The 57,671-nt window shown below is 52.3% G+C and carries 42 protein-coding genes and 2 tRNA genes (1 of these 44 running past the window's edge); 28 read left to right on the top strand and 16 right to left on the bottom strand.

Annotation, left to right across the window (positions count from 1 at the left end):
• The 5 genes from selA to GO013_RS07620 form a co-directional block, all read right to left on the bottom strand.
• Positions 1 to 1,175: the 5' portion of an L-seryl-tRNA(Sec) selenium transferase gene (selA, locus tag GO013_RS07640; protein WP_163809816.1), read on the bottom strand. Its footprint begins 235 nt before the window's first position; the window shows 1,175 of its 1,410 coding nt (coding positions 1–1,175); it begins with the start codon at positions 1,173 to 1,175; its stop codon lies beyond the left edge, outside the window.
• 12 nt (positions 1,176 to 1,187) lie between these two features.
• The gene (locus GO013_RS07635) at positions 1,188 to 2,405 is read right to left on the bottom strand and encodes a bifunctional folylpolyglutamate synthase/dihydrofolate synthase (RefSeq protein WP_343219547.1); all 1,218 of its coding nucleotides are present in this window, start codon (positions 2,403 to 2,405) and stop codon (positions 1,188 to 1,190) included.
• Between the two features lie 146 nt (positions 2,406 to 2,551).
• Entirely contained in the window at positions 2,552 to 3,706 is a 1,155-nt protein-coding gene (locus GO013_RS07630; RefSeq protein WP_239057786.1) for a GAK system CofD-like protein, read from the bottom strand.
• 47 nt (positions 3,707 to 3,753) lie between these two features.
• The gene (locus tag GO013_RS07625) at positions 3,754 to 4,284 is read right to left on the bottom strand and encodes a GAK system XXXCH domain-containing protein (RefSeq protein WP_163809812.1); all 531 of its coding nucleotides are present in this window, start codon (positions 4,282 to 4,284) and stop codon (positions 3,754 to 3,756) included.
• A 72-nt stretch (positions 4,285 to 4,356) separates the two neighbouring features.
• The gene (locus GO013_RS07620) at positions 4,357 to 5,262 is read right to left on the bottom strand and encodes an AEC family transporter (protein ID WP_163809811.1); all 906 of its coding nucleotides are present in this window, start codon (positions 5,260 to 5,262) and stop codon (positions 4,357 to 4,359) included.
• A 153-nt stretch (positions 5,263 to 5,415) separates the two neighbouring features.
• Between GO013_RS07620 and GO013_RS07615 the strand changes: the two genes are divergently transcribed.
• The 3 genes from GO013_RS07615 (at position 5,416) to GO013_RS07605 (ending at position 7,801) form a co-directional block, all read left to right on the top strand.
• Positions 5,416 to 5,502 (top strand) — tRNA-Leu (locus GO013_RS07615).
• Positions 5,473 to 5,748 carry a hypothetical protein gene (locus tag GO013_RS07610; RefSeq protein WP_163809809.1) on the top strand — a complete coding sequence of 92 codons (276 nt, stop codon included), beginning with the start codon at positions 5,473 to 5,475 and terminating at the stop codon, positions 5,746 to 5,748. Before GO013_RS07615 ends, GO013_RS07610 begins: the two co-directional genes overlap by 30 nt.
• A 142-nt stretch (positions 5,749 to 5,890) precedes the next feature.
• Complete coding sequence (locus GO013_RS07605; protein ID WP_163809807.1) at positions 5,891 to 7,801, top strand: aldehyde ferredoxin oxidoreductase family protein; 1,911 nt, start codon at positions 5,891 to 5,893, stop codon at positions 7,799 to 7,801.
• A 126-nt stretch (positions 7,802 to 7,927) separates the two neighbouring features.
• Here the strand turns inward: GO013_RS07605 and GO013_RS07600 are convergent, their stop codons facing one another.
• The 3 genes from GO013_RS07600 to GO013_RS07590 all read right to left on the bottom strand — a co-directional run bounded on the left by GO013_RS07600 (position 7,928) and on the right by GO013_RS07590 (position 16,835).
• A complete protein-coding gene (locus tag GO013_RS07600; protein ID WP_163809805.1) occupies positions 7,928 to 9,271 on the bottom strand; it encodes an HlyD family type I secretion periplasmic adaptor subunit in 1,344 nt (447 codons plus the stop codon).
• The gene (locus GO013_RS07595) at positions 9,264 to 11,510 is read right to left on the bottom strand and encodes a type I secretion system permease/ATPase (protein WP_163809803.1); all 2,247 of its coding nucleotides are present in this window, start codon (positions 11,508 to 11,510) and stop codon (positions 9,264 to 9,266) included. Before GO013_RS07595 ends, GO013_RS07600 begins: the two co-directional genes overlap by 8 nt.
• Before the next feature lie 66 nt (positions 11,511 to 11,576).
• Entirely contained in the window at positions 11,577 to 16,835 is a 5,259-nt protein-coding gene (locus tag GO013_RS07590; RefSeq protein WP_163809801.1) for a VCBS domain-containing protein, read from the bottom strand.
• Between the two features lie 464 nt (positions 16,836 to 17,299).
• On the opposite strand from GO013_RS07590, the gene GO013_RS07585 reads away from it, so the two are divergent.
• The 5 genes from GO013_RS07585 (at position 17,300) to GO013_RS17395 (ending at position 25,604) form a co-directional block, all read left to right on the top strand.
• Complete coding sequence (locus GO013_RS07585; RefSeq protein ID WP_163809799.1) at positions 17,300 to 19,327, top strand: methyl-accepting chemotaxis protein; 2,028 nt, start codon at positions 17,300 to 17,302, stop codon at positions 19,325 to 19,327.
• A gap of 240 nt (positions 19,328 to 19,567) precedes the next feature.
• A complete protein-coding gene (gene bioA / locus GO013_RS07580; protein WP_163809798.1) occupies positions 19,568 to 21,562 on the top strand; it encodes an adenosylmethionine--8-amino-7-oxononanoate transaminase in 1,995 nt (664 codons plus the stop codon).
• Between the two features lie 9 nt (positions 21,563 to 21,571).
• The gene (locus tag GO013_RS07575) at positions 21,572 to 22,915 is read left to right on the top strand and encodes a sodium:solute symporter family protein (RefSeq protein ID WP_163809797.1); all 1,344 of its coding nucleotides are present in this window, start codon (positions 21,572 to 21,574) and stop codon (positions 22,913 to 22,915) included.
• 69 nt (positions 22,916 to 22,984) lie between these two features.
• Positions 22,985 to 23,071, top strand: a tRNA-Leu gene (locus GO013_RS07570).
• 433 nt (positions 23,072 to 23,504) lie between these two features.
• A complete protein-coding gene (locus GO013_RS17395; protein ID WP_163809796.1) occupies positions 23,505 to 25,604 on the top strand; it encodes a methyl-accepting chemotaxis protein in 2,100 nt (699 codons plus the stop codon).
• Between the two features lie 217 nt (positions 25,605 to 25,821).
• Here the strand turns inward: GO013_RS17395 and GO013_RS07560 are convergent, their stop codons facing one another.
• On the bottom strand, positions 25,822 to 26,148 hold the full coding sequence (locus GO013_RS07560; RefSeq protein ID WP_163809794.1) for a multidrug efflux SMR transporter: 327 nt from the start codon (positions 26,146 to 26,148) through the stop codon (positions 25,822 to 25,824).
• A 325-nt stretch (positions 26,149 to 26,473) separates the two neighbouring features.
• Here GO013_RS07560 and GO013_RS07555 point away from each other — a divergent pair, with 325 nt between their 5' ends.
• A complete protein-coding gene (locus GO013_RS07555) occupies positions 26,474 to 28,336 on the top strand; it encodes an amidohydrolase (RefSeq protein ID WP_163809792.1) in 1,863 nt (620 codons plus the stop codon).
• An 86-nt stretch (positions 28,337 to 28,422) separates the two neighbouring features.
• Here GO013_RS07555 and GO013_RS07550 read toward each other — a convergent pair whose 3' ends face one another.
• A complete protein-coding gene (locus GO013_RS07550; RefSeq protein WP_163809790.1) occupies positions 28,423 to 29,547 on the bottom strand; it encodes an ATP-binding protein in 1,125 nt (374 codons plus the stop codon).
• Positions 29,548 to 29,656: 109 nt separating this feature from the next.
• Here GO013_RS07550 and GO013_RS07545 point away from each other — a divergent pair, with 109 nt between their 5' ends.
• The 19 genes from GO013_RS07545 (at position 29,657) to GO013_RS07460 (ending at position 48,815) form a co-directional block, all read left to right on the top strand.
• Complete coding sequence (locus GO013_RS07545; protein WP_163809788.1) at positions 29,657 to 30,847, top strand: SpoIIE family protein phosphatase; 1,191 nt, start codon at positions 29,657 to 29,659, stop codon at positions 30,845 to 30,847.
• An 18-nt stretch (positions 30,848 to 30,865) separates the two neighbouring features.
• Positions 30,866 to 31,816 (top strand): metallophosphoesterase, encoded by a 951-nt coding sequence (locus GO013_RS07540; protein WP_163809786.1) that lies wholly within the window; start codon positions 30,866 to 30,868, stop codon positions 31,814 to 31,816.
• A gap of 89 nt (positions 31,817 to 31,905) precedes the next feature.
• On the top strand, positions 31,906 to 32,256 hold the full coding sequence (locus tag GO013_RS07535) for an STAS domain-containing protein (protein WP_163809784.1): 351 nt from the start codon (positions 31,906 to 31,908) through the stop codon (positions 32,254 to 32,256).
• 5 nt (positions 32,257 to 32,261) lie between these two features.
• Complete coding sequence (locus GO013_RS07530) at positions 32,262 to 32,675, top strand: ATP-binding protein (protein ID WP_163809782.1); 414 nt, start codon at positions 32,262 to 32,264, stop codon at positions 32,673 to 32,675.
• A 3-nt stretch (positions 32,676 to 32,678) separates the two neighbouring features.
• Positions 32,679 to 33,029: an EamA family transporter gene (locus GO013_RS07525; RefSeq protein WP_163809780.1), complete on the top strand. Its 351-nt coding sequence runs from the start codon at positions 32,679 to 32,681 to the stop codon at positions 33,027 to 33,029.
• A gap of 8 nt (positions 33,030 to 33,037) precedes the next feature.
• Positions 33,038 to 33,394 (top strand): hypothetical protein, encoded by a 357-nt coding sequence (locus GO013_RS07520; RefSeq protein WP_163809778.1) that lies wholly within the window; start codon positions 33,038 to 33,040, stop codon positions 33,392 to 33,394.
• An 8-nt stretch (positions 33,395 to 33,402) separates the two neighbouring features.
• Complete coding sequence (locus GO013_RS07515) at positions 33,403 to 34,161, top strand: dolichyl-phosphate beta-glucosyltransferase (RefSeq protein WP_163809776.1); 759 nt, start codon at positions 33,403 to 33,405, stop codon at positions 34,159 to 34,161.
• Between the two features lie 12 nt (positions 34,162 to 34,173).
• Positions 34,174 to 34,506 carry an STAS domain-containing protein gene (locus tag GO013_RS07510; RefSeq protein WP_163809774.1) on the top strand — a complete coding sequence of 111 codons (333 nt, stop codon included), beginning with the start codon at positions 34,174 to 34,176 and terminating at the stop codon, positions 34,504 to 34,506.
• Between the two features lie 17 nt (positions 34,507 to 34,523).
• On the top strand, positions 34,524 to 35,996 hold the full coding sequence (locus GO013_RS07505) for a glycosyltransferase (protein WP_163809772.1): 1,473 nt from the start codon (positions 34,524 to 34,526) through the stop codon (positions 35,994 to 35,996).
• A 33-nt stretch (positions 35,997 to 36,029) separates the two neighbouring features.
• A complete protein-coding gene (locus GO013_RS07500) occupies positions 36,030 to 36,332 on the top strand; it encodes a hypothetical protein (RefSeq protein ID WP_163809770.1) in 303 nt (100 codons plus the stop codon).
• A 6-nt stretch (positions 36,333 to 36,338) separates the two neighbouring features.
• Complete coding sequence (locus GO013_RS17235) at positions 36,339 to 36,557, top strand: hypothetical protein (RefSeq protein ID WP_239057784.1); 219 nt, start codon at positions 36,339 to 36,341, stop codon at positions 36,555 to 36,557.
• A gap of 44 nt (positions 36,558 to 36,601) precedes the next feature.
• Positions 36,602 to 37,672 (top strand): DUF3131 domain-containing protein, encoded by a 1,071-nt coding sequence (locus GO013_RS07495; RefSeq protein WP_239057783.1) that lies wholly within the window; start codon positions 36,602 to 36,604, stop codon positions 37,670 to 37,672.
• Positions 37,673 to 37,716: 44 nt separating this feature from the next.
• The gene (locus GO013_RS07490; protein WP_163809766.1) at positions 37,717 to 38,730 is read left to right on the top strand and encodes a hypothetical protein; all 1,014 of its coding nucleotides are present in this window, start codon (positions 37,717 to 37,719) and stop codon (positions 38,728 to 38,730) included.
• A 4-nt stretch (positions 38,731 to 38,734) separates the two neighbouring features.
• On the top strand, positions 38,735 to 40,168 hold the full coding sequence (locus tag GO013_RS07485) for a DUF3131 domain-containing protein (RefSeq protein ID WP_163809764.1): 1,434 nt from the start codon (positions 38,735 to 38,737) through the stop codon (positions 40,166 to 40,168).
• Positions 40,165 to 41,574, top strand: a complete 1,410-nt coding sequence (locus GO013_RS07480; RefSeq protein WP_163809762.1) for a DUF3131 domain-containing protein — start codon at positions 40,165 to 40,167, stop codon at positions 41,572 to 41,574. The genes GO013_RS07485 and GO013_RS07480 overlap by 4 nt, the downstream gene beginning before the upstream one ends.
• A 10-nt stretch (positions 41,575 to 41,584) precedes the next feature.
• Positions 41,585 to 42,997, top strand: a complete 1,413-nt coding sequence (locus GO013_RS07475) for a DUF3131 domain-containing protein (protein WP_163809760.1) — start codon at positions 41,585 to 41,587, stop codon at positions 42,995 to 42,997.
• A gap of 3 nt (positions 42,998 to 43,000) precedes the next feature.
• Entirely contained in the window at positions 43,001 to 44,875 is a 1,875-nt protein-coding gene (locus tag GO013_RS07470; protein ID WP_163809759.1) for a DUF3131 domain-containing protein, read from the top strand.
• Between the two features lie 16 nt (positions 44,876 to 44,891).
• Positions 44,892 to 46,160 (top strand): extracellular solute-binding protein, encoded by a 1,269-nt coding sequence (locus tag GO013_RS07465; RefSeq protein WP_163809755.1) that lies wholly within the window; start codon positions 44,892 to 44,894, stop codon positions 46,158 to 46,160.
• A gap of 21 nt (positions 46,161 to 46,181) precedes the next feature.
• The gene (locus GO013_RS07460) at positions 46,182 to 48,815 is read left to right on the top strand and encodes a glycosyltransferase family 39 protein (RefSeq protein WP_163809753.1); all 2,634 of its coding nucleotides are present in this window, start codon (positions 46,182 to 46,184) and stop codon (positions 48,813 to 48,815) included.
• Here GO013_RS07460 and GO013_RS07455 read toward each other — a convergent pair whose 3' ends face one another.
• The 6 genes from GO013_RS07455 to GO013_RS07430 all read right to left on the bottom strand — a co-directional run bounded on the left by GO013_RS07455 (position 48,816) and on the right by GO013_RS07430 (position 57,361).
• On the bottom strand, positions 48,816 to 51,449 hold the full coding sequence (locus GO013_RS07455) for a tetratricopeptide repeat protein (RefSeq protein ID WP_163809751.1): 2,634 nt from the start codon (positions 51,447 to 51,449) through the stop codon (positions 48,816 to 48,818).
• Positions 51,442 to 52,014 carry a hypothetical protein gene (locus GO013_RS07450; protein ID WP_163809749.1) on the bottom strand — a complete coding sequence of 191 codons (573 nt, stop codon included), beginning with the start codon at positions 52,012 to 52,014 and terminating at the stop codon, positions 51,442 to 51,444. The genes GO013_RS07455 and GO013_RS07450 overlap by 8 nt, the downstream gene beginning before the upstream one ends.
• A gap of 27 nt (positions 52,015 to 52,041) precedes the next feature.
• Positions 52,042 to 53,625 (bottom strand): DUF4301 family protein, encoded by a 1,584-nt coding sequence (locus tag GO013_RS07445; protein ID WP_163809747.1) that lies wholly within the window; start codon positions 53,623 to 53,625, stop codon positions 52,042 to 52,044.
• Positions 53,626 to 53,737: 112 nt separating this feature from the next.
• Entirely contained in the window at positions 53,738 to 54,940 is a 1,203-nt protein-coding gene (locus GO013_RS07440; protein ID WP_163809745.1) for a response regulator, read from the bottom strand.
• 1 nt (position 54,941) lies between these two features.
• The gene (locus tag GO013_RS07435; RefSeq protein ID WP_163809743.1) at positions 54,942 to 57,005 is read right to left on the bottom strand and encodes a PAS domain-containing protein; all 2,064 of its coding nucleotides are present in this window, start codon (positions 57,003 to 57,005) and stop codon (positions 54,942 to 54,944) included.
• Positions 57,006 to 57,016: 11 nt separating this feature from the next.
• The gene (locus GO013_RS07430) at positions 57,017 to 57,361 is read right to left on the bottom strand and encodes a PAS domain S-box protein (RefSeq protein ID WP_163809741.1); all 345 of its coding nucleotides are present in this window, start codon (positions 57,359 to 57,361) and stop codon (positions 57,017 to 57,019) included.
• Between the last annotated feature and the right edge of the window lie 310 nt (positions 57,362 to 57,671).

The following is a 57,671-nucleotide window of genomic DNA, read 5'->3' as shown; positions in this document are numbered from 1 at the left end:
CGGGACGCGCCTTTTTTCATGGAGACCTCGGCCCGGTCACCAAGTGAGAGCCGAATGGCGTCCGCAAGGCGACGCGCCTTGCTTTTCAGGGCCTCGGGCGATGCCGTAATCATCTTCAACGTCGGCACCGAACGGGGTGCCTCGTCCATATCCAGATAGAGTCGCAAGGTCGCTTCCAATGCGGCCAGCGTCATTTTATCGATGCGCATGGCCCGATTGATCGGGTTCTTCTTGATCCGGTCTATGTACTCCTTGCGACCGACAATGATCCCGGCCTGCGGACCGCCAAGCACCTTGTCCCCGGAAAAAGACACCACATCCGCGCCCTGGGCCACAGTCTGCTGAACCGTCGGCTCTCCGAGCAAACCACTTCCCTCGAACGAATACAGTGATCCACTGCCCAAATCCTCAATGACCGGCAAATGATATGTATCGCCCAACGCACGCATTTCCGGCAGGGTCACTTCCTTGGTAAAACCCACCACGCGGAAATTGGAGGTATGAACCCGCATAAGCGCGCCCGTATTGTCGTTGATAGCACTTTCGTAATCATGCACATGGCTTCGATTGGTCGCACCGACCTCATGCAAAATGGCCCCGGATTTCGTCATGACATCCGGGATACGAAACGACCCTCCGATCTCCACCAACTGCCCCCGGGACACGATCACTTCCCGGTCTTTGGCCAGGGTTTCCAGCATGATGAACACCGCTGCCGCATTGTTGTTGACGACCAGAGCGGCTTCGGCTCCCGTGATGTCACACAAGAGCTTCTCCACATGGGAATATCGGCTCCCACGATGGCCCGTGGACAGATCAAATTCACAATTGGAATAATGTCCACACGCCTCGGTCACGGCCTTGATGGCCGATTTTGCCAAAAGCGACCGGCCCAGATTGGTGTGAATAACGACACCGGTCCCGTTGAGAACCCGCCTGAAATGTGGCCGGGCCTGGACGCGAATAAACGCGGTCAACCGGGGCAACAGGACTTCGAGAGCCACCTGCTCCGGGTCGGTAATAACGCCAGAACGAATTTCTTCCCGGCATATATCCATGAAATCATTCACCAAATCTTTGACTAATGGCCGTGGCACACCATGAAAACCACCTTTCTCAACAAAGGATGCAAGGATATGGTCCATGGACGGCAAGGCCCTGAAAATGTGACGCATGAGTCTCTCTCGTTAAACAGTCAAAAAGTCCGGGTACAATTTATAGAATTCCGCCAACAAGTACAAGGACCCGCACACAAGTGTCGTTCCCTCGAAGTCTGCTCCCATTTCAAGTGCTGCTTGCATCGATGGAACGGGTTGCGCCTTTTCACCAAGGGAATTTGCCAACGACTCGGCACTCTGCGCTCTTTGCCCCTCCATTGAAGGCACCAAAATCGGGCCGTCTGTCAAGCTTTGTACCAATGGAATCATCGGAGCCAGGGTCTTGTCTTTCAAACAGGTAAAGATCACGCACCCTGGACGGAGATCCTGCGCTTTCAATGCTGCGGACAACGCGATCAGCGCGTGACTGTTGTGTGCTCCATCGAGCACGATCTTTCGCCCGTGGACAAAAACAGTCTGCAATCGACCGGGAATGAAGGCGGACTTCAGTCCTGCGGTCTCACACGCAGAATCACTCGACACGGAGTGTTCGGTGGCAAACCACCGCCAGCCTGCCAGGGCAAGCCGAGCATTCATGGTCTGATGAATCCCCTGAAGTCCCAATGGCACATCCCGAACCGGGTCGGCCAAATCAACGGCATACATCAACCGTGCGCCAACGGTCTGGGCACGATCCTGCAATTGAATCATGGCATCGGGTTCCTGCGCGCCGGTTACTGCCACACTGGCAGACTGGATGGCTCCGGCCTTGTCCGTGGCAATATCCGTCAACGTCGGCCCCAAAATCTTTTCATGATCCATACCGATCGGCGTGAACAACGTCAGCCCCGGATTCAGGACATTGGTGGCATCGAATCGACCGCCCAATCCCGCTTCCATCACGGCGACGTCCACCCCTTCCCGCTCAAATGCGAGGACGGCCAGACAGGTCTGGAATTCAAAATAGGTCAAGGCATCACCGCCGGGCGAGGACAGCACGGCATTGGCCAGCTCCACCCACGTCTCACGGGACACCATGGTTCCGTTGATATGCACCCGTTCTCGCGGTGTCACGAAATGGGGAGACGAAAAGCCCCCCACTGTCAGGCCGTGGGCACGAGCCATGGAACTGAAAAAGGCAGAGGTTGATCCTTTACCATTGGTTCCAACGACATGCACCACGGGAAAATCAATGGGACCATGGTTGGTCATAAAGGCCTTCATGCGGTCCAGACTCAAATCCATATGAAAGAGTCCGAGCCGATCCATGTACTCAGTCAGTTGGGAATAATCATGTATGTGTGTCACGGCAGCCCTTTTAGCAGGAATCGGTGTAGCATGAAACCTCTAACAACACGGCTTCAAAATTTATGGACACAAAGGACGAAACAGCCAAAAAAATGGCGACGAATCAGCCAGAAATGCTCTCAGTGACGGCGCAAAAAAAACAGTGTTCAACAGAGAGAAACCAACAATTCGGCCAACAATTGTCCATCGATGTACGGGGCACTCTTCTCTGTCACCAATTGATGGTCCTCCACCGTCAATCCCATATCCCGCAATGCCGGAATATCGACCCCACTCGGATACGAACCATTGCGACTATCTACAACGACACAATCAAGAGGCCGACAATTGTCCGGGGCACCACTGGCCGCAAGATACCGAAGCAATTGACGAGCCTGGTCAGCCACGGACAGCCCTGCGGCCTCCGGGTCGTGCCCCATGCTTGGAACAAAAACCTTGGGACACGGATTTTCGCAGACCGCTTCCCCCACCCCGTTGGGCAAGAGATTGGCAATCACACTCGAATACAAACTGCCCGGCGGGTAGCAGATCAAATCTGCGGTCACGAGATACCCCCGAATCACGGCGTCCACATCGGGCGAAACAGGGGTGCCGGTTTCCAGAGAATCGGTCAGCCACATTGATTGAATCGGAGCATGGAGCGGCGACACTTCCTTGCCGGTCATGCGATGTTGCCCGAGAACGGTTGTCCCATCCTCCAATTCCGCCACCAGATGCAGGTCTCTATCCACGACAGGACGGACCAACCCGCGCAAGGTAGCCACAGTGGAAAACATGTCGATAACCGGTCCCATTTCCCGATCATGCGAAAGATACCCTGCCGTGAGAATGAGATTTCCCACGCTCGCCCCACGCAAATCGAAATCCAGGGGCATGATCTCCAAAAAATGGTGTAAATGCTCCATGATGACACCACTGACTGGTGTCGTGATGCAATGCATCAAGAAATGTTCGCCACTCGCCAGCCGTTCCAGCTCGACAAGCAACTCCGCTCGACTGGCCTGCTTGCTCAGTCGATGGGTAAACAGCGCATACACACCGTTATTGCCACGCACCGACTGGTCGGCCAAAGCCATGAGCCTGTTTCGGATATCACCCACCGCCGGAATGCCAAAGGCCTCCCGAAGTACGGCAGAACTGCCACCGGAATCAAAGGGGGTGATGCAATGGACAGAATTATACGTCAGCCCGGCCAAGGCCTGGGATGTTTCCCGTAATGCCGATCCCCCGCTGAAAAAGAAAAGGGACGGCCCGAGTTCGGGACTGCGTCTATATCGCTCCACCGCGTTATGCTCTCCCATGCAGTCCTCCCGCATCCGCTGACCGCTTCACACCATTGCAATCCGAATTATGCATATTTTGCGTGGCAGCGTCCCTTTTCATGCAGCAACGCATCAATCGCGGTGTGCATCCGCGTGATGTCACCCGATTCATACGCTTCCCTGAAAGTCGAACACGCTGCGGTAAATGCGTCATAATATTCATCACCATATCCGGCATACGTCACCATGAGTGCCGCATCGTCCAAAAAGGATTCCACGGCCGGCCGAGGTGGTTCAACCCCTTCATGAATCATTTTGACCAGCGTTTTAAAACTGGACTTCATCTGTTTCTTGAGATCCTTGTATGCAGGCTTGAACGCCCCGCACTCTTCGCATTCAATCTCCGGCGGTGCGAGACACTCCTGAGCACTCGAAAATTTCATGTCGAGGCGGACCTGACCAAAGTCGATCCGCCCCTTGATCTTGAACTTCTTGAAATCATCGACACAGGTCAATTCGCCAGTGCCGCCATTTTCCAAGGCATCCGCCAATTCACGGAAAAACCCGGGAAGATCGGTGTCATCCATATGCTTGAAAAATTGTGTTCCGCGACTCATACGCACTCCATGGAAGGGTTGATTCAAGTATAGAAACAATTTTCCCCTCGGGATGCAAGCACTGTTTTCCCGTTAAAACAGCTGTATCACCGCATACCATGCAGGCAATGTCGCAAAAGAGACAACGGTTCCCACACCGACCAACGCCACGGCCAAAGACGACTTCACCCCATGACTCATGGCGATAATACCACCCGTGACCATCGGTCCCATGGCCGCTTCAAAAACCGTCACTCGGGTGACAACATCGGTTTTTCCCAAGACAACCATATACAATAGAAGGATAATCAACGGGGCGAGGACAAGCTTGTAACCCAAGCCCCACAACAATTCCCGAGTATGGCCCCGAAGCGAGTTCACACTCAACGTCATTCCCACGGACAAAAGGGCCAAGGGACTGAGAGTGGACCCCAGGCGCGTCAACACCCCGGTCACCCAGTCAGGATACGTCACGGGCTGAAGCGCGATACCGAGCACCACCGCGAGAAACGGCGGGAACAAAAGGACCTTTTTTGCCACCATTGGCCCATTGACTTCAGCCCCCGAGACCTTGGCGGCCAAAATGATACCGGGGATAGCCAATGCCAGAAACGATCCTCCTGTATCACACAACATACCGATACCGATATACTGTTGCCCAAAAAAAGTTTCGATCATGGGCAATCCGACAAAGGATGTGTTGCCAAGGCCCACACACAACGTCAGGCAGACCACGGTTTTCTCATCCCAATCAAAAATCTTGCCCAACACCGTAAAGAAAACGTACCCGATCGCAAACACGATCCAGCCCATGGCTGCGGGAAAAATCAACTCCACCCCCATGGGAAGGGAATGGGCATACAACAAGGCCAATGCAGGCATTGACATGTAAATGACCACCGCGTTCAAAGCCGCCGGTCCTTTCTCATCAACAATTCCGGCCATACGTATAGCTAAACCTAAAACAAAACAGACACATAACAATATAAAATTTACCATTGATCGCTCCAATTTCTGCGCGGACGGTAGAGCCATTCGATTTCAAATTCAAGCGAATATTTACTTTTAAAAAAAGTCATTCCCAGCCGAAAAAACTCAAAAAAGACTTGCAAAGCACTGAAAGGCCATTTATAAACCACTCCTCCTGAACGTGCCGAAGTGGTGGAATTGGTAGACACGCATGGTTCAGGACCATGTGGGGGTTTCTCCGTGGAAGTTCGAATCTTCTCTTCGGCACCAGTAAAGAACAAGGGCTGTGACACACGTCGCAGCCCTTTTTCGTTGTGGGAGACCTCGTCCATTCGCAAACCGGTTGCATTCAAAGCAATCACTCGTTATTACAGCCTTCTGAAGAAAACCCTTGTGTTTTTAGTTGGCCGGAAGCGTGCGCGAATTCAACAAAAAGGCTTTTTTCGAGACGTCACCCGCTCGGAATATCCTCTGAAAAGCGTTTCTCCGGCAAACCAAAAATACGTCTGGTTTTGAACGACGCCGTGACTCGATAGCGCTCACTGTCATCATCGGCGAAATTGGCCACACACGGTCTTTGAGACCTGCGGCCATGGACGTCAAAATCACACATGAACTCGACGGAATAGACTTCCGAAGGGTTTCACAAGGAACGACAATGAAAGGATATATCGGAAAAACACTCAGGGTGAATCTGACAACTGGACTGTGCCATGAAGAGGCCATCGACCCGAAAACAGCCCGACGATTTGTCGGCGGCACAGGGTATGGCATAGAGATCCTGTTTCGCGAACTCAAGGCCGGCGTCGATCCTCTGGGACCGGACAACAAACTCGTCTTTGCCACCAGCCCGCTCACCAGCAATCTGGTTCCGGGCGGTGGCAGCATCATGGTCTGTTTCAAATCCCCATTGACTGGTGCGTGGGGGGAATCCCGCTGTGGCGGCAACTTCGGGCCGGACCTACGAAAGGCCGGATTCGATATCCTCATCCTCGAAGGCTCATCAAAAAAGCCGGTCTACCTCTCCATCGTCGATGGCACACCATCACTGAAAGACGCTGCGTTTCTTCAGGGAAAAGACGTCTACGAAAAAACCGACATTCTCGAAAAAAAACTGATTCACGGCAGCAAAAAACCGTCTGTCATGTGCATTGGGCAAGCCGGGGAAAACCTCGTGGCCTTTGCGTCCATCATGTATCGGGACAGGGCGGCCGGTCGTAGCGGCGGCGGCACGGTCATGGGGGCCAAAAACATCCTTGCCATCGCCGTGGCAGGCTCTCGTCAAGCGGAGCACGCGGACGCAAAGGAGTTCATGACAGCGTCCAGAACAGCCATGAAGACCGTCCGGGAAAACGAAATGCGTGACGGCTTCAACGAATTCGGCACGGTTGGGGACATGCCGGACAACGACGAGGAAGGCGATTGGCCATCCAAGAACTGGCGGTCCAATAATTGGGGCCAGGGTGCCGAACTCTTTGAGGACTTTCAAAAAAACAATCTGGTCTCGTCCAAGCAATGCTATTCAGGATGTCCCATCGGGTGTGGCAGGGTCTGTGAGGTCAAAAAAGGCGCATACAAGACCCCGAAACATGAAGGGGCCGAATATGAAAGCATCAGTGTCTTCACGGCATTTCTGTTGAATAAGGACATGGATGTGGCGGTCCATTGTGACTACCTGTGCAACCGCTGGGGAATCGATACCATTTCAACAGGCGCACTGATTTCATTCGCCATGGAATGTCATGAACATGACATTTTCACGGATGACGATCTCGACGGCATTGATCTGACATGGGGAGCAAGCGACGCCCTGCCTCGAATGGTGCAAAAAATCGTCTTTCGAGAAGGCATTGGCGACATTCTGGCCAATGGCGTCCGAAAAGCTGCTGAGATTATCGGCAAGGGATCGAAAAAATTCGCCATCCACGTCAAAGGCCTTGAAGGCCCGGCCCATGATCCCCGCTCCGGAAAACTTCTTGGCATCGCCTATGGCACCGCCAACCGGGGCATGTGTCACATCCACCCGCTTGAAGGCATGGCCTACGACCGTGGCAAGATGGACTGGGGCATGATGGATCATGGTGTCAGCGATCCAGAAAAATACGACAGGTGGGATGAAATGGGCAAAGGCACCGAGTGTGCGCTCCTTCAGCGGGGACTGATTCTTCCAGATGTCCTCTGCACCTGCAAATTCATGAGCTACGCCGGACTGAATCCCGACCACTGGGCCAGTATGCTCAGTGCCACGACCGGCTGGGACATGGATGCCGACGAACTTATCAGGGTCGGCGAAAGGGTTCACACACTCCAACGCCTGTTCAACATGCGGGAGGGCCTGCGCCGTCAAGATGACATGTTACCCAAGCGGGTCCGTTCCACCCCGGAATTCGGCACGTACAAGGACAATAAAGACTGCGTCATCGAGAACTATGATGCACTGTTGGATGAATATTATACGGCCTGCGGCTGGAATCTGGAAACAGGCATCCCCACTCCCGCCACAATCGAAAGGCTCGATCTGACCCGATACATGAATAAGCAAAACGACTTCGGGCTTCACCCCGAATAAAAACCACACGCACGGCATCACTCGCCACTCTCGCACACGGACAGGCCGTGCATTCATGGACAACCACGAATGCACGGCCTGCTTCATCCATTTTGTTCCATGTGTTCAGGCCAATCAAAAACCGAATCAATTGAACTTCGACTTCAACAGGGGACGCAAGACATAATCAAGAATGTTCCGCCGGGTCACGACGATATCGACCTCTGCCTGCATTCCGGGAATGATTAACAGATTGTCATCCTGATTCCCAATATAATGCTGCGGCGTACTCACCTTGATGATAAAATACGTCCGACCTTGTTCATCGGTCATGGAGTCCGCCGAAACCTGCTGTACTTCGCCGACAAGCCCTCCATACACCGCAAAATCGTAGGCACTCAATTTGATCTTCGCCTTTTGTCCAAGCCTGATGAAACCGATATCCTTGGGGGCTATTTTCGTTTCGATCAAAAGCGTGTCGTCGATGGGGACAATTTCCATCACCGTCATTCCGGGCCGCACGGTCCCACCAATCGTATCCACATACGTCTTCTTGACCGTCCCTCGAACCGGCGACTTGATAACTGTCCTGTCCACCTTGTCCTTGAGCGACGCTTGAAAAGCAATTAATCCCTGCGATTTCCGAGTCAAATCACTCTTTTCTTGACGCGCCTGTTCCTTGAAATCAGTCACAGCACGATCAATTCGCTCCTGAATTTCCAAAACCATTGCTTCAACTTCCGGTATAGCAAGTCGGGCGTCATCCATGATTGTCTTTGCTTCGATGACCTTTTCTCTTTCCCGCAAAACGTCCAGTTCCGAAACAACACCACTTTTTTGCAACGGCTCATACTTTCGTAATTCCGTGACTGCCAGATTGTATTTCACTTGGGCATTACGCATTTTCTGTTTGAGTTGTGCGACTGTCGCCTGCTTTTCCTTCTTGGACAACTCCAGAACGTCAATCTGATTCTGAAGGTTTTCGCGACGGCTTTGTGCGAGATCCCGCTGTTCCGCAACCACCTCAGGATATTGCGATTCAAGCTTTTCCGAAAAAACAAGTTCATTTCCTCGGGCCTCGGCCTCCAACCGTTCGATGGCAGCCTGTAAACTGATCGCCTCAAATCTATTTTTTTGAAAATCTGCCGAAAACTGCAAATCCTTAAGCAACAAAAGCGGGGTCCCTTTTTCGACAACCTGCCCTTCCCTGACAAGCACCTCTTTGAGAATGCCTCCCTCAAGATTTTGGATAAGTTGATTTTTCGACAAGGGAATTACCTTGCCCTGTCCTTTGATGACGTCATCTATTTGCGCCAGCCATGCCCAAACAAACGCAGCAGCAACAAAAAGGACGATAATATACAACAAGAGACGGCCCCCGCGTGGACTTTGCAAAAGAACTGCGGCCTGCGCGTCTGTCGAGTACGTGGTATCCCGGTCCATCGATGGCGTCGGGCGTCCTGCATCTGATTGTGTATCGGTATCATGCATGAGATTTCTGTCCCTCTGAAACGTTCTCTTCCTGCAACTGTCGAATGACCGTGTCCTTTGGACCCTGAACAACAATTTGCCCGTGATCCATAACAATCAACTGATCAACAAGCGTCAACAACGAGGCCTTGTGCGTCACGAGAATCAAGGTTTTCTTTCCAACAATGGTCTTCAGTCGCTTGATAAAAGCCTGCTCGGAACTGTTATCCATGGAGCTGGTCGGTTCATCCAGCAAAAGAATGGGGGGATCGAGCAAAAGGGCACGAGCAAGCAAGACGCATTGCCGTTGCCCGCCGGACAGTGCCCTTCCTTGCTCTCCGACATTCATATCAAGTCCATCCGGCTGATGCACAGCAAAATCCATCACCCCTGCCAGGGTTGCGGCCCTGTTCAGGACATGATCATCCACATGAGGCACCCCCATGACAATATTTTCCCGAATCGTGCCATAAAACAGCACCTGGTCCTGCGTCACCAATCCGACATGCCGCCGCAATGCAGCCGGGTCCAGTTGGTTGAGATTGATCCCGTCAATTTCAATAACGCCTTTTATTGGCCGATACAGCCCGATGAGCAACCGGGCTATGGTGGATTTTCCCGAACCGATTTTCCCGATAATCCCGACATGATTTCGTGAGTTGAACGAAAAACTGACACCGGCCAGGGCAAGGTGTTCCGATCCCGGATAGTTGAAATCGACCTGGTCAAAGACCACACGCCCTTCAAACGATGGGTGATAGATGAATTTCTTGTCGGAAGGCCGCTCCTGTTCCAATTCCATGACGGTTTTCAAAGACGCGTAGGCAGCCCGGGCAGAGGTGTATCGGGTAGCAATATTCGCCAGACGGACAAAAGGAACGATGGCTCTGGAATTGAGCATCATGGCGGCAATCAATGACCCCATGTTCAACTCCCCATCCTTGATGAGATACACTCCATAGATAAGAAGAATGATCGTCGAAAGTTGGTTGGCATACGTCCCCACGGACCCAGCCGTTGACGAAATAAGACGACTCTTCATGTTGCATTGGGCGATGAAGCTGACCGCTTCTTCCCATTTCCGTTGCAATTGGCCCTCGGCACCAGTGGCCTTGACGGATTCCAGACCGTGCAGACTTTCGACAAGCAGACCGTTTTTCTGGGAACTGGCCCGAGAAGATTTCACCACAGCTGACTTCATTACCGGATGAAAAAACAATCCGGAAACAAGAATCACGACAATGGCTCCGACAGGCACCCACACAAGCGGCCCGGACATTATCCCGATCACCGCAAGGAAAAGCAGAGCAAACGGCAGATCAACAACCGCCCCCAAACTCGCGGAGGTCACGAAATCCCTGACAACTTCAAATTCCTGAATATTTTTTGCGAACGTCCCAACCGACTGCGGTCTCCCTTCAAAACGCATCCCGAGAGCCTGACCAAAAAGCCGGGCCGAAAGAATCAGATCAGACTTTTTTCCCGCAAGATCGAGGAAATAGGTCCGCACGATTCGCAGCACAATATCGAAAGAAAAGGCGAGACAGGCCCCGAAAGCGAGCCACCACATAGTCTCGATGGCGTTATTCGGGACCACCCGATTATAGACATTTCGGACAAAAAACGGACTGACCAGCACAAAAAGGTTGATCAGAATGGTCGCAAGGAACACATCCCGATAAATTCGCCAGGACAGCAAAATTGTTCCCCAAAACCAATGCTCTCCTTCAAGAAACAGCCCCGCTTCGGTCCTTTTTTCAAATTGAAATTCAGGTTTCGAGAACAACACATGTCCCTCAAAAACCGTGTTCAATTTTTCCAAAGAAACGATTTCACTTCCAACGGTTTGTCCACCATCGTCCAATCCTCTGCCCTCGCTCGCCTCGGGAACAATTATTTCAGCACGCTTTTTTTCATGGTCGATCGCGGTCAACACACAGCATCGGCGATTTTCCAACAGCAGAATGCACGGGCACACGACATTGTTCAGCTCACTCAAAGATCGTTTGGCAATGCGGCTTGAAAAGCCCACTCTTTCCGCAGCTCGGAAGTATAAGGATACTGTCAACGCATTTTCTTCCAAAGGCAATCCGACAGTCAAAGATTCTGGAGTCATCGGACGGCCATGTAATTTGGCCATGATACTCAATGAAGTCAGCAATGGATCAAGAAACGTATCTGCATTGTCTGGATACTCCCATTCGGAATTCATCGTGTTGCCACGCTTTTTTTGCTGATCGCCATGAGGTGCATCATTCATGATCGGTTCCTTTTGCTGAGACCATATCAATCCTGTTGACGATATCGACAACAGGAAACATTGAAACTACAGATGTTCGTCATCCGAGGAGTCCACCAGATTCGCATCCAAGACCGATGCATCCGGTGTTCCTCCATCCAAATCGTCTCCTCCGGCCGGAGAAGCCCCTTCATGACCACTTTCCCCGGCCTCGGCAGGCGGGGCTGCAACAGGTGCCTTTTCCGGCTGTCCAGCCAACAGGGAATCCATGCCATCCGGAGGCTGAAGCAGATCATCAAGGGAAACAGTCACCTCAAAAGGTGCTGCCTCTTGGGCCGCATCCGAACCGGATTCATGCCCGTCATGGTCTGCCGTCCGATCGTGATCCGTGTCATGATCTTCGTCGGAAGTCCCTCCAAGCCCCCTGAGATCAATGGGACTTTCATGCGAATCATGACCACTGTCATGACCATCGGTCTGGGCCAAAAAGGCGGCGTCAATGGCATCCTGTTCGTCATCGGAAAGCGGTTCATCGTGAGCCGTCGGTACGGCCAAGGGCTGATTCAAATCCATATTGACGGGAATTTCAGAAGTATGTGAAGCGGTCTGTCCATCCGGTCCCGTGGTTTCAGCGGTTACGGCAATGAGGAAGTTGCTGGCAGCCCCATGCAGTTGAGCGGTCAGATGGTCAAGATCCCACCCATCGACATCCACCGGATTTGTTCCAACCGTCACGGAATGATGACCGTCCGACAAAAGCGTCCCGACAGGGAAGCCGTCAATCGTCGTCCCTGTCACCTGATCCTGGGAATCAGCCGGGGCCGTGACATCCACGTCCAGATGCAGCAACGACCCGGGAGGTGGTGGCGTCAAAGAGGTATCCACCTGACTTGAAACGTGACCAAGGTCCCCTTCATCGGTCAAGGAATGGGTCCCGGTCGTGTCCACCAGATGCCCCCCGACACTGCGCACATCGAGCAGCAACCCCGAAGCGTGATCCAACTGGGAAGCAAGCGGAGCCTTGGCAACCTCACTGTCAGAGAGTGCGTGATGGGCAAGAGCCGCGTTGAAGACTTCACCCTGATAGTGTTCCGCACTGTTCCATCCGGGAGCAGCCGGGTTTTCTGGGTGATTCAATTTTTGTCCCAACACCATATACGCGTCCTCAGGCAAGGTGCCGCCCTTGTGATAATTGGGGATGGTCGAGACCAGATTCCCATTATCAAAGACTTTCAAATCCCCGCTGGAGGATTCCCAAGTGAGGGTTATCCTGTGAGAATTGCCGTCTTCGAGATTTACTCCTGTGGCATGGTCTCCAGCGCCACCAACTTTCATGTTGGCCGGATTCCACAACGACAGCATGTTGTTGTGCGTTGCATCACCAAAATTGAATATGACGGGTCCCTGAGACCCACCGGAGGTTCCCGTGGCATGACCAATCACCGTGAATTCAAGCGTCAATTCACGCAAAGGTTGCCCAGCGGCAATATCCCCGACCATGATACGGCCATCCACGGTTCCGGTGGAAATGACCTCCTGCTCGGCAGACATGGTGACACCCACCGACGCGGGATCAGTCACCGGCGTCACATCAATCGTGGCATGGGCTGGAGTCTGAAGACTTCCATCAGTGACCTTGTAGCTGATATCAAGATCGGTTCCATGAAAATCCTTTGCCGGGGTGAACGTATATCCGGTCGCTGCTGTTCCGGTGAAAATTCCATGCGGAGACGACAACGAACCGTCAACGACACTGACCGAACTGCTGTCGATATCACTGACTCCCGCCAGAAGTTGTGCGGCAGTGATGTGAACCGGGGTCTCCTCCGACGTGCTGCCGAGATCTGGGGCTGAGGAAACCACTGGCGCGTCGTTGGTTCCGTTGATGACCACGGCGATGTCGTGCGTGGTCCCATCCGCCGACCGGATGGTGACATGGTCGGTTATCGAATCCCCATCTCCAAGACGCTGTATCACATCCTTTCTATTATCAATGGAATAGCTGTAGGTCCCATCGGCAGCCAAAACGACATGCCCGCCGAGTTGGGTATCATATCCTATGCCTGTATATGTCTGTGGTCCCCTGTTGACATCAAAATGGTCTTCGCCCGCATCAGGATCATGGATGATAAGTTTCCCGTGATATTCAAGTTCATGATGCGTATTGATATACCCTTGGTCTTCAGTCACGGAAATTTTGCTCGCATGAGTCTGCACATCGGCAATGGTTGCCGCATCGCCAGTGGCTGCCACACTCATGGACGCCTGAGCCGGGGTCGTTCCCCCATGTCCATCGACCACGTCATAGGTCAGATGGACCTGACCATTGTAATCTTTCTTCAGTGACAACGTGAACGTGCCGTCCTTGTTGTCGATAATCGTTCCATGGTCAGCCCTCAGGTTCGAGACACTGAGGCTGTCTCCGGCATCAACATCCGTGGAGTGACTCAAGAGATCACTCGCGAGCAGGGTCACGGGTTGATCTTCGGTGCCCGGGGCAAGAAGCGTGACACCGCTCACCGTGGGCGCATCATTGGCCCCATGAATCGTTATTTCGATCGTATGTTCCGTTCCATCCGCGGACTGAATCTTGACTGTATCCTTGAGCGTGTCTCCAACGCCGAGCCGTTGAATCTCCGGCTTTCTCGTATCCACAGCATAGGTCCACGCCCCATCAGGCTCTATTGCAAGCAGCCCGCCAAGCGCAGTTGTATATGGCCTGTACTCAGCGTGACCGGGAACGGAAATAAAAGCCTTGAAATCAAAACGATCTTCCCCGGAATCCGGATCGGTGATGGTCAGTTGACCTGACGTATTGATATGATGTGCCATAAACGAATTCGGTGAATACGGATCGAAATCTTCCGTGACATCCCCGGTATCCACGCCGGAGATGGTTGCCGCATCGCCGACCGCTGCCACACTCATGGACGCCTGTGCCGGAGTCGATCCCCCATGGGTGTCGACCACGTCATAGGTCAGATGGACCTGACCATTGTAATCCTTTTCCGGCGACAGCGTGTACGTGCCGTCCTTGTTGTCGATGATCGTTCCATGGTCTGCCCTCAGGTTCGAGACACTGAGGCTGTCAGTGGCATCAACATCCGTGGCATGGCTCAAGAGATCACTCGCGAGCAGGGTCACGGGTTGGTCTTCGGTGCCCGGGGCAAGGAGTGTCGCACCGCTCACCGTGGGCGCATCATTGGTACCGTGAATCGTTATTTCGATCGTATGTTCCGTTCCATCCGCGGACTGAATCTTGACTGTATCCTTGAGCGTGTCTCCAACGCCGAGCCGCTGAATCTCCGGCTTTCTCGTGTCAATAATATACTCCCACGTTCCATCTTGATCTATTGAGAGCCGCCCTCCATGGGCACTGGAATATGGTCGCAAATCAGGTCGAGCACTCCAAGAAATAAAGGACTTGAAATCGAAATGATCTTCCCCGGAATCCGGGTCGGTGATGGTCAATTGGCCAGAAGTATGGATTTGATGTGCCAAAAAGGAGACCGTTGGATACGTATTTACATCTTCCGTGACATCCCCAGTATCCACACCGGTAATGGTTGCCGCATCGCCGACCGCTGCCACACTCATGGATGCCTGTGCCGGGGTCGTTCCCCCATGTCCATCGACCACGTCATAGATCAGATGGACCTGACCATTGTAATCCTTTTCCGGCGACAACGTGAACGTGCCATCCTTGTTGTCGAGGATCGTTCCATGGTCCACCCTCAGGTTCGAGACACTGAGGCTGTCAGTGGCATCAACATCCGTGGCATGGCTCAAGAGATCACTCGCGAGCAGGGTCACGGGTTGGTCTTCGGTGCCGGACGGCAAGACAGTGGTCCCACTAACAACTGGCGCATCATTCGTCCCGGTTACCACGATTTCCATCGTGCGCGTATCCGTCCCCCCCTGGGAATCGGTCACCACAACCGGAATACTCACTTTTTCGGTCTGACCGACCGCCAAGTGTTGGTAACTAGAATCGGTGGGGTCAAACTGATAACTCCCGTCAGGATGCAGGGTGAACCCCGCAACAACAGCATTGGTCCCATACGTCAGCGTATCGCCAGTATCAATATCCGTTGCACTCAATTGACCGGAAAGCACTGCTCCGTCTTCGGTCACGGATTGACTCTGTGCCTGAAGCACCGGGGCATCATTGGTTCCATGCACGGTAATGACAAGATTTTGGGACGAGGTCGCTCCCTGGCTGTCCGTTACCGTCACCGGAATCGACAGGGTTTGCGCCCCACCGACGGCCAGATGTTGATAACTGGGATTGGACGAATCAAACTGATAACTCCCGTCAGGATGCAGGGAGAATCCCGCAACAACAGCAGTGGTTCCATAGGTCAGCGTATCGCCGACATCGATATCAGTGGCACTCATATGGCCGAAAAGCACGGCTCCGTCCTCGGTTACGGACTGGCTCTGCGCCTGAAGCACCGGAGCGTCATCCGTGCCATCGATTTCGACCAGAACCTGATGTCTTGTCCCATCGGCACTCTGGACCATGAAGGCACTGGTCAGAGATTTGCCCACACCAAGGGCCTGCACGGTACGACTTGTCGAATCGACGACAAAATTCCATTGTCCGTTTCTGCCAATCGAGAACGTCCCCAATGGACCGACAAGAGTGGATTGAACAAAATGATCCTGGCCAAGGTTGGGATCAACCACCGACAACTGTCCCTGTGTCGAAAGCTTCTGGTCCTCTATGACAAGCCCGGTATCCTGCCCCGAAATGGTCGCGGACTGCGGCGGAATGACCTGCAAACCGGACATCGTCAATGAAATGGAAGCGACATCATGAAAATCATGCAGCACTTCATTGGCTGAAAGCGCGATGACACCGACACTCAATGGCGGCACTTCAAACATTTCGTGCATGAAAATCGGCTCTTCCCGGTGTGAGGCCAAAATGCTTTCTTCCGAATGTTGCAAGGCGAGAATCTGCGGACTGACCTGCGTCAGCTGCCCCAACTGCCCATGAGCTGAAAAATCCTCCCCTTCCTGAGCGGCATCTTTTCGGCCCCCTTCATCCGATTCATCGCTTGCCATTTCGGCCTTTGTTTCATGAAACGCTGCGGACACACGGTCCGTACTGACTAGAGAGACAACAGAGTGATCCGCATATCCCAAGGAAATGGCCCCGGATTCGATAAAAATATGCGCTCCTGAAGGAAGTTCCTGTCCAAGCTGGACCGGCTGCATGGTTCCATCCGAAGCAACGAGAAAAACCGTCCCCGTCACCAGATGAATCCTGCATGAAACGTCCAAAAGGATGGTTTTGCCATCTGCCAAGGGTCTGAAAAGTGAAGAAATATCTTTTCCCATACGGATTCTCCCACGACAAAGTACAAGGAAATGTCTCTCGATGAAACCACTTGCGAAACGCCCTGCATCCACAAAGCAACCCCGCTCCGCAAAGCACACACCTCAATGCTCTTGAGAACAGACTGTTTATCGATACCATACCCATTTTTTTTTGTACACTTTTGCCATGATGTTCCAGTTCTCTTCCCGATTCTCCACAAAAACAAATTGAACCTGCAAGCCCTCCAAAAAACTCAGTCCACCAATTCAGGAATGACGCCTTGTTTTATTTCCATTTCCACAATCCAAAAACCAATCCCCACCAGCTCCCCTTTTAAGGGGAAACGACCATGGCAACCCTTTTATATTTTATGAAGAAATAATATCAAAGGGTTGCAGAGTCTCTTGTTTACTCCTATGGAATAATTTCTTCACAAAACTACATTTCAAAAAGTGATCTGTTGAATTCCTACGGGAGGGAAATAATGCGACTCTACCAGAACCTCAGCCTCCGAAACAAAATTCTGCTTCCGGTCGGCTTTCTCGTCATTCTTATCATGGGACTGACCTTATCCATACTCATCGGGAAATTTCGAACGGTCTCTGAAAATGATGCGTCCATGCTCGGGACGGAAATGGCAAACCGTTTTGGGCAGGAAGTCAAAGCCGAACTCGACAAGGCCATGACCATCAGTTGGACATTGGCTCAATCGCTTAAAGCTGCCCAAAAAACGCAGGCAACGCCAAGCCGTGATGAAACAAATGCCTTTATTATGGAGATTACCGAATCCCACAAAGATATCTCGTCGGCATGGGTCGCATTTGAACCAGACGAATTTGACGGCAATGATTCCGCCGCTATTGGCTCGGAGGGGTCCAACGAAGTTGGCCGCTACGCACCATGGTACCAAACAGGTTCTGTCATGTCTGCCGCCACAAACCTCAATGGGGCATGGTATCAAACGTCACTTCGATCCGGGAAACAGGAAGTTCTGGAGCCAACTGAATACAATTTCGCCGGGAAAAAAGTGATCCTTGTTTCCACATCCGTCCCCATCAAAAAAGGCACACGCACCATCGGTGTTGCCGGTGTCGATCTGAACATGCAACACATGACGAAAATCGTTGCAGGAATTCAGCCTTTTGGAACTGGATACGGCTTCCTCGTCAGCCATTCAGGCATGATTGTAGCTGATCCGAATCCCGATAATGTTGGTAAAGCAGTCAACAAAATCTTTGGTTCGAAAATGAGCCACCTTATCAATACGTGTTTGAAATCCGACACGGCAGCCCACACAGCCTTCACAAGGAATAAAACGGCGTACCAACTCATCATCACACCTTTTTCCATTGGCGAAACCGGCAAAAAATGGGCACTTGGCGTTGCGATTCCAAAAGACAAAATCATGGAGACCGCAAACACAGCCACCCTGCTTTCAAGCGGCCTCAGTGTCGTCTCCATCCTGGTATTGCTTGTCATCGTCTATTTTCTGGCAAAATCCATCGTGACACCGCTCAAAAAGGGCGTCACATTCACCAAGGAAATAGCCTCCGGGAACTTGAATACCGCACTCCATATCGATCAAAAGGATGAAATCGGCGAACTCGCTGCCGATCTGAACGCCATGGGTGACCAACTCCGCTCCGTGGTCTCCAATGTCCAACAATCCGTCGAGCAGGTGGCAAGTGGCAGTGAAGAGCTGTCCGCCACGGCCCAGACATTGTCAGGAGGCGCCAATGAACAGGCTGCCAACGTCGAAACGGTCTCGTCCACCATGGAGGGAATGGCTTCCAATATAGGTCACATTGCCACCAATTCAAAAGAAACGGAAACACTTGCGCTCCGCTCGGCTCAGGACGCGGAAAAAGGCGGAAAAGCAGTGACCGAGACGGTCCATGCGATGCGGGAAATCGCCGACAAGATCACCATCATTGAAGAGATTGCCCGACAGACAAACCTGCTTGCCCTTAACGCAGCCATTGAAGCAGCCCGGGCCGGAGAACATGGCAAGGGATTTGCGGTTGTCGCGGCCGAAGTTCGCAAACTCGCCGAACGCAGTGGACAGGCAGCAGCCGAAATCAGCGATTTGTCCGCCTCCAGTGTCGCTGTTGCGGAATCCGCAGGCGGAATGCTGAATGAAATGGTCCCTGATATTCAACACACAGCCGAACTGATTCAAGGCATTGCCGCCGCAACCGGCAAACAAAGTTCAGGCGCGGTCAAGGTCAATGAGGCTCTCATGAGGCTGGACGAAATGACGCAACAGCTCGCTTCGGCCGCCGAAGAAGTCTCGGCCACTTCCGAAGAACTCGCCAGACAGTCGGTCCACCTCCAATCAGCCATTGCCTTCTTCCAACTTGACGATATGCCGGGAACCCGTTCCATGGTCAACGTCAACAGATCGGCTCATGCCCTCCCAACGGCTGGTCAAGGCAAGACGTCGTCCAGAACAACGAAAAACAGCGGCATGGAAATCCCGGGTATGTCCGACGACGGATTCGAAAAATTCTAATCCACCAAAACACCACGAATAAGAACAAGGGCGGGAATTCTTCCCGCCCTTACTTTTTCCCACGACTCCGGCACGTTCCACCGCTCTTGACAAAAAAATATCAGTTTCATTTGAACACTTATCAATATAAACACGTGTTTACATTTCCCCGACCACCCAGGACTTGCTCATTCACCATTGCCGGGGTAAGGTCGCTTCCTTCATGGCCCATGCCATTCACCCCTTCAACACCCAATTTTCATGAACGGATATTTCATTACCGGCACAGATACCGATGTCGGAAAAACCTGTGTCACAGCCGCTCTCCTTCGGAACCTTCTGGATGCCGGACACCATGCCCTCGCCCTTAAACCTATCCAAAGTGGCTGTCGAGAGACGCCGGACGGTCTGGTGGCAGACGATGTCGAAATATATGCCAGATTTTCCACTCCATATTTTCCAAACGGCTATCCCGAGGCCTGTTGTCACCGATTCGCCCCGGCCTGCTCTCCGCATCTGGCGGCAGAACTCGCAGGCACATCACTCAACGTGAACGAATTGGCTCACGCTGTCACCGAACTCGCCACAGGACACGATCTCGTCCTTGTGGAAGGAGCCGGTGGTGCAGCGGTCCCGCTCGGCAACAAACAGACCATGCAGGATCTGATGCAGCGTCTCGACCTGCCAGTGATCCTCGTCGCCGATAACAAACTGGGCGTCATCAATCACGCACTCATGACCATTCGAATGCTTCGAGACAGTGGTCTCGACATCGCTGGTGTGGTCATGACCAACACCACGCGGCCCGACACACAGGGCATTCTCATGCGCCGTAACAATACCGAAACCATCGCGCACTACGGCAATATCCCTATCCTCGCCGAAATTCCATTTATCGAACAAATCGATTTCGACGCCGAATATATCCGTCACATGGCACCGGCCATACGGCATCTTACACCGTCCCCGGCGGACGACTCGGACGACCTGACCTTTGATCGAGACCACATTTGGCATCCGTACACCTCTGCCGTGAACCCGCTCCCCTCGGTCAAGGTTCGCACGGCCCACGGTTCTCGCATCACACTGGAAGACGGGACCGAACTCATCGACGGCATGGCATCATGGTGGTGCGCCATTCATGGCTATGCCCACCCGGCTCTCCTTGACGCTGCCAGAACGCAACTGGGACGCCTGCCACATGTCATGTTTGGCGGACTCACCCATGATCCGGCCATCGAACTCTGCCGAAGCCTGTGCGACATGACACCAAACGGACTCGAACACGTTTTTCTTGCGGATTCGGGATCAGTCAGCGTGGAAGCCGCCATCAAGATGGCCTTGCAATACATGCAGGCAGATGGCCAGACACAACGGACCAAAATTTTCACCATACGCGGCGGTTACCACGGAGACACCTGCGGGGCCATGTCGGTCTGTGATCCAAACAACGGAATGCATCACCTCTTTTCCGGGCTGTTGCCACATCAAATATTCGCACCGCGTCCCACGTGCCGCTTCGGAGAACCATACGATCCCGCCAGTCTGGCTGAGACCACCCGTCTTTTCGAAGAGAACAGCCACCGCATCGCGGCCATCATCGTGGAACCGATCGTTCAGGGAGCCGGGGGCATGTATTTCTATCACCCAGACTACCTGCGTGGACTGCGAGAGCTGGCGGACGCTCACGGCGTGCTGCTCATTCTGGATGAAATTGCCACGGGCTTTGGCCGAACCGGTAAACTCTTTGCCTGCGAATGGGCCGATGTGATCCCGGATATCATGTGCGTGGGCAAGGCATTATCCGGCGGCACCATGACATTGGCCGCAACCGTGGCCACATCCAACGTGGCACAAACCATCTCCAAAGATGGCGGCGTCTTCATGCATGGCCCGACCTTCATGGGCAACCCGCTGGCCTGTGCCGTTGCCACGGCCAGCCTTGAAATTTTGCAACAGGGCCACTGGAAAACTCAGGTCCATGCCATCGAACAGAGGCTTGAAACAGCATTTGGTCCATGTCGGGATCTTCCCGGCGTCAAGGACGTCCGAGTCCTCGGCTCCATCGGCGTGGTTGAAATGGACACACCGGTCAACGTCCAACGACTTCAAGCCGCTTTCATTGAACACGGTGTCTGGCTGCGTCCTTTTGGCAAACTCATCTATGTGATGCCGCCGTATATCATCACTCAGGATGAAGTCTCTCGGCTCGGCTCGGCGGTTTTCGACGCCATCGCCCACCATATTCACGAATAAAGGAACTCTATGAATCTACTGGTACTGTACTTCGCTCTTTTCATTGGCATGGGACTCCATGAATATTTCAAACGAAAGGACTTCACGGAATTCGCCGTTGCTGGCCGTCGGAGCAGTGCTTCAGTCGTGGGAATATCCATCACGGCATCCTGTGTCGGCGCATCAGCGACCATCGGCATGACCGGATTGGCATTCAACGTGGGCACACCCGCTTTCTGGTGGCTCGGTTCCGGAGCAGCCGGACTCCTGATACTCAGTACCTTGCTCGCCGCAAAGACCAGACGAAGCGGAGTATTCACCCTGCCGGACATGGCGGAAAAATTCATTTCCCCCTCGGCTCGACGACTCACGGCCCTCATCATCATTCCGGCCTGGACCTCGATTCTCGCCGCCCAATATTTGGCCGCAGCCAAAGCCTGCACCGCCCTGTCCGGCATGGACCATTCCACAGCACTGGTCGGCTGCGCCCTGGTCATCACGGCCTACACCATGCTCGGAGGACAAAACTCCATCCTGAAAAGCGATGCCGTGCAATATGGCTTTGTCGCAATCGGACTCACATTGGCCCTGTACTTCACAGCCTCGGCGTCACCGATTTCCCTGAATGACATCCCGGTCCAATTCGTCAACGACGCATTCCCTTTGTCCAAATGGACCTATTTCATGATTATCGTGGGAGGCAGCTATGTTGTCTGCCCCATGCTGTTCGGACGACTGTTCTCCGCACGAGGAGAAAAACAGGCCACACACGGCACCCTGCTCGCCACAGCGGGCATCGCCATTTCTGCCGGAGTCATCGTCTGTATCGGTCTCTACGCCCGGGGGCTGGTCCCGGCCGGAACGGATGCGGACTCCATTCTGACCCATGTGGTCCCTTCGGTCATGCCAACATGGGCGGGAACACTGCTGCTTTTCGCCATGCTTTCGGCCATTATTTCATCGGCGGATTCCTGTCTCATCACGGCCGCGACCATTCTTGAACACGATGTCATCGGCGGAAGCAATACCACACGGTGCCGACTCATTATGACAGCAATAGGCATCGGCGCACTCGGCATCGCGGCATCCGGAGGCAGCATCCTGTCGCTGCTCCTAGCGGCCAACGACATCTATGTTTGCGGCGTGGTCGCTCCCATGTTCGTGGCCATCCTTGCCAGCGACAAACGGCCCGTCAATCCACGCGTCATGCTCTGCGCCATCCTGCTTGGCGGCCTGTTGGGCATACTGGCAGCGGCAACCGGGCTGAAAGCCTACAGTTTCGCCGGAGTCGGCCTTTCTCTCGCTCTGTCACTCGGAGCACTGATCCCCGCCGGCACACCATTGGCACCATCATCGCAGGGCATCAGAGAATAAACTGAAAAAAAACAAAGAAAAGGCTTGCCAATCTCTCGGTTCTTTAATAGACAAACGCTTCCTGAACGTGCCGAAGTGGTGGAATTGGTAGACACGCATGGTTCAGGACCATGTGGGGGTTTCTCCGTGGAAGTTCGAATCTTCTCTTCGGCACCAGTAAAGAACAAGGGCTGTGACACACGTCGCAGCCCTTTTTCGTGTGTGCTAGGCACCGTCTTTGATTTTCTTCTTTGTGGCCTACCGTCCTACACGGTCAACGGCCCACCCACGGTTTTCAGAAATCTTCGGCACAACACGACTGCCCACCTCTCCGCCAAATATTCACGTGTAAAAATCAAAGACAGCATCTCACGCTGAAAAATCTGACCGGCATTCTCAGAATATTCTACGAGGAAAAATGGGCAGGAACTCTGTGGACAATAAGACCCAATCCCATAAATATGTGAAACCCCACTCACCTTTCCTTCTTTTATGATTGCCACTAGTTATTACTGCCAATTAGTACAATATTTATAATGGATTATACACATTCATACTGTTAAAGTATTAAATACAAATACAACAACGCCCTTAAGGACAGGATAAAAAAATGACTTTAAAACTCAGAACAAAAATCATTCTAGGAATTTGTGCACCATTAGCACTATTGCTCATTATTGGTGCTGTCGCACTCTTGAATATCAACAAAATTGTAACCACCAACAACATGGTTGAACATACATATGTAACAGTCGGCGAAGCCCAGGGAATAATCGGGGCAGCGGTAGACATGGAAACCGGAATGCGAGGCTACCTGCTCGCAGGAAAAGAGGCCTTTCTTGATCCATACAAGGGAGGAGAAAAAGCAACGCATGAAAAACTCACCAAACTGAAACAAACCGTCTCGGACAACCCAAAACAAGTTGCTCGTCTCGGCGAGGTCGAAACACTCCTCAAAACGTGGCAAAAAAAAGTGACTGAACCTGCCATTCAACTGCGCCGTACAATTGGTAATGCGAAAACCATGAATGACATCGCAGACCTCGTTGCAGAAGCGCGTGGGAAACACTATTTCGATTCTTTCAGAGCCCAAATTGCAGAATTCATTGAAATCGAACAGACGCTGCTTGATAAACGAACTGCCCAAGGTGCTGACAGCAAAAAGATTGCTCACTCCTATAAAACAATCATCAAAACCATGGATATTCTCGCGAGTGCCATCAATATGGAAACAGGGATGCGAGGGTATTTGCTTGCAGGTCAGGAGAAATTTCTTGATCCGTACACTGCTGGTTCTAAAGAATTTGACGCTAAAATTGCAGAATTAAAAAAATACGTCAGCGATAATTCTGACCAAGTTGCACGTTTAGAACACATGCTGACCACGCTTTCCGAATGGCGCAAGAACGTCATAACCCCCGCCATCCAGCTTCGCCGAAACATTGGCGACGCAAAGAATATGGACGACATGGCTACGTTGGTAGGCGAAGCTCATGGAAAGGTCTATTTTGATCAATTCAGAAAACTGATGGCTGACTTCAGTGCCGAAGAAAACGGTCTCATGACAATTCGCCAAGAGGCAAACAAAGCGACGGTAAACGCCACGAACGTACTCATCATAGCATGTTTGGCCATTGCCCTTGCCATCGGTGGCGCGCTTGGAATTTGGATCATTCGTGACGTACAGGCTCAAGTTGGCGGAGAACCTGCGTTAATCGCTAAAATATCCCGACAAATAGCTGATGGAGACCTTGTCGTCTCATTTGGTGACATCAAGAAAAAGCAAGGCATCGTCAACGCATTGGATGAAATGGTCAGTCAATTGACTTCAGTTGTTGGCAACGTAAAAGGTGCAGCCGAGAATGTCGCATTTGGGAGCCAGGAGCTCTCAGCCTCGTCCCAAAGTTTGTCAGATGGTGCCAATGAACAAGCCGCATCAGTGGAAGAAGTCTCCTCATCTGTTGAACAAATGGCAGCAAGCATCCAACTCAATACTGAAAATGCAAAGAGAACGGAAAACATTGCATCCAAAGCGGCAAAGGATGCCGAATCCGGTGGAGAGGCTGTTGCTCAAACCGTTACAGCCATGAAGGATATTGCTGAAAAAATCTCCATTATCGAAGAAATCGCACGCCAGACCAACCTACTCGCCCTCAATGCTGCAATTGAAGCAGCTCGTGCAGGTGAACATGGTAAAGGCTTTGCTGTCGTCGCCGCAGAAGTTCGCAAGCTAGCGGAACGGAGTGGAACCGCTGCCACCGAAATCAGTAATCTCTCTTTTGAAAGTGTTGAAGTTGCTGAAAAAGCAGGAGAAATGCTCGGCCAGATTGTGCCTGACATTAAAAGTACCGCTGATCTGATTCAAAAAATATCGATGGCAACGACAGAACAAAACGAAGGGATAAAACAAATCAACGATGCACTTGCAACCCTCGACAAAGTTGTCCAACAAAATGCATCTGGAGCTGAAGAAATGGCATCCACTTCGGAAGAACTCTCCAGTCAAGCAGAACAACTCAACGCTACTGTTGCCTTCTTCAAAACCGATGACAACGCAAATAGCTACCGCAGTTCAACCCACATGAAACACAATTCAACTCAGCCAAAACAGTTGCCAAGGACTTCTACTGGAAAATCTCCCAAAAACACATTTACCGGAATCGATATGGACATGAATGAAAGCTCTGAAGAGGGATTTGAACGTTTCTAAACCAAGGGTTGAACATCGAAAAATGGCATCAGAAAGTATCGAATCAGCCCCTAAGATGGATGCTGCCATCAATGCCGAATACATAGAGGAAATGGGCCGACAGGGAGACCAATTCATTTTCATAATGAGAGCATCAAAACACGCTCTTCGCCCTCAATAAAAAACAAGGGCTGTGACACACGTCGCAGCCCTTGTTCGTGTGTGTTGGACGTCACTCCTAGTGCGCTGAAGCCAACTTCAAGCCGACAATGCCGACGACAATAAGCCCGACAAAGAAAAAGCGGGCGAATGTCGCGGGTTCCCCGAAAAAAGCCATCCCAAGGACAAATGTCCCCACAGCACCGATGCCGGTCCAAACCGCATAGGCTGTTCCCATTGGAATGACTTTCTGCGCCGTGAGCAAAAGCACACCGCTGACCGCCATGCATATCGCGGCAAAAAACAGCCATCCACCATGTACTCCATTTTCAGTCCAGCCCAACTTGAGGCCAACTGGCCATCCCCATTCGAAAATTCCTGCCAAAACGAGATACCACCAATGCATAGGTTCTCCTTATTTGCGATGAGCATGCCATTTTTCCCACACATATATCAAATACAGGACCAAATTCGTTTTCACGTCAACACCACGACAGAGGATACAAACAGGCGATCAAGAAGGTATTTCCTCAATGAAACGACCACACTCGGCGAAACACCCGCTCCGGAGTTTGGCCATTGCCAGCCATTCTATAACTGACATCATCCCTTTATTGGGTATACTCAAACCAATTCTCTCACCAAGGACGTCTTTTTGCCAGTTTTTCAGGCAATGACCCCTTGAATGCGATCCATAAAAACGGCTCTCAGGTCAAAAAATCGGAGGAACCATGAAAAAAATATGGGGCATACTCTTTCTGTTGCTGGCCCTTGTCTGCGCCACAGGTGCCCAGGCTTCCCAGACAACCGTTTTCACAGGAGGGACAGTCTACACCGTCGATCAGAAACAACCGTGGGCTGAAGCCGTTGTCGTGACCGACAACAAAATTGCCTTTGTCGGTTCGGCACACGACGCCAAGCAGTATATCAACGAGGACACAACGGTTATCGACGTATCCGGCAAGACTATCTTCCCCGGTTTTGTCAGCACGCACGACCACCTCATCGCGTCGGGATGGACCACGCTCGGCGTCCAGATATACGATGCAAAAGACAGGGCCGATGCCTTGGCGAAGATCAAAAGCTATGCCGATGCCAACCCGGACAAAAAAGTCATACAGGGAATCGGGTGGGATCAAAGCATGTTGGGAGGATTACCCACAGCCAGAGACCTTGATGCCGTGGTCCCGAACCGACCAGCCATCATCCTCGACAATACGATCCATGACGCCTGGCTGAACACCGCCGCCCTGAAGGCCGCCAACATCAGCAAAGACTCCAAGGACACTGTCCCCGGCGTCACCTATTGGGTTCGTGACGACGCGGGCAACCCGACAGGCGTGGCAATCGAAATCCAATGGTTCCAAGCATATATTGACATGGGTGCATGGGACCCTGAAACCATGATCGCTGAAAGTGCCCAAATGCTCCAGGCCATTGCCGCGAGCAACGGCACCACGACCTTCCTTGCTCCCGGCATCGTCACTCCAAACATCAAGGACGTGCACGGCGGGATGGAAACGGACTTTGTCGTCGCCATGGACATGATGCAGGACTGGGCGGACACGGGAAAACTCAAAATGCGGACATTGGCCCAACCCATGTTCAAATCCACAACAGGTGACCCGCAACGCTTTGTCGATTTTGGCATCAAAATGCAAAAACGCTACAATTCCGACATGGTCAAGGTCTCCAGTCTCAAGATTCACCCCGAGGGAAACACCATTGCCGGGACCGCACCGTTCATCGAACCGTACAAGGACAGTGAAAATCGCGGTTCCTTCAACGTGGAACCAGAGGTGACCAAAGCAATCGTGACCAAGGCCGCCAAAGTCGATCTGGACGTCTTCATCCATACTGACGGGGATCGATCTTCCCGTGCCGCCGTGGACGCCATCCTCGCGGCACGAAAGATCAATTCGGACAATCGAAGCGCATTGCATCACGCCATCTGGGTTCACCCTGATGACCAGAAACGTATCATCGACAACAAGATTCCGGTCAATTCTACGCCGAACTTCACGAACACCTTTGGCGGCGGTGCAACAGCGAATATGCAACTGATCGGTGAAGAGCGCGTGAACAGCTCGCTTGGCAGGTACCCGCACTTCGCCCGTCACGGCGTCAAAGTCAGCATCTCCGCCGATGTTCCAAGTACACCGCCGAGTATGCAAGCGCCGTTGTACGTGGTCACGGGTGCGACCACGCTGCTCGATATCTCGGACCCCAAGTCCACCCCCTTCCCGCCCAACCGCACGCCCATGACTGTGGAACAGGCCATCCGGGCGATCACCATCGATGCGGCATGGCAACTCCGCATGGAAGACATGATCGGCAGTCTCGAAGTCGGGAAATACGCGGACCTGGTCGTGCTGGACGGAAATCCTTTTGAGGTCGAACCGATCAAGATCGCGGAAATCGATGTTCTCATGACCATGATGAATGGCACATTCACGTACAAAAAAGGCGATGAAACGACCAGCGTCACGCTCCCGGATGCACGGGCCATGACCGCCATGGCCGAATTTGCCCATATGGTCTTTTGCGGAAACGGTCTCCCTGTCGGGCACGATCATTCCAACCACACCCACTGAGAAAAAACGGAGGCAGGGTTTCGGGCACCCTGCCTCCGTTCATTTTCAACCCATCCTCACAGCCTCGGCTGTTGAGTGACACTTCATCAGGAAAAACTACATAAATTCACCGTGGAATCAGCACATGGCAGTACGATCGTCGCGGTGGTGCCACCATCAAGGACACTGGCCAATGTCAATTGTCCCCGATGCTCCATGATGATCCGTCTGGCGACGGTCAGTCCCATGCCCACGCCGTCCGGTTTACTCGAATAGAAAGGATCGAAGACATACGGAATCTCTTCGGGCGAGACACCGAACCCCTGATCCATGACCGTCAGCATCACATCTCCCTCCGTGACACTGACACCGATGGAAATCACCGCTTCGTTCCCTTTGCTGAAATCAATGGCATTGAACAGCAGGGCCGAAACAGCCCGCTCGAAAAGATCGGCATCGACCTGGACCAGAACATCGGTTTTCGGCAGATTCCAAACGACATTGCGTCCCCGATTCACGGCAAAGGCATTGGCTTTGTCACAACTTGCCGTCAAGATATCGGCCAGCGGGGTATCCTGTTGTTCCGGTTCCAGTATCGATGCAAAAGATCGTGCCGCCTGGACAAGGGATTCCAACCGTTGTGCCCCGTATAAAATTGAATCAAACAGTTCCCGCTCCCGCTCCTCAAGGGTCAGGCTCCGCAACAACAGGTTGCTACTCCCGCCGATACTCATGAGCGGATTCCGTATCTGGTGTGCCATGGCCATGGCCAGCTTGTTCAAGCCTTCCACCCGCTCGGACTGCAACCCCTGGATCTCCCGCAAATAGCCGTTTTCCTTTTCAAGCATTTCATATTTGTCAGTGACATCTTCGATCAGCAGCACGATCCCGATAAGGGCTTCACTTTCCTGTAAAAAAGATGATGTGATGCACAGTCGCCGAAGCCCGCCATGAGAATTTTCATATGAAACGATATGCCGCATTCCAACGATTTTCTTCTCAATGATATCGAGAATAACCTGATTAAAATCCGTATTCTTATCAATGTCTTCAATGAAAAGTTCAGCCCAACTTGCCGCTTTCAGCCGTTCCGGAGGAATATCCAGAATAGCACTCAACGCATCGTTGGACATGACAATATCACCGTGGGGCGAGATGACCATCAACCCCAGCGGCAGGCTTTCGAAAATATTATGGGCGATTCGGGCTTGTGCTGTTTCCATATGCACCATCGTATACCTCCTAAAAAATATTTTTACATTATTTTATCAAATAGGGTATGTTTATGTTCAATTTATCCGAAGAACACCGTGGTTCAGCCCGTGAAAACAGGAGAGAGTCGTGCCGGAAAAAATACTGTTTGTTGATGATGAACCGGAAGTCCTGCGATCGTTCAAGCTGTTATTACGCAAAAAATATCGTATCGAGACCATGAGCAGTCCATCCGAAGCCCTTGAGCATATCAAGAATTCCGAAGAATTCGCGATTGTTGTCTCTGACTTGCGAATGCCGGAAATGGACGGCATCCAATTCCTCGTCCAGGTTCGAAACCAGTCTCCGGAGACCATTCGCATCATGCTCACGGGATTTGCGGACGTTGACGCCGCACTGTCAGCGGTCAACGAAGGCCGTATTTTCCGTTTTCTGGAAAAACCCACCAACAAGAAAACCCTGATCGCCACCCTTGAAGCCGGACTTCGGCAATACCGACTCATCACCGAACTCAGGGAAAAAAACAAAATCATCAAAGAAGATCTCAAGGCGGCCGCATTCATTCAAAAGAGCTTTCTCCCCAGTTGCCAACCAAATATCGAAAAACTGCATATCAACTGGAAATTTCAACCAAGTGAATACGTCGGCGGCGACATGTTCAATGTCTTCCATCTTAGCGATGAATATGTTGCGCTCTACATTCTCGATATCAGTGGACATGGCGTGGCTTCCGCCCTGGCTGCGATTTCCGTGGCGCAACATCTGCAACCACAATCAGGGTACCTTCTCGAAAACGAAACAGGATTGCCGGTTCCTCCCCAAAAAGTTCTCGAATTTTTGGACACCGACTTTCCCATTGAGCGATTCGAAAAACACTTCACCATGTTTTACGCCGTCATCAACATACACACCGGACTGGTTCACTACAGCAACGCAGGGCATCTCCCGCCCTTCATCCTGCGCCAAGGCACCGACCCGATCCCCTTGGACAAAGGCGGCACACTCATCGGTCTGGGAGGCATAGTCCCCTTTGAAGAAGGAACCTTTCAATTGGAAATCAATGACCGGCTCATCGCTTTCACGGACGGCATCATCGAATACGAATCATCCGATGGCGAAGATTTCGGTCACGATCGCTTCCTTACATCAACACTTGAAAACAGAGAGAAATCGCCCGACGTCATGGTGGGATGTATTTACGATTCAATGTTGGAATTCGGTCAAAATCGTCCTCCCCAAGACGATGTGACCGTGCTCTGCATGCAATACGGCGGTGATTCCGAGATGCAGGAAGGGGCCGCATGCAGTGCTGAGACATAAGGTGCAGGTAACTGATGTATGACAGGACACCAAGGGATATTCAAGGAACTGGCTGACAGATTCGGGGACGACGTTCTTGCAGAACGACTTCGGCTTCAGGTGGACTACGCAGCGACGATGTCCGGGAAAGGCCGAGGCAAGCTCCACTTCGAGAATCTCGGAAAACTTACCACCGCGTGCCGGATCGGGCTCGCTCTGACGGGACTGACCAAACGATGTGAACGTGAAAGCTTGAATTTTCAGATCGAACGCATTGAGACTACCCTCCCCACCCTGCCAGTCGAATTTGATGGACTGCGAATCCTCCAGTTGTCGGACATCCACATCGACGGTTTTGTGGATGGAGGCACGAAATTGCAAGAGAGTCTCCGGCATCTGGAATTCGACCTCTGCGTTCTGACCGGCGATTATCGGTTCCTGACCTACGGGCCATATGAAAAATGTGGTGAAAAAATGACGGCTCTGCTCAAAAAAATCCACTGCGAAATGGGCACATACGCAATTTTGGGCAACCATGATTTTATCGAAGAAATCCCCTACTTCGAAGCGGCCGGTGTGCCGGTACTCCTCAACGAATCCGTTCATTTTTCGAGGGGGAAACACGCTCTTTACCTGGCCGGAGTGGATGATCCCCACTTCTACGGATTGGACGACATCAAGCAGGCGCTGACAAACGTCCCTCGCGAATCCTGCATTATCCTTCTCGCTCATAGCCCTGAAATATATAAAGAAGCATCTGGACATGCGGTGGACTTCTACCTCTGTGGTCACACTCACGGAGGACAGATATGTTTGCCTGGAGGCACGCCGATCATCACCCATGGGGCCTGTCCGCGCTCCATGTGTCGCGGCCCCTGGTCCTATCGGGAAATGCAGGGATACACTGCCCGGGGAACCGGATGTTCAGGGGTACAAGCCAGGCTCAATTGTCCACCGGAAATAACGATTCACACACTTCGGAACGCATGATTTGTTCATTGAGGGCTGTATATAATTCATTATTGTGGTAATCATTGATATATTGTTAATAGATAGACGAATGAACATGGAGAAACGATATGGCTGAAGCACTGCATTTCGAAGAACAGACGCTCGGTGACGTCGTTGTCCTGATCCTTCAGGGCCGCTTTGATGCGACAGCGGCACTGCCTGTCAAAAACAGGATCAGATCGCTGATGGACGAAGAAAGTCGATACTTTGTTGTAGACCTCGGCAAAGTCTCGTTCATCGACAGTTCAGGGCTTGGGGCCTTGGTCGCCGCCCTTCGCCATGTGACCAACAGTGACGGGGATTTACGCCTTGCAAACATGACAGACAAAATCCAGCAGGTATTTTCACTGATCCGGCTCGACAAGGTTTTCAACGTCTATCCCGATGTGGCGTCCGCAGTGACCAGCTTCGAGGAGTAACGATCATGGCACACCGCCAAATGACATTTTCGATCCGGTTCGGCCCGGACCTTGAGAACCTCGCTCTCGGGGCGGACCTTATTGCCGAATTTCGCGAAAAGGCCACTGTGGAACAGAAAATCGGTGATCAAATCGAACTGGCCGTGGGCGAAGGACTGGCCAATGCCATCAAGCACTCCCAGGCCCATGGCGATGAATCCATTGGGTTGACGCTCCAGGTTAACGGAAATTTTCTCACGGTCATTATTGACGACAACGGCATCGGTTTCATCCCCGAAGAAGTTCCCTTGCCCGACTTCGAAAACCATAGACCCCATGGGTACGGACTTTTCCTCATGAATGAAGTCATGGATTCCGTGGTCTACGATCGCACAAATGGCATCAATACATTGACCATGAAAAAACAATTGGAGTCTTGAGTTATGGCATATCTCCTTGTGGTCATTTCCGTGACGTTCACCACGCTGGGGCAAATATTTCAAAAACTGGCAGCCACCAGAATCAAAACACGCATGGCAGCGGGCAAGCCCCTCTATCTGGCAGTCATCACACCCCATTTCTTTTTGGGGATACTGACACTGGGACTGGGGGCATTCACCTGGCTTCTGGTGCTGTCTCGGCTGGAACTCAGCCTTGCCTACCCGCTCATGAGTCTCGGATACGTTTTGGTCACGCTCTTTTCAAAATACTTGTTCAAGGAAACTGTCCCGCCCCATCGATGGGCTGGAATCGCCACTATTTTATTTGGAATCATGCTCATATCCAGGAGCTAGGAGCGTCCATGAAATCATACATACTGGTCGTCATATCCATCGTCCTCGGGGTACTCGGACAGCTCTTCATGAAAATGGGGATGATACAACTGGGGGACCTCGGCCCTTCCGGTATCATGACGGTCTTTCACATCGTTTTTCAGCCATGGGTTTTCGCAGGACTGGTTTCCTACGGAATCGCCATGCTCGTCTGGGTTGCCGTTCTCACCAACATGGACCTCAGCTACGCCTATCCCCTTCTGAGTTCGGGATACGTTCTGGTGGCACTGGGATCATGGTGGATGTTCGGCGAAACCATTTCGCTCGTGCGCTGGGGCGGCATTCTCATCATATCCCTCGGCGTCGGGCTGGCGGTCAAAAAGTGAGGTAACCGATGACAGATCAAACAGACATGTATCTCTCGGTGGTTATTCCGGCCTACAATGAACAGGAACGGATAGCGGACACCCTGTACACGGTGAAGGACTATCTTTCTGCGCAGCCATACAAAAGCGAAATCATTGTGGTTGACGATGGAAGCCGAGATTGGACCACGGAAATCGTCAAGACCATCGATCTCTACGGCAAGGAAATGAAAGACCAGAACGTCAGTACGATCATGGAAAACGTCAAGAATGTGGGCAAGGGGTTTTCCGTGGCCAGAGGCATCATCAAGGCGCAGGGCAAATACGTTCTGTTCTCGGATGCGGACCTCTCCACACCCATCAGTGAACTCGAAAAATTCCTCCCTGAACTTGAAAACGGTGTTGACGTGGTTATCGGCTCGCGACGGCTCAAGGAATCCGAAATCGAAAAAAAACCGTTCTACCGAGACCTCATGAGTTCAACCTTCAACGCGGTTGTCAGCCTGTTCGCCATTTCCGGTATTCGAGATACCCAATGTGGATTCAAGGCCTTCAGACGCGAGGCCGGACAGGATATTGCGCACCATCAGAAACTCTTCGGTTTCAGTTTCGACGTGGAGCAACTCTATCTTGCCAGGAAACTGGGATACAGCATCAAGGAAATCCCGGTCAAATGGCACCATATGGAAGGGTCCACGGTCAGTCCGATACGAGATGCCATCAAAATGTTTGCCGATGTCATGCGCATTCGGCTCGTTCATCGTGGTTTGACACAGCAAAAACAATAAAAGGAGGCACCTATGAAAATGGTCATGCAGGAATACGGTGATGTCATCAGCTTCAGGCCAGAAGTCACCCGACTCGACGCCAGTCAGGCAGTTCAATTCAAGGACGAACTGCTCCAACAGATCGACAACGGATCGATTCGATTTCTCCTGAATCTTTCCGACGTCACCTTCATCGACAGTTCAGGGCTTGGAGCGATCATCTCCGCCCTGCGCCGCGTCGGGGTCAAAGGCGATGTCAAATTGTGCTGTGTCGTGGAACAGGTCATGGAAATGCTCCGTTTGACCCGACTCGACACCGTGCTTGAAGTATTTGATTCGGAAGAGGAAGGCATTGCCAGTTTCTAGGAACCACTCGAGGCACCATGGAACAGTTCTACTTCTCGAAATATGAAAACCGACAACCGTACACAGCGGTTCCCTCTTCGCCGTGGCGGGAATTCCTGTACCAGTACCTTGTCACGATCAACATTGGCATAGGGCTGTGGTATTTCCACTGGCGGTGGTTCTATTCTCTGAATACAGAGGCTCTCTGGTTTGCCATCCCGTTGGCCCTTGCGGAGACACTGGCCTTTGGCAGCTCGACTCTCTTTGCCGTCAACCTCTGGAAGACACGGGATTATCCACAAAAACCACCAGCCCTGTATGCCAATGACATCCTGGCGGAGACCGACAAACTTCCCGAAGACCGGCCCTTGCGGATCGATGTCTTTCTCCCGACATACACCGAAGATCCGGAACTCGTGCGATACAGTATCCGCGACGCCAAGAACATGCGCCGCCCATCGCCGGTGGAAGTCTCGATCTTCGTGTTGGATGATGGGAAGCGGCCTGAAATGGAAGTCGTGGCCGATGATGAAGGGGTCAACTACATCACTCGCACCGACAATCGGAGGTTCAAGGCAGGCAACCTCCGCAACGCCATGGAGCTGACCTCGGGAGACATTCTCGTCATTCTTGACGCCGACACGCGACCTTTCCCAAAATTCCTTGAAAACACCCTTGGCTACTTTCGTGACCCGGACATAGCCTGGGTGCAGACCCCTCAATGGTTTTACGACACGATTGAGGGCACCCGCCTCAAGGACTGGTGTGGTCGTCGATTCGGGCGGCCCATTGGATGGCTCGGAGGACTGGTTGAAAAAGTTATCGGCCCGATCCACATCAATCAGGACCTTTTCGGCAGCGATCCCAGAATGTTCTATGACTGCATTCTCAGACGTCGAATGAATTACAACGCCGCATTCTGCTGCGGAGCCGGTTCACTACACCGGCGAGAAGCTGTCCAACGTGCCGCGTTGATCCGGTATGGCGAAGAGATGGAAAAACACATCAAGGACGTCACACCAGACATGGATTCGCCAGAGCTTCAAGAAGCACTCGGCTTCGGAGCCAGGCGAGCATTCATGGTCGATACCGAAGTCACGCCATACAAATATCACGTATCAGAGGATATCTACACCTCCCTGTTGCTCCATGCGGACCAGACCCATCAATGGAAATCCGTCTATCATCCGGAAGTCGTGTCGAAGATGCTGTCTCCACAGGATGCGTTGGCCTATCTCACCCAGAGTTTCAAATATGCCGGAGGCACACTTGATCTTCTGCGCAGAGATAATCCGCTCAAAAAGCCCGGATTATCACCGGGGCAGAAAACCATGTATTTCTCGTCGATATTCTCCTATTTCGCGGCCTTCTGGATGGTCATATTCCTTATCACTCCACCCATCTTCTTTTTCACGGACATCATTCCGGTCAAGGGCTTTGATCTCGATTTCTTCATCCATATTCTCTCGTTCCAGCTCATCAGTCAGGTCACATTCATGATCGGAACCTGAGGCGTCAACACGCTTCGGGATATCCAGTATTACGTGGCGTTCTTCCCACTCAATCTCAAAGCCATCTGGACCATTCTCAAAGGCGATGAAGTCAAATTCAAAGTGACACCGAAAACCAGTGAACAGCGCACCTATCTCAATCTGGTCATTCCCCAGATGATCATGATTGGAATCAATTTTCTCGGAATCGCATGGTATATAGGAAAAATAACCTTGGGCTACGATTATGACCTCATGGGCTTCATCGTCGCGGCCTTCTGGTCGCTCCTCAATACGAATTCACTGATGGTTATTGTCCGAGCGGCATTGTGGTCAAACAACGAGGAAGCGGAGTAAACACCTATGCAGTTCAAAGAAGCCATTCTTCAGGCCCGCAGCCAAATAGCGATCATCCTCGGTCTGCTGTCAACGGGGGTCATCATCTTCCTGCTGACAGACCTCAGCTATCTCGGCGTGCGAACACTCGAAGTCGAAACCAACAGCGTCATCGGGAGATCACATCGGACATTCCCCAGCCGATACTGGGACCACTCACCGAGGAAGAACGGCAACTCGCCCTGAAGGCATGGCAATATTTCGAAAACAATCTCAATGCCGAAACCGGCTTGGTCGATTCGGTCAAGGGATTCAACTTTACCACTTTATGGGATACGGCGAGCTACATGCTGGCAACCATCGCGGCGTACCGACTCGATATCATTGCCGAAGAAGAATTCTCGAATCGAATGGACAACGCCCTGAACGCGCTCATTCAAATGCCGCTGTACAACGACGAATTACCCAACAAATCCTACGACACCAAAACACTGTCCATGACAGATTATCAGAATCGGCCAACCGAAGAAGGAATTGGATGGAGTGCCATCGACATTGGCAGACTCTGTGTGCCGCTCAATGTCCTGCTCTATGAATACCCGGAATTCACGCCGCAAGTCCGCGCCGTGGTCTCCCGCTGGACATTTGACCGCATGTTCCGAAACGGCATCATGTACGGAACCAGTCGCACGAATGATGTCGAACAGGTCAACCAGGAAGGACGACTCGGATATGAGGAATATGTGTCCAAGTCCTTTGCCTTGCTCGGATTCGATATCAGTGAGGCGTACAACTACCGGGACTTCACCGGATTTGTCGATGTCGAAGATGTCGAGGTTCCGGTCGATCTCCGACTGCCGAGTCAATTTGGTGCGCACACCTATACCTTGAGTGAACCGTACATTCTCGACGGTGTGGAATTTGGCTGGGACTATTATTCCAGAGAATTTTCCTACAGGGTATACCTGGCCCAAAAAAATCGGTATGAAAACACGGGTATCGTCACTGCGGTCACGGAAACCGCGCTCGATGACGACCCGTATTTTGTCTACAATACAGTCTTTGGCGATGGCATCCCATGGGCAAGCCTAACGAGTGACGGCCTGACCTCAGAGTCGTGGAGGACACTGAGTACCAAGGCGGCACTCGGTTGGGCGATTCTTTATGATACCGACTACAGTGCGCCCCTGCTTGAAAAAGTCCGCTCCATGCAAAATGAAACAGACGGATTTTATGCGGGCATCTATGAACAGGAAAATCGAACCAACACGGCACTGACCTGCAATACCAATGGCGTCATTCTTGAAATCTTCCATTTCAAGGTGTTTGGTCCCTATCTGAAGATTCAGGGACGCCAATAAGAGCGGAACAAATGAGACAACGAAGCGTCATAGGAATCCTGATTGTGAGCACGTTCTGGTGGTCATCGTGTTTTGCGGCCAAAGACGTGCCCTACATGAAGGATATTCCCAGTCCGGGACTGGCCACAGAAGTGGAAACCGACCCCGGATGGAATCTCTTTGAGATGCTTTCCCGCTCATTTCGTATTGACAAGAGCCGCTATGCAGAACCAGCCGCCACCCTCGGTGAAGCCCTTGCCAGAGAGATTTCCGTCAACGCTGGCTATACCACGGCAGTCACGCCATCGACTCAGACACATGAAAGTGGGTCCGGGACAAAAAACATATACAAGCAGGCCTTCAACCAGACCATTTCCTTCAACGGTCTCTCTCCCTATTACGCCCGACTCACATTCTATCAATATCTGGAGCCGTCCTTTCAACAAGGATATGAACCGGATTTCAGTTACAGTTTCGGTGTCGCCAATTACTCGCCGGATACCCTGAGTCTGGAATACGCCAACTACGGCGGCAACCGACTCAATCCAAAATCAGGCGAGGATTTCACGAACTTCAATTCCGGAACCTTCACCACGACTTACCGGTTCGAAATTCCCAAACCCATTGTCGAATTTTTCCATCCTGCCGAAAACGCCAGTATTCTGGGATGGGCCTCGCACAATCTGACACCCGAATACGAACCCGGCAAATGGTGGAAGCAGTGGTTTGGACTGGGACTATCCATCCCCATCTGGGGCAAATTCAGTTTCTGGACCCAAGCGAACATCTACCCCGATTCCTCAAAACACGCCCTTGGCGATCCCGATTTCATTTACGGATTCGGCTACTACGACTGGTCACCCGGCGGGTTCATCCTGGCATACAGCAGTTATGCATCCAACTCCTTTCCATGGAGCCCGGACCGGGGTGGCAGTTTTACTGACGGCAGTATTTTCTTTGGCTACAATTTTGACGTGGAGGCCATCACCAATTTCATCACAGGAGACAAGATACACAGAAAAAAGCCGAGCAGGACACGCGCCCCTTGGGGACCCACCCGAAAGGACTGGGGAGGATAATCGTATGAAACGCACCACCTATATACCAGCATCCGCCATCATCCTCTTCCTCACGCTCATCGTCCTCTCCTCTTGCCGCTTCCACTATTACGCTTCTGAATTCACCCCTGCGCCGACCACCATTGCCATTGATTCCCGAAGCGGCCCACTGACCGAATCCGAACAACAGACGGCCAGTCAGGCCTGGGCCTATTTCGACAGAACGGTTTTCCCTGAAACCGGCCTTCCGCAAGGGGCCGTGGGCAGCGATACCGTGACCATGTGGGACATTGGCAGCTATCTGGCCGCCATGGTTTGTGCCAAGCGACTCGATTTGCTGGACGAAGTCACGTTTGACCACCGGATGACCGCCGTCATCTACTGGTTGAACACCATGCAACTCAACGAGTATGGACTGCCCAACACCTATTACAACGCCCGAACAGGGGCCATGATCCAACGCAATGGACAACCCGGACAGGCAGGATTTTCCTCTCAGGACATTGGTCGTTTGCTCATATGGCTCCGTATCATCCGCAATGAGTTCATCACCCACGCCACCACAGTGGACAAGGCGATGCTCCGATTCAATTTCCGACATATTCTGGACAGTGACGGCCTCCTGCACGGTGCCATGGCAATGGCAGACGGTTCAATGCAACTCTACAGGGAAGGCCGACTTGGCTTGCAACAATACGCCGCCGCAGGATTCGGCGTTTGGGGATTCACCGTCGACGCGGCCATGAATATCGACAACGTCTCCGCCATCACCATCCTCGACGAATGGCTCCCGTTCGACAGTCGTCCACGGGGTATCCCGGCACAACTCAATGCCGTCACCACCCGCATGGGCATGATGGCCGGACTGGAACTAGGCTTTCTGGATTTCCGCACCGGCGCACCAGCCCGCCTCTCCTCCGCGCGAGAGCTGGCTGACGCCATCTATCAGGTGCAGGAAGCCCGATTCATGAAACAAGGTCGCCTGACCGCCAGAGACCCACACGTCATGGACCGTCCTCCCTATTACCTCATCGACAGCCTGTATGCCGACGGCATTCCATTCGTCTCCCTCGACGGCAATGGCAATCCGGTCAACGATGCCGCTGCTGTTTCGACCAAGGCCGCCTACGCCATGTGGGCACTCTATGACAGCCCGTACACCGACGCGCTCATCGAAGCACTTTCCCCCATGTTCGACGAATACGGTGGCTGGTTCGCGGGATTCTATGAAAAGGATGGGGCCATCAATCGCGCCATTTCACTGGATTGCAACGCCGTCATCCTCGAAGCCCTGGCCTTCAAGGTCCACGGCATGTTGTACTATCCGACCGAACGGATAGGCTTCTGGGAAAAGACCTTGGAACACACGTTTTTCGAAGCGCAAGGACTGCCTCCGCGCATTTATCAGGGGACATTCCAGCCCTTGTTAAACACGGAAAAAGCGAGGCCGACGCCATGATCCAAAGATGCCGACTCCTCCTTATCTTCCCGCTTATCGTGTTGATCCTGGCCTGTTCCACGGCGTGGAGTGCGCCGATTTCTCCGGCCCGGGAACCTGTCCCAAGACAAGGGCCACTGACCAAACAAGAACAGCAATGGGCACGCATCGCCTGGAGTTATTTTCAGGCCAACGTCAACGAGGAAACAGGACTGGCCGGGGCACAACCGAACTACGCCCCCTTCACCATGTGGGATATATCAGCCCATATTGCCGCCATCATCAGTGCCTATCAGCTCGGCCTGATCGAAGAAAAAGAATTTGACGGACGAATTCGCAAGATATTGAAATGGTTCACCAACATGGACCTTTTCCGAGGTGACCTTCCCAATCAGTTCTACAGTGCCGACAATGGCCAAATGGTGGACTGGGCAAATCAGCCCGGCGAATTGGGATGGTCTGCGCTCGATCTGGGACGACTCCTGACATGGCTCAAAATTCTCAAAGAAAAATACCCGGTGTACGGCGAATTGGTCGATAAAGGCGTCATGCGCTGGAACTGGACCAAACTGATGGACCGGGAAGGCACCATGTTTGGTGCAAGTTACTACCAACGCGATCCCAACAACCTGATTCACTATGCGGAAGGACGATTGGGATACGAAGAATATGCCGCCAGAGGCTTCCTCCTCTGGGGAGCCAATACGGACGCAGCCTCCGCCGTGGATCCGTATTCAACCATCACAGTCTATGGATTCCCCATCCCCTTTGATGCACGGGAACCGGAAAACCTCCACGCCCCGAACTTTGTTGTGTCGGAAAGTTATGTCCTTGATGGCATTGAACATAATTGGGACGTTCCCGGTGACACCAACACAAATGTGACACTCCACAGCGACCCGATTCAGGCGGAATTCGCCTGGCGAATCTACAAGGCGCAGGAGGCCAGATTCCTGAATACGGGCATACTCACCGCCCGGACAGAAGACGCGGTGGATAAGCCTCCCTACTTTGTCTACGGTACCATTCTGGGCTATGGCACCCCGTGGGCGACCCTCAGTCATGAAGGGAAATCCATGCCGGAACTGGCCTGCCTCAACACCAAAGCCGCACTGGGCTTATGGGTTCTTTTCAAATCCGATTACACAGACCTTCTAGCAGAAGCGGTCTCGGCACTCTACGAACCGGACAAAGGATTCTATGTTGGCCGATTCGAGGAAACCGGGATGCTCAACAAATCCATCACACTCAACGGGAACGGGGTCATCATGGAGATATTACTCTACAAGGCCACCGGGAAATTGCTCACATATAGCGGCAAGGAAAGTTATTGGGATCTCTTCTTCAAGACCAATTCCCTGCCGAAGAAGGCCTTGCCGCCGTGGAAATATCAACCATTTATAACCATTCACAAATTTGATCCCTGATGGAGTTTGCATGACGCGCCTGGCCCACACGACAGTCTTTCCATTACTCGCCTTCCTGCTGTTGACGACCGCAGGATGCGGGGCCTTGTATCGTGGAATCGACTGTGGGGACCAACAGCATGAACCCGGCGATGCGCCACAACTCGTGGCGTGCCACGACCTCACCGAACAGGGACGACTTTTTTCCGAAGTGGCCTGGACCTATTTCGAAAACAATTATCATCCCAACACCGGGCTGGTAAACGCCGCTGAAAATTACCCGTACACGTCGATCGGAGAAATAGCCGCGTACCTTTCCGCCCTGATGGCTGCGCATCAGATGGAAATCATTGACGACCGCAATTTCTGTCAACGGACCGGCAAACTGATCGAATGGCTCAATGCCATGGAACTCTATGCTGGCGACTTACCCAATCTCATTTACAACACCTCGACCGGGCGCATGGTTGGTTTTGACATGCAGCCGGGTTCAGCGGGATTTTCCAGTATCGACATCGGCCGCCTGCTCATCTGGCTCAAGGCACTCAAAGAAGAATATCCCCTATTTGCCGAAGGCGTGGACCGGGCCGTGCTCCGGTGGAATTTCTGCATGGCGATCAACAAGAACGGCCAGTTGCAAAGCGGCCTGAAAGCCGAGGGAAAAACCGATCTGCGGGTCGAAGGGCGGCTCGGTTGGGAAGAATACGCGGCTCGCGGCTATGAACTCTGGGGACTCGATGTCAAATCCTCGGTCGCCGCACCACTGCGGTACATCAGCATCTATGACAAACAGATTCCGTATGATCCGCGCACCTCGGTTGAAACCGGCGGACCGATTTACCTAACCGGCACACCATTTTTGCTGGAAGGACTGGAATTCGACTGGAACACCGGATCTCTCCCCAAAGGACATGATCGTGGCGACGACGCACTGGATCGTCGGGATATCGCCAAAAGCGTCTACATGGTGCAGGAAGAACGGTATCGGCGAGAAGGCATCATGACCGCCCGCAGTGAAAATGGGGTGGACAAACCACCCTATGCCATTATCGGGGCGATCACCGCAGAAGGCCGTCTCTGGCCGACTATTTCCCGCACCGGCGAAATGCGATATGATCTTTCGGTCTTCTCCACTCGCGCCATCTTCGGCATGTGGTCATTGTGGAACACTCCGTACAGTCGATTCATTCTGGCTGCCGCCTCCTGCTGTTTCTTCGAGGAAGGACGAGGATGGTACGAAGGCCGCTACGAAAAGAACTGGCGTATCGTCAAAGTCGTTTCGCTTGAAACAAACGCCATGGTGCTAGAATCGATACTGCACAAGCTTAAGGGACAGCTCATCCGTCTCAACAAAGAACCGAGTTATATCGATTTCTACGTCAATAAACCGCTTCCAATGCACGACTACCCCCATTGTCTACCCCAAAGAAAGAGGGAGGATTAACCTATGTGGTTTAAACGCGCACTCCCCCTTTTGCTGGTCATTCTCGTGATCTGCGCTGCACCCGCATCCGCGAACGAAAACAAAAGCATTGTCTCGCTCGCAACGAACAAACGATTTGCAGAAGCGGTATCGCTGTACAAGAACAGGGATTACAACCCGTCGTCCATCATCCTTGAAGATATCGCGGAAAACATGCGCGGTCTTTCCACGACTATGCGTGGCGTCATCTATGTCATGGCCTCAAAGGCCGCCGAACAAGGCCGCAATGCCCGGGCATACGAATTCTGGGGCATGGCCACGGCCAAATTTGCCAGAGCAGGAACTACTTGGAAAACCGTCAAAAAGGAACTGGGGCAAAAACTCCAGCTCGCAAATCTCGGAGCATCCACTCCCGTGGCGGCCGGCATCGGTGAAATTTCATCCGGTGTCAGCCTGCCGCCCGAAGCGGGACGGATTCAAACGGCCTGGAACCTCTTTGAACTTTCCGACTATTCGCGCCCCGTGGCCGGACTCAAGGTGAATGATTCGACAGCGCAAATATGGGATTCGGTCGAACAACACAACGAACAGGCCATGGTTATCCCGTACTCGGAAGGCGGTCTTGCCGGAGTTGGAGCGACACCCTCGACGGCCCCCCGGCAAAATGCATATGGCCAGCCCCCGGCAGTCCCCATGGGCAGAGCTGTTCCCATGAACGCTCCGGCTCAGGCCAAGGCGAGCCAGATGGCCTCGCAACGAATGCCGGGAAATGTTCGCGGTGCCGCCGATCTTGCTTGGGCGTATTTCCAGCGCAACCATCAGCCGTCCACAGGACTGTTCAACGGACTGGACCTGTATCCCGTCGCCACGGTCTGGGAAATCGGTTCATCCATCGCCGCATTGGTCAGTGCCGAAGGACTGTCCATCATCACCAAAAACGATTTTCATCGCCGGATGCGCCTGCTGCTACAAACACTGGCCAGCATGGACCTCTATAATAATGAATTACCCAACAAGCTCTATTTCACCGATACGGCCCGCATGGTCGGCGAAGACCAGATGCCTTCGACCAAAGGACTGGGCTGGTCCGCCATTGATGTGGGCCGGTTGCTGCTCTGGCTAAAAATCACGGAAAAGCTCCACCCCGCCCTTGAACCAGCCACACAAGCGGTTTTCAAACGGTTCCGCACTGAGCGGCTGGTCTTTGACGGAATGCTCACAGGCGTCAACCTCTGGGCCGGAAAAGAAAACGCCACAACAGAAGGCTTTTTCGGCTACGGACCTTACGCGGCCCAGGCACTCCAACTCTGGGAACTCAACGCATGGGCGAGTCGGGACTATCGCCCCCATATCCAAGAAAAAACCATATTCGGGATTTCTGTCCCCTATGACACACGCCCAGGAGCCACCCTGTCCTCGAAACCCTTTGCACTCATTCAAATGGAATTTGGTCGATCAGATCAGGATGAAGACCGGCTGGCACGCGCCATCTATGAAGTTCAGTCACGCCGATTTGAGCAGACAAAAATTGCCACGGCTTCCGGCGATGGCCGCATTGATCGTTCGCCCTGGTTTGCGACCAGTGCGATCATTGCCGCCAGTGGCAACGCCGAGTGGCAGTGCCTCAGTCCATTTTCCAATCAACCGCTCGACCTGTACTGGGCCTCAACTGGCATCGCGTTTGCCTGGGACGCCCTGTACAACACCGCGTACACCAGAAAACTCGTTGATATATTCATGCCCCTGGCCATCAAGGGGAAAGGCTTCCAGGCCGGAAAGTACGACAGTGGCGGCACGAACACCGCTGTCACCCTCGACACCAACGCCCTGATTCTCGAAGCCGCATTGTATCGTCATCTCGGTGGAGCCATTCTCACTGGGGGCAAAAAAGGAAAGTAGCATCAGGAGGTGCCTCATGATCGGTCTTCGATTACTGGCTGTATCCGCAGTGCTCTGCGCACTCATCGGGTGTGCGACCACGTCAACGCCACAGGGTCCCGTGACCCTCACTGTCTTCGGCGATGTCAATCGGGTGCTTGATCCACAGGCAACCGGCCCGGGAAGCATCAATGAATTCCACGCCCTGTATCCGGGCATTCAGGTGGATGTCATTGCTTCCTCGGATGAATGGAACATCCTGCACCACGCGACCAAAGTCCTTCAGTCTGAAACCGAAACAGGACCGGACATCATCGAAATGCCCGGAAGCTGGGTCGCCGAATTCGCTGCCAAAGGGCAACTCCTCCCGCTCAACGACTGGTTCGAGACCCTCCCTGCTGCCGACAGAAAAGACTTCATGCCCAAGCTCCTGACCGCGTATTCATACCAATGCCAACTCTACGGACTTCCTTCCTTGATCGGTATTCAATATCTTTATGGACGCACGGACCTGCTCCCGAAAACAGGGCTACCCACCACCGTGAAAGGCCTCATCGAAGTCTCGCGATCCATTCAGAAAGAGCACGGCATACAGGGTGTGATTTTCCCCTCCAAAGGGGCGCAGCTCGCCAAGTTCTATTACGCCCTCTTCATGATTGAATTGGCAAATATTCCAGACAAGGACCGGGTCTTGGCCCATACCCGCGCCTACACCAATTTCTCAACGCTCATCCGCGAAAATCAACCTGATCCCGAAAAATACAGTCATGCAATAGCCGAAGGAGAATTCCGCTCGGGCAAGGCAGGACTCTCCATAAACGGTAACTATGTCTGGTATCTTCTGAGCCAAAGCAAGGAAGTCGGCTTCCCGGTCGTCCCGGAAGACGTCACTGTTGGTTGGTTGCCGGTTGCACACACAGACATTCCCCCGGTCAATGCCATCTGGACACGGGGCTACGTCATCAATGCCAAGACTCACTCCCCAAAAGAAGCGCAACTCCTGTTGGACTATCTCACCTCGACGCAATCCCAATTCAGACGGCTTCAGGATAGATACATCCTCCCGGCCCGAACTTCTGCAGCTTTTTATGGAGCGGCTCTGCCCGGAATGCTCCCGGCTCCGGCCAAGGCCTTGTACAAGGCAGGGGAAGACGCGCCCCCCATCAAACAACTCAATGAATCCCCGGCTGGCTGGCAACGATCTACCGAAGCTATCCACCGGCTGCTCACGATCGCCCTGACAACCGGCATGACCCCAGCGGAAGTCGCGGGAAGAATGACCATACTCGAATCAATGGCCCAATAAAAACACGATACGGGAGACATCATGGAACTCCAGTGGAAACGTTTTGATGTGAAGCTCTGGTCCATCCTGTTGCTGGCAACCGTCCTGCGCCTGTACGATCTCGGCGGCGAAAGCCTATGGATTGATGAAGGACAAACCGTGGCCTACGCGGTCAAATCCTTTGAAGAAATCGTCAAATACTGCGCTCGGGACGTGCATCCCCCCCTCTATTTGTTCATCCTGCACGCCTGGACAGAAATCTTCGGTATTTCCGAAGTGGCCCTGCGTTTCCCTTCGGCCCTGTTCGGCATTCTGTCCGTCTGGCTGACCTACCTCCTCGGACACCGTCTTATCGGTCGCACCGGCGCACTGTGGGGCACCCTGTTCATGGCCCTTTCCTACATGGGCATCAATTTCTCCCAAGAAGCCAGAAGCTACACCCTGCTCCTCACCGCCATCCTCATGGCCTGTCACGCCCTGATACTCTATGAAAAAAAACCGACCAAACTCCGCATCTTCTACTATGCCGCATCCGTGGCCCTGATGCTCTATATCCACACCTTCACGGTATTCATCATTTTTTTCCACCAGCTCTATTTTCTCGTCACCTTAAAATGGCGTTCAGGACACGTGCTCAAGGACATTGGCACATGGATCGGCGTCAACGTCCTCGCCCTCATCCTCTTCAGTCCATGGATATATTTCCTGTTAAAGCAAGTTCTTGCCAAATTAGGTGGAGAGGGTCCGGGATCATGGGTTCCTGTCCCCGATATTCATGTCGCCTATCGCACCTTCATTCAACTATCCGGCGGCCTGCTGCCAATGATCGCCGCCTGTATCGCCATCGGCATCTATCTGGCGATCAGATTCATTCCTTTTTTCAGAACATACTGCCCGTACAAGGCCTCGATGAATGCCCCCATCTTTCTGGGGCTTTGGTTTTTCGGCGCCATCATCATCCCGTTCACCATTTCCCTGCTGTTGGCACCAATCTACGTGGAACGATACGCCATCCAATTCCTACCGGGATTCTGTCTTTTCCTCGGCCTAATGATCGCCGGGACGTCCCCTGCCGTCCTGAAACACACGGTTGCAACACTGTTCATTCTCGGCTCTGTGTATGGACTTTGGAACTATTACACCATGCTCGACAAAGAGCAGTGGCGAGAGGTCGCACAATTCGTCAAAGAAAATATCAAGCCGGGACAAGCTGTTGTTTTAAGCGCGCCCTGGATTTATGAACCCTTTACCTACTATTTTGCCGATGACGGAGAACTCCCCATCATCCCGGCATTCGATTTTGTTGACGTCAAAGAAGAAGTGAAAGATATTGATGGAGTCTGGCTGATTCAAGCCCACGAATTCTTTTCCGATCCAGAAGGAAAGATTCCCATGCAACTGGCCGATGGTCGGCTTATCAAAAAACACAAGGATTTTAAGGAAGGAGCCAAAACCAATCCCGTCCTCGTCCATTTTCAATCCATCCGGGCCACTTTCTATAATTCAGGCCAAGCATCCGAGTTCCTCCAAATGGGACTGTCCGACCCCGAAGAACGTTCACTCATTCCAGGCTTATCCGATGCCGGATTGACCGAAAAAACAGGTTTGGCCGTTTTTCGCAGCGACAGCCATACAACCATCACGACCAGCCCGGATACCCGATTGAAATATCTCCTTGAAGAACAGACAAAAGTGGGCGAAGGCGCACTCTCTCTCTGGTTCAAGCTCTCGGCACATCCCAAAGATGCTGACAAACAAATGCTTGTCATGGCCAAGGGACCACAATGGGACAAGAACACGCTTTTCGTTGAAACCACGCGCAAAAACGGCGTCAGAACCATCCTCTTTGGCACGGGCAGTTTTCTGGGAATGGCAGAAGGACGCCCACTCCCGTGGGAAAAGGATACATGGCGCCACCTCATCATCAGTTGGGACCGAAAAGACCTGACCCTGTATCTTGACGGACAGAAATACGCCGTTTCACGACTTCCCCGGCCTTTCCAATCGGATTTTAAAACCCTGCATCTGGGAGCCGACCACCAAAACAGCTTCCCGGCCCCGGGTCTCTATGACGACCTCATTGTCTTTTCTGGCCCCATAGACCCGCAAACCGCCAAAGACCTCTATAACGGAACCATTGACCGTCCTTCAATTGACTACTGGTATGATCTGGACCTCAACGGAATCCGAAGCAAAAATACCGGCGGCAATCAGGGCGTGGAATCAGGCACAGACACGTTTTTTCTGACAACAGTCCCCGACCTGCCCGACTCAAAATTCCTCCGAGGCTCCGCGTCATTCACGTTTGTTCCCCATTGGGATGGGAACGAAGAGAAACAACGGGTTCTGCTCTCCTTGCTCGGTCAAAACTGGAATAAGGGATCAGTGTTTCTTGAAAAAACACCCAAGGGATTCCTTCAAGCAATCCGTTGGGAGAACGAAACAGTTTCCGCTGTCATCGGACAGGACATCTCCTCATGGCAACAGGGAAGCACCCACTCGATCAAACTCGCATGGACGCCATCGAAACTGAACCTGACCATTGATGGGAAAACATATTCAACAGCGTGCAATCCGTCGGCTACGGCTCCGTTCAAAGCCATTACCATCGGCAATGATGCCAGCTTCACCCTGCCAGCCGAAGGTGTGTACCAGGCAATAACATTCACGCAATAATCACCGCCGGCGATACAGTTTGAAATCTTCTGAGACTGTTTCGCCGGCGTCATTGTCCAATGGCACAAACGGACTCGAAATATACGGAATGACCTCGAGTTGCTCCACGGCGCGGCGCGTCTCAAAAGCAAGAGAGTCAACCAACAGTCGCCCCTCGGCCATGTTGACAAACTCGATCCCCTGCACATGAATTTGGGCAGGACGCGTTTTATATTTCCAGGCGATCCCCCGAGCCAATGTTTCCTGATGAACCCTGAAGGTCTTCCACCCCTTGCCCGCATCCCGAAAAAGATATGACGTCAATGGAAAGGGGATATTCCCCTGATCCGTCACCAGCGTTATCCAGCAAAGATCGTTCTGGACACCCTCTTCCCTGAAATGCAACACGAACGATTCTCCGGCCAGCATGGGCACCGCTTTTTTCAAAGACACGGCAATCGTGGATTCTTTGGTGGACGCTTCCCACTCAAAAACAAGCGATCGTAATCCCGAATAACTGTTCGCAACACGCTTCACGAACGGTGAATCCTGTAAAAGTTCCGATGATCGACCTTCAGCAAACACGACCTTTCGAGACCACGAAACTATCCCTGAAGACTCGACCTCGCACCCGGCAATCCGTCTCGATTCTGGAGATTCGCCCACCCCGGACAGCACGAAGAGATCGACATGACAGCGTTCCGCCAAGAAATTTTCCGTATCCGCATCCCCCTCCCAGACCACCCGAACTGCACGGCTCGTTCCCTGAAAAGTTTTCATGGCACCGGAAGTCTGTCCACGAAACACTACTCGCCAAAACCGTGGACGAGAAAAAGTATACGCCACCTCTATTGTCGAGACCATTTCCGGCGAGGAAACGAGACAGACAAAAGACGCGGCCTCCTCTGCTCGAGTCTCTTCCTGCATCAATTCCCGAGCAGCGTCTCGAAACACGGTCCATGCGGGTTTCCGGTCGCCTGAAGCATCGACCAGACCAAACATCCGTTCTGCCGGGCCAAACCATCCGGCCTTGTCCGGGGCGTCCATATAGGAAAAGTACACCATCCCGAATACGCCCATATGCATGAGGTCGTGCCGATGCCGGAAAAGTGCGGCGAGGCATTCCGCCTGCACAGATTCCCAGCCATCAAGGGACGACACCCCCATGTACCCGATGAGCAAAGGCCGTTGAAACGTGGTGCTCAGATACTCGGCAAAATCCAACACCCTGTCCAGCAACTGCCCGGACGGATCTTGAACCCATGTGTCCTCGATAGAAGAAATCATGAATTGATAGCCAAGGAAATCACAATGAGGGGCGACCTCTCCCATAGATTTTTGCAGAGCATCCCGCCCCTTGAAACCCCAGTCCCCCACGGTCAATCCGACCTGTGCCGTTGGAAGGGTTTCCCGAATAATCCTGATGGCTTCAATAGCCACACTATTCCAGCCAGCCCACGTTCCAACGCCACCCCGGTTAAATTCCGCTTCCAGCAGGATGTATGGCTCATGAATTCCTTCGAGCAATGGGGCAAGCTTTTCTCTAATAAAAGTATAATAGTTTTGGGTGTTTCGCTTCACGAAATCAGGGCTCAAGTCCTCATCGAAATATTGAAAAATGACCACCGGAACATAGCCAAGGCTTGCGGCAGACAGGAGTTCCTGTCGATTTTCCCAGGTAATGCCCACGGTTCGGTTGACGGTAAATTCAATACACCGCACTGGCATTCCATCCCGTTCGAGAACCCGCCACAATCGACGGTATATATCGCTACCCGGAGGATTTTCAACCACCAGCCTGTCCCCGAATCCGGTCATGAAGAAATTGGCCTCCCTGCCAGAGGAAGGCTCGGAGGTCGCACGATCAAGCCGTTCGAGGCCAAGCACTGCCCGACGATGCCACACACGGGCATATTCATTCAGTGCCGGGATTGAATACCCACTGATCTCTGTACCGAGTATCGCGTGGCTCTTTTTCAATCGAAGATAATATTCACGCGCTTCCCGAGTCCGGCCCAGCAATTCCATACACCGGCCCAGACCATACACGGCGTTATCCGTATAGGAATCATCCGGATGTTTTTGTGCTAAAGAGGCATATGCCTTGGCCGCTTCCTCGTAATCCTTCAAACTCACGAGATAGACATAGGCAAGACTGTTCAAGGTATCTGCTGCGATCGCGGCATCGGGATACTGCGCCAAACTCTGTTTCAAAAGCCGCAAGGCCTTGAGAGGCTGACTCCGGGTCAGGCTTCGTTCACTTTCGAGAAACAGGGCCAATGGCACCCCATCATTATCGTCTTTATCCAACAAACCCAGCAACCGATTGGCACGAACACCATACGTCGTCACTCCACCTTTTCCAACGTATTCGGCCAACAACGTCTGGGCCTCGGCAAAGTGGCGTTTCCTGAGCGCGACCACGCCAAGCACATACAACGCCTCATTGCCAACCTTGGACTGCGGATATTTATATTTCAATTTAACCGCAAGTGACTCTGCTTCATCCATCCGGTTATCCGCCAAGGCCTGCAACATATCCGTGGCCATGTCCTTGGGTTCAATTGGCCGAGACTGGGCGGCCACCAAAGACACGCCTTCCCCCATCCCACTGACGAAAAAAAACAGCAGCAGAACAACCAACAGTCTACGCATCACGACTCGCGTCATCATTGGGAAAAAGCACCGAAACAAGTTCCTTTCTCGCTTTCTGCGGATTGTCTGCATCCAGCGCGTTCACAGCCCGATGCAGACTCGCCACCAATGCCCGATGCCGCCCCTTGACCTTGTTCATCTCTTCATACAAATTCTTGAATTCATCATTCGCACGAAGCGAACGGTCTGGCCGAGGCGTCCCGATCAAAAGCTGTTGCAAATCAAGCCGCATTCGGTACAACGGCCCGGCCATTCGATGCGAAAGAACCATTCCATAGAGAAAAGTCACCAGCAAAATGACGCAAAGTGTCACGCCCAGGACCGGCCACAACAGGTCAAAAACTGTTGCCTGTCGAGCCAATTTCTCCACAGTGCTGGTTGACGCGTCATACAACGGATCAATCCCCGAAACGGCCACACCACCATACAGATGATAGACCACGGCAAAGACGATCAGGGAAACAGCCACAAAAACGATCGCCAATACGGAGATTTTCTTGATAAATCCCAATTGGAACGGCTTGTCCACAAAATACTGTTTCCGCGCTTTTCGATTTCGACGCATACGACTCTCCCGGCACGGCACGGCTGTTTACGACTGATGTTCTGGTCTGAGCAGATCATTGACCGTCTTGACTGGCGAGAACGTGCCCAACGGGACCTCGACAAACACGGTGATCCAATCTGCCATGGACCCGTTCCACAATCCGGGCAATTCCATGGCCTTCAGCTCCTGCCCTTCCTTTGATTTGAGCGAAATGAAGCCGGTATCCTGATCGATGCATTCCATCAGATCAAACGGATTCCCGTCACAATCCCGCACCCCGCAGACAATATCCACAGGATTGAAATGCGTGGCCGATGCCAGGCATTCGGCCTGGGTCTCGTCATCGAGGTCAACCTGACTCTTCTCAACGATCTGCGGAGTTGCCACCCCATTGTTGGGACCAGGCACCCAAAATGGCCCGCCTCCTGGCTCACCCTGATTCTTGACCATGCCACACACTCGAATCGGCCGATTCAAAAAGGCAAGCAGGTATTCCGCCTTGTCCGCATCGATCATGGACGAAAAATCATCCGGCAACGACAGGGACAACCGGGACACGGCAAATTTCGTGATCGCCCCTAGCACCTCGGCATCGGGAACCGTGATCCGCAACAAGCGGACACAATCAAACACAAGACTCTGAAATTCCACCAACAACCCTCCAAGAACCTGTTTGTATTCAATCGTCTCCTTTTTCAAACGATCCGGGGCAACATTATCAATATTCTTCAAAAAAACGACATCACCCTGCAATTCATTCAGGTTGAAAAGAAGCGCACCATGTCCGGCTGGACGGAACAATAAACGCCCTTCCTGTGTCCGAAATCCGTCATTGGACAAATCAACGGCTATGGTATTTGTCTGCTTGCGCTGTTCGGAATACGTCACATCAAACCGGACTTCGGGATACCCTTGCATCACCTCGGCCACATGCGTTTCAATGGTCTGCCGATGTTCAGGACTGACCGTAAAATGTACCCGGGCCACGCCATTAACGTCCGTGGCATAGGCGACCGCTTCGGCAATGTGTTCGCCAAAAGGCGTCCGGGGAGCATCAGGATAGGCATGAAAAGCGATCAAGCCCTTGGGGAGCTGCCCATACTTCAGCCCTTTTTCAGTCAGGACATACTCCAGAATAGTCCGGTATTCCTTGGCTTCAAGGCATTGGTTCAAATCGAGACCATCCGCTGCCATCACGCGAATCAATTCATCGTAGAAAGCAAATGCGTCGAGCGACGCGAAGAACTCCCGGCCAAACACACTGTCACCATCGTCCTTATCCAAATCAAGCGTTGGGTCTTCTCGATTGAACAACGCGAGCAAGGACTTGAACATACGGGTCGCAGCCCCTGAGGCCGGAACGAATTTGGTCACACGCCCGTCAGCGACCACCTGCCTGAACACATGGATCAATCGAGTTCGTTCTTCTGCTGACACATGCATGATCCCGTCACCGGGGGTGCATGGGCGAAGCAACCGAGTATATGGGAACCCGGCCCTGAAACGGTGCATTTGCTCGACAATGGTTTCTTCGGCAACGCCACTATCTATGATCTGTTGCAACACTTTTTCCGCTTCATGCAGTATGGCTTCATGCTGTTCGACAGATTTTTCACTCGCATTGCTCATTGTTCACCCTCCTGATTCATTCATGTTTTCGACAAAACGTTCGAATCTCGGGAATAGCCCCTTGTCCACAACTTCAATCATTTCCCGTAATCATCACATCAAAAACAACCGATTAATCCTCCGTGTTCGCCTCCAGACAATGCGCCCGCCACACGGGAAGACGGTCCAGCAGCCCGACAGCGTCCAACAGGGATTCATCAAAACCATCATATTGATATTTTTTGGAATATTGGTTCAAGGAATGATCCATGACATTGGCGACATACACACACAGCGGCAAAGAGAAGCCCTGCACAGCCTTGTCCACATCATGGTGTCCTCGCACGGCGGTCACGACCTCGTCATCGATCCCCCAGATGCCGAGCAAATACGCTCCAAGCTCGGCATGGCAGACACCCATCCGTTTTTTTTCCTCTTCGAAAAGCAGCAGATTGTCCTTGCGCACGGACGTGATGATTTCCTTGTATTCTTCCCAAAAACTTTCAACGAGCATCAATTTTCCCAGATCGTGCATGAATCCGGCAAGAAAACTCTTTTCAAGAAAATCTTTATCGTCTGTTTCCGTTGACGCGATAATTTTCGCAAAATTTCCCACGCGAAAACAATGTTCGCCCAATTTCTCAAGAGAAAACCCGTCGAACTCCGCTTTCGCATATCGATCCAGCAAAGTGACATTCAAGACAAGCGCCTTGAGCGTTTCCATTCCAAGCAAAGCAATGGCCCGGGACGGACTGGTCACTGTATGAAACAATCCGAAAAAGGCAGAATTCACCACCTTGAGCAAAATGGCACTGATCGCCGGGTCCTGCTCGATCATTTCTCCCACCCGATCCAAGGACGGTTCCTCGGACTCCAACTCCTTGAGCACTTGCACATACAGCCCCGGAAGCGTCGGCAACTTGTCCAGACTGGCAATCAATTTCCGCAGCCGTTCGTTGGTCAACACGGAATTCAGTTTGAGAAGCCGTTCGATGGATTCTGCCAAAACCGCCGGTTTACAGGGCTTGGCCAAAAATCGATGGGTGGATTTCACCAGTCGAAGCGATGTGGCGTCGTCATAAAAACCGGAAAGGACCATGCGCAAGGTTCCGGGCCACCGTTGTTGCACGGTCTGCAAAAGGGCCTCTCCATCCATCCCGGGCATTCGGACATCACTGACCAAAACCTGCACCGGATCTGCTTCCATGATGACCATGGCCTCTTTGCTGGACGCCACAAACACCATGTCCCACTGCTTCCGTTTTTTTCGTAACGCTGCCTTGTACCCATCAATAATATGTTGCTCATCATCAACAAACAGGATTCTCGGTTTCATATCACATGTCCCCGCCGTAAAAATCCAACGTGACGATAAAGGCTGTCCCTTCGCCGGGAGTCGACTCCGCATTCAGCGTACCACCGTGCTTTCCGACAATGACATCATGCGCAATCGCCAACCCTTGTCCCGACCCTTTACCCACCTCTTTGGTGGTGAAAAATGGATCAAAAATACGCGTTATCTTCTCTGGATGGATGCCCACGCCAGTATCTTCGATCACCATTTCAGCCCTGCCATCCACTTCACGAGTCTTCACGGTAATCGTGCCCTTCACCCCTGAATCAGTGACCTTTTCCTCGATCGCATGTGCCGCATTGACCACCAGATTGAGAATGACCTGATTCAACTCACCTGACAGCCCCTTGATAAACGGCAGATTCGGATCAAGCTGCTCATCCACATCCGCGACATATTTCCACTCATTGCGAGCGACGGTGAGTGTCGTCCGAATGGTCTCATTCAAATTGACCGGCTGAAACTCCCCGGAACCGGGATGAGAAAACGTCCGCATGGCCTTCACTATTTCCGAGATTCTGGACACGCCGTCAGCGGCCCGAACAAATGCGCTCGGCAGCTCTTCGGCCAAAAACTCCATATCCCCTTCTTCCAACGCTGCATCAATGATCTCAATCTGTTCAGGAAGGATTTTTTGTTCGCGACACTGCTGGGCCAATCCGGCGTAGGCGTTAATGATCTCCATCAGATCCTCAACCGCTTCACTCGTAAATTGAATTGAATCACCGACATACTGGGTGGGGGTGTTGATCTCATGGGCAATACCAGAAGCAAGATGCCCAATGGATTCGAGTTTCTGGGCCACAGACAGTTGCCGTTCCAGCGACTTTCTTTCCGTCACATCAAACAACACCACCGCCAAATGATCTTTTCCCTGAATCTGCGTACTCTGCACATGCCGCTCGACAAAAATCGATCCACCTTCCCCAGTCTGTATAAGAATCTCATCATTGGTGTCCAAAAGTTCTCGACTCACACAGACGCATTGGAAGGTTTTTTCGTCAAATGCAGCAAACAAATCATCACATAAACGCCCTATTGCAGCTTCCTGAACAAACCCGAACATGGCTTCGGCTATAGAGTTCATTTCAACAAGCGTCATTGTTTTCGGCTCAAAGATCAAAAATGCCGCACCAAGCCCATTCAGAAGGGATTGAAGCAACCGTTCCCCTTCACGAACCGCCGATTCGGCCAGTCGTCGCTCTTCTACTTCCCGAGCAAGGTGGCGCGTGCGCTCTTCGATACGACTCTCAAGCTCTTCATTCAGTTGACGAAGCTCTTCCTCCTGCTGTTTACGGAGGGTAATGTCCTGCTTGACCGCAATAAAATGGGTCACCGCGCCATCGTACACAATGGGCGTTACCGTCTGATGTTCGTTGTATAACGTCCCATTCTTATGCTTGTTGATCAGATCACCAGCCCAATTTTTGCCAGACAGAATTGTGCTCCACAAATCCTCATAAAAGGCCTCTGGCTGCTTGCCGGACCGCAAAACCCGCAAGGATTGTCCATGCACCTCACGCAACGTGTAGCCGGTCATATCGACAAATGCCTGATTGACCCACTGAATATTTCCTTCACCGTCAAGAATGGCGATAGCATTGACTGTCGCGGCCAGCGCAGCACTCTGCAATCGATATTCTTCAAACTCCTTTTCCCGAGAAATATCCCGTGCCACAACGACCACGCTGTCATCGCCATCGGCTCCCTCAATAAATGCAGCATGAATCCGAAACAGACGCGCACTTTCCCTGCTGGAGTAATCACCCTGTTGTGAAACCCGACTTTCAATGGCCTGACTGACGGGATGTGCCGACTCGGGGAGATCCTGGCCTCTGACCGCCAACGGCAACAATTCGGTGATCGGTTTGCCCAAGAGCATGATTCGGGAACGATCCAACCAATTCACGAATGTCTGATTGCACCACCGAAGAGTACCCGCACCATCCGTCCAGAGAATGGCCTCATCAATGGCACCTAATGCCATTTCCATATGGCCCATGACTTCCCGAAGTTCTTTGACAAGAGCCTGACAATCTTGAGACATAATCGCTCCGCTTATTTTTTCTCGATGGAGGCGATGAAACGACGCCGACCGTTTTCTTGTGTGGAGGTAATAAAATGATAGGCTGTGGCAACCGTTCCATCAGCAAAGAGCACTTTCAATTCAATACGAGTATTTTGGACTGCGGGTTCATTCGTGGAAAGAAACCGGGCAAACCCCATTTGATGGGCATCTCGAAGGTCTTCGGGGATAATGGTCGTCAAAGATTTCCCCACGAGATCTTCGGTCGTCCAGCCATATGCTTCGGTGAACGCCACATTTATGGACTCCACGGTTCCCTGTTCAGTTACAACGACAACAGGTTTATTCTCTTCAACAAGCAGACTCTCGAATGTCATGGTCCCCTCACTCTTTTATTTGCACATCGCAACACGCGATGCCGCGAAAAATAGGTCTTATATACAATACCATATATTTATGATTATGGGCAATCCTTGAATTTCACAATGAAATGCACTCTCGAACACAACGAGACTCTGCGCCTGCAAGGCTGCCGAAATCCATCTTCGCCGCCCATCCAAAAAGATTGAATGACCATGTTTTTCCCACACAAAAATACCATGTCGGCACTCCAAGGCTTAATCTGGTAACAGTACCAGTAAAAGTGAAGCTCAAAGGAGGCCGACATGGCTAGGATTAAAATATCAT

Source organism: Pseudodesulfovibrio sp. JC047 (assembly GCF_010468615.1).
In the GTDB taxonomy this organism is placed as follows: Bacteria; Desulfobacterota; Desulfovibrionia; order Desulfovibrionales; family Desulfovibrionaceae; genus Pseudodesulfovibrio.
The sequence above is the reverse complement of the archived record's forward strand: the minus strand, read 5'-3'. Positions and strand labels throughout refer to the sequence as shown.

Excerpts from the sequence above, each read along its gene's own strand:
- GO013_RS07630 (WP_239057786.1), bottom strand. The coding sequence starts at position 3,706 with ATGGGAGAGCATAACGCGGTGGAGCGATATAGACGCAGTCCCGAACTC.
- GO013_RS07625 (WP_163809812.1), bottom strand. The coding sequence starts at position 4,284 with ATGAGTCGCGGAACACAATTTTTCAAGCATATGGATGACACCGATCTT.
- GO013_RS07620 (WP_163809811.1), bottom strand. The coding sequence starts at position 5,262 with ATGGTAAATTTTATATTGTTATGTGTCTGTTTTGTTTTAGGTTTAGCT.
- GO013_RS07605 (WP_163809807.1), top strand. The coding sequence starts at position 5,891 with ATGAAAGGATATATCGGAAAAACACTCAGGGTGAATCTGACAACTGGA.
- GO013_RS07600 (WP_163809805.1), bottom strand. The coding sequence starts at position 9,271 with ATGCATGATACCGATACACAATCAGATGCAGGACGCCCGACGCCATCG.
- GO013_RS07595 (WP_163809803.1), bottom strand. The coding sequence starts at position 11,510 with ATGAATGATGCACCTCATGGCGATCAGCAAAAAAAGCGTGGCAACACG.
- GO013_RS07590 (WP_163809801.1), bottom strand. The coding sequence starts at position 16,835 with ATGGGAAAAGATATTTCTTCACTTTTCAGACCCTTGGCAGATGGCAAA.
- GO013_RS07585 (WP_163809799.1), top strand. The coding sequence starts at position 17,300 with ATGCGACTCTACCAGAACCTCAGCCTCCGAAACAAAATTCTGCTTCCG.
- bioA (WP_163809798.1), top strand. The coding sequence starts at position 19,568 with ATGAACGGATATTTCATTACCGGCACAGATACCGATGTCGGAAAAACC.
- GO013_RS07575 (WP_163809797.1), top strand. The coding sequence starts at position 21,572 with ATGAATCTACTGGTACTGTACTTCGCTCTTTTCATTGGCATGGGACTC.
- GO013_RS17395 (WP_163809796.1), top strand. The coding sequence starts at position 23,505 with ATGACTTTAAAACTCAGAACAAAAATCATTCTAGGAATTTGTGCACCA.
- GO013_RS07560 (WP_163809794.1), bottom strand. The coding sequence starts at position 26,148 with ATGCATTGGTGGTATCTCGTTTTGGCAGGAATTTTCGAATGGGGATGG.
- GO013_RS07555 (WP_163809792.1), top strand. The coding sequence starts at position 26,474 with ATGAAAAAAATATGGGGCATACTCTTTCTGTTGCTGGCCCTTGTCTGC.
- GO013_RS07550 (WP_163809790.1), bottom strand. The coding sequence starts at position 29,547 with ATGGTGCATATGGAAACAGCACAAGCCCGAATCGCCCATAATATTTTC.
- GO013_RS07540 (WP_163809786.1), top strand. The coding sequence starts at position 30,866 with ATGACAGGACACCAAGGGATATTCAAGGAACTGGCTGACAGATTCGGG.
- GO013_RS07535 (WP_163809784.1), top strand. The coding sequence starts at position 31,906 with ATGGCTGAAGCACTGCATTTCGAAGAACAGACGCTCGGTGACGTCGTT.
- GO013_RS07530 (WP_163809782.1), top strand. The coding sequence starts at position 32,262 with ATGGCACACCGCCAAATGACATTTTCGATCCGGTTCGGCCCGGACCTT.
- GO013_RS07525 (WP_163809780.1), top strand. The coding sequence starts at position 32,679 with ATGGCATATCTCCTTGTGGTCATTTCCGTGACGTTCACCACGCTGGGG.
- GO013_RS07520 (WP_163809778.1), top strand. The coding sequence starts at position 33,038 with ATGAAATCATACATACTGGTCGTCATATCCATCGTCCTCGGGGTACTC.
- GO013_RS07515 (WP_163809776.1), top strand. The coding sequence starts at position 33,403 with ATGACAGATCAAACAGACATGTATCTCTCGGTGGTTATTCCGGCCTAC.
- GO013_RS07510 (WP_163809774.1), top strand. The coding sequence starts at position 34,174 with ATGAAAATGGTCATGCAGGAATACGGTGATGTCATCAGCTTCAGGCCA.
- GO013_RS07505 (WP_163809772.1), top strand. The coding sequence starts at position 34,524 with ATGGAACAGTTCTACTTCTCGAAATATGAAAACCGACAACCGTACACA.
- GO013_RS17235 (WP_239057784.1), top strand. The coding sequence starts at position 36,339 with ATGCAGTTCAAAGAAGCCATTCTTCAGGCCCGCAGCCAAATAGCGATC.
- GO013_RS07485 (WP_163809764.1), top strand. The coding sequence starts at position 38,735 with ATGAAACGCACCACCTATATACCAGCATCCGCCATCATCCTCTTCCTC.
- GO013_RS07480 (WP_163809762.1), top strand. The coding sequence starts at position 40,165 with ATGATCCAAAGATGCCGACTCCTCCTTATCTTCCCGCTTATCGTGTTG.
- GO013_RS07475 (WP_163809760.1), top strand. The coding sequence starts at position 41,585 with ATGACGCGCCTGGCCCACACGACAGTCTTTCCATTACTCGCCTTCCTG.
- GO013_RS07470 (WP_163809759.1), top strand. The coding sequence starts at position 43,001 with ATGTGGTTTAAACGCGCACTCCCCCTTTTGCTGGTCATTCTCGTGATC.
- GO013_RS07465 (WP_163809755.1), top strand. The coding sequence starts at position 44,892 with ATGATCGGTCTTCGATTACTGGCTGTATCCGCAGTGCTCTGCGCACTC.
- GO013_RS07460 (WP_163809753.1), top strand. The coding sequence starts at position 46,182 with ATGGAACTCCAGTGGAAACGTTTTGATGTGAAGCTCTGGTCCATCCTG.
- GO013_RS07455 (WP_163809751.1), bottom strand. The coding sequence starts at position 51,449 with ATGCGTAGACTGTTGGTTGTTCTGCTGCTGTTTTTTTTCGTCAGTGGG.
- GO013_RS07450 (WP_163809749.1), bottom strand. The coding sequence starts at position 52,014 with ATGCGTCGAAATCGAAAAGCGCGGAAACAGTATTTTGTGGACAAGCCG.
- GO013_RS07445 (WP_163809747.1), bottom strand. The coding sequence starts at position 53,625 with ATGAGCAATGCGAGTGAAAAATCTGTCGAACAGCATGAAGCCATACTG.
- GO013_RS07440 (WP_163809745.1), bottom strand. The coding sequence starts at position 54,940 with ATGAAACCGAGAATCCTGTTTGTTGATGATGAGCAACATATTATTGAT.
- GO013_RS07435 (WP_163809743.1), bottom strand. The coding sequence starts at position 57,005 with ATGTCTCAAGATTGTCAGGCTCTTGTCAAAGAACTTCGGGAAGTCATG.
- GO013_RS07430 (WP_163809741.1), bottom strand. The coding sequence starts at position 57,361 with ATGACATTCGAGAGTCTGCTTGTTGAAGAGAATAAACCTGTTGTCGTT.